Annotated in this window: 46 protein-coding genes and 1 pseudogene; 32 read left to right on the top strand and 15 right to left on the bottom strand. The window is 72.2% G+C overall.

Annotated elements, in window-relative coordinates; genetic code table 11:
* A partial coding sequence (locus tag AC6H2I_RS26600; RefSeq protein WP_497503841.1) for a hypothetical protein occupies positions 1 to 111 on the top strand: 111 nt, incomplete at its 5' end.
* On the opposite strand, the gene AC6H2I_RS26605 is transcribed toward AC6H2I_RS26600, so the two are convergent.
* Positions 101 to 937, bottom strand: a complete 837-nt coding sequence (locus AC6H2I_RS26605; RefSeq protein ID WP_497503796.1) for a hypothetical protein — start codon at positions 935 to 937, stop codon at positions 101 to 103. The two genes, AC6H2I_RS26600 and AC6H2I_RS26605, sit on opposite strands and share 11 nt — an antisense overlap.
* Before the next feature lie 63 nt (positions 938 to 1,000).
* Between AC6H2I_RS26605 and AC6H2I_RS26610 the strand changes: the two genes are divergently transcribed.
* From AC6H2I_RS26610 to mobB, 4 genes are all read left to right on the top strand, one after another.
* Positions 1,001 to 1,771, top strand: a complete 771-nt coding sequence (locus tag AC6H2I_RS26610) for an SDR family oxidoreductase (protein ID WP_497503797.1) — start codon at positions 1,001 to 1,003, stop codon at positions 1,769 to 1,771.
* A gap of 441 nt (positions 1,772 to 2,212) precedes the next feature.
* Positions 2,213 to 4,219 (top strand): excinuclease ABC subunit UvrC, encoded by a 2,007-nt coding sequence (gene uvrC / locus AC6H2I_RS26615; RefSeq protein ID WP_497503798.1) that lies wholly within the window; start codon positions 2,213 to 2,215, stop codon positions 4,217 to 4,219.
* Positions 4,220 to 4,288: 69 nt separating this feature from the next.
* A complete protein-coding gene (gene pgsA, locus AC6H2I_RS26620) occupies positions 4,289 to 4,888 on the top strand; it encodes a CDP-diacylglycerol--glycerol-3-phosphate 3-phosphatidyltransferase (protein ID WP_497503799.1) in 600 nt (199 codons plus the stop codon).
* Positions 4,885 to 5,415, top strand: coding sequence for a molybdopterin-guanine dinucleotide biosynthesis protein B (gene mobB / locus AC6H2I_RS26625; RefSeq protein ID WP_497503800.1), 531 nt, complete (start codon positions 4,885 to 4,887; stop codon positions 5,413 to 5,415). Before pgsA ends, mobB begins: the two co-directional genes overlap by 4 nt.
* Positions 5,416 to 5,465: 50 nt before the next feature.
* Here mobB and AC6H2I_RS26630 read toward each other — a convergent pair whose 3' ends face one another.
* From AC6H2I_RS26630 to msrB, 3 genes are all read right to left on the bottom strand, one after another.
* Complete coding sequence (locus AC6H2I_RS26630) at positions 5,466 to 6,116, bottom strand: hypothetical protein (RefSeq protein ID WP_497503801.1); 651 nt, start codon at positions 6,114 to 6,116, stop codon at positions 5,466 to 5,468.
* The gene (locus AC6H2I_RS26635; RefSeq protein WP_497503802.1) at positions 6,113 to 6,655 is read right to left on the bottom strand and encodes a hypothetical protein; all 543 of its coding nucleotides are present in this window, start codon (positions 6,653 to 6,655) and stop codon (positions 6,113 to 6,115) included. The genes AC6H2I_RS26630 and AC6H2I_RS26635 overlap by 4 nt, the downstream gene beginning before the upstream one ends.
* A 111-nt stretch (positions 6,656 to 6,766) precedes the next feature.
* Positions 6,767 to 7,273: a peptide-methionine (R)-S-oxide reductase MsrB gene (gene msrB / locus AC6H2I_RS26640; RefSeq protein ID WP_497503803.1), complete on the bottom strand. Its 507-nt coding sequence runs from the start codon at positions 7,271 to 7,273 to the stop codon at positions 6,767 to 6,769.
* 212 nt (positions 7,274 to 7,485) lie between these two features.
* Between msrB and AC6H2I_RS26645 the strand changes: the two genes are divergently transcribed.
* Positions 7,486 to 8,691, top strand: a complete 1,206-nt coding sequence (locus AC6H2I_RS26645; protein WP_497503804.1) for a pentapeptide repeat-containing protein — start codon at positions 7,486 to 7,488, stop codon at positions 8,689 to 8,691.
* A gap of 34 nt (positions 8,692 to 8,725) precedes the next feature.
* Here the strand turns inward: AC6H2I_RS26645 and AC6H2I_RS26650 are convergent, their stop codons facing one another.
* From AC6H2I_RS26650 to AC6H2I_RS26660, 3 genes are read right to left on the bottom strand one after another with little or no spacing between them, the layout of a single operon-like run.
* Positions 8,726 to 11,041 (bottom strand): PAS domain-containing hybrid sensor histidine kinase/response regulator, encoded by a 2,316-nt coding sequence (locus AC6H2I_RS26650; protein ID WP_497503805.1) that lies wholly within the window; start codon positions 11,039 to 11,041, stop codon positions 8,726 to 8,728.
* Entirely contained in the window at positions 11,038 to 12,108 is a 1,071-nt protein-coding gene (locus tag AC6H2I_RS26655) for a BMP family lipoprotein (protein ID WP_497503806.1), read from the bottom strand. Before AC6H2I_RS26655 ends, AC6H2I_RS26650 begins: the two co-directional genes overlap by 4 nt.
* 13 nt (positions 12,109 to 12,121) lie before the next feature.
* Positions 12,122 to 12,925, bottom strand: a complete 804-nt coding sequence (locus AC6H2I_RS26660; protein ID WP_497503807.1) for a hypothetical protein — start codon at positions 12,923 to 12,925, stop codon at positions 12,122 to 12,124.
* A gap of 216 nt (positions 12,926 to 13,141) precedes the next feature.
* On the opposite strand from AC6H2I_RS26660, the gene AC6H2I_RS26665 reads away from it, so the two are divergent.
* Together AC6H2I_RS26665 and AC6H2I_RS26670 are read left to right on the top strand one after the other, a co-directional pair.
* Positions 13,142 to 13,969: an SDR family oxidoreductase gene (locus AC6H2I_RS26665; protein WP_497503808.1), complete on the top strand. Its 828-nt coding sequence runs from the start codon at positions 13,142 to 13,144 to the stop codon at positions 13,967 to 13,969.
* Between the two features lie 99 nt (positions 13,970 to 14,068).
* Positions 14,069 to 15,277 (top strand): calcium-binding protein, encoded by a 1,209-nt coding sequence (locus AC6H2I_RS26670; protein ID WP_497503809.1) that lies wholly within the window; start codon positions 14,069 to 14,071, stop codon positions 15,275 to 15,277.
* A gap of 12 nt (positions 15,278 to 15,289) precedes the next feature.
* Here the strand turns inward: AC6H2I_RS26670 and AC6H2I_RS26675 are convergent, their stop codons facing one another.
* On the bottom strand, positions 15,290 to 17,377 hold the full coding sequence (locus AC6H2I_RS26675) for a sensor domain-containing protein (RefSeq protein ID WP_497503810.1): 2,088 nt from the start codon (positions 17,375 to 17,377) through the stop codon (positions 15,290 to 15,292).
* A 327-nt stretch (positions 17,378 to 17,704) separates the two neighbouring features.
* On the opposite strand from AC6H2I_RS26675, the gene AC6H2I_RS26680 reads away from it, so the two are divergent.
* Positions 17,705 to 18,706: a BMP family lipoprotein gene (locus AC6H2I_RS26680; protein WP_497503811.1), complete on the top strand. Its 1,002-nt coding sequence runs from the start codon at positions 17,705 to 17,707 to the stop codon at positions 18,704 to 18,706.
* A gap of 14 nt (positions 18,707 to 18,720) precedes the next feature.
* Positions 18,721 to 20,262: an ABC transporter ATP-binding protein gene (locus tag AC6H2I_RS26685; protein ID WP_497503812.1), complete on the top strand. Its 1,542-nt coding sequence runs from the start codon at positions 18,721 to 18,723 to the stop codon at positions 20,260 to 20,262.
* A gap of 31 nt (positions 20,263 to 20,293) precedes the next feature.
* Here the strand turns inward: AC6H2I_RS26685 and AC6H2I_RS26690 are convergent, their stop codons facing one another.
* Complete coding sequence (locus AC6H2I_RS26690) at positions 20,294 to 21,058, bottom strand: DeoR/GlpR family DNA-binding transcription regulator (RefSeq protein ID WP_497503813.1); 765 nt, start codon at positions 21,056 to 21,058, stop codon at positions 20,294 to 20,296.
* 153 nt (positions 21,059 to 21,211) lie between these two features.
* Here AC6H2I_RS26690 and deoC (AC6H2I_RS26695) point away from each other — a divergent pair, with 153 nt between their 5' ends.
* The 14 genes from deoC (AC6H2I_RS26695) to deoA all read left to right on the top strand — a co-directional run bounded on the left by deoC (AC6H2I_RS26695) (position 21,212) and on the right by deoA (position 36,035).
* Positions 21,212 to 21,883 (top strand): deoxyribose-phosphate aldolase, encoded by a 672-nt coding sequence (gene deoC, locus AC6H2I_RS26695; protein ID WP_497503814.1) that lies wholly within the window; start codon positions 21,212 to 21,214, stop codon positions 21,881 to 21,883.
* Positions 21,884 to 22,006: 123 nt separating this feature from the next.
* A complete protein-coding gene (locus AC6H2I_RS26700; RefSeq protein WP_497503815.1) occupies positions 22,007 to 23,053 on the top strand; it encodes an autoinducer 2 ABC transporter substrate-binding protein in 1,047 nt (348 codons plus the stop codon).
* A gap of 86 nt (positions 23,054 to 23,139) precedes the next feature.
* Positions 23,140 to 24,639, top strand: a complete 1,500-nt coding sequence (locus tag AC6H2I_RS26705; RefSeq protein WP_497503816.1) for a sugar ABC transporter ATP-binding protein — start codon at positions 23,140 to 23,142, stop codon at positions 24,637 to 24,639.
* A gap of 10 nt (positions 24,640 to 24,649) precedes the next feature.
* Positions 24,650 to 25,627 (top strand): ABC transporter permease, encoded by a 978-nt coding sequence (locus AC6H2I_RS26710; RefSeq protein ID WP_497503817.1) that lies wholly within the window; start codon positions 24,650 to 24,652, stop codon positions 25,625 to 25,627.
* Between the two features lie 11 nt (positions 25,628 to 25,638).
* The gene (locus AC6H2I_RS26715; protein ID WP_497503818.1) at positions 25,639 to 26,646 is read left to right on the top strand and encodes an ABC transporter permease; all 1,008 of its coding nucleotides are present in this window, start codon (positions 25,639 to 25,641) and stop codon (positions 26,644 to 26,646) included.
* 20 nt (positions 26,647 to 26,666) lie between these two features.
* Positions 26,667 to 27,752, top strand: a complete 1,086-nt coding sequence (locus tag AC6H2I_RS26720) for an aldose 1-epimerase family protein (RefSeq protein WP_497503819.1) — start codon at positions 26,667 to 26,669, stop codon at positions 27,750 to 27,752.
* Positions 27,753 to 27,781: 29 nt separating this feature from the next.
* The gene (gene rbsK, locus AC6H2I_RS26725) at positions 27,782 to 28,711 is read left to right on the top strand and encodes a ribokinase (protein WP_497503820.1); all 930 of its coding nucleotides are present in this window, start codon (positions 27,782 to 27,784) and stop codon (positions 28,709 to 28,711) included.
* Between the two features lie 50 nt (positions 28,712 to 28,761).
* Positions 28,762 to 30,405, top strand: a complete 1,644-nt coding sequence (locus AC6H2I_RS26730; protein WP_497503821.1) for an FGGY-family carbohydrate kinase — start codon at positions 28,762 to 28,764, stop codon at positions 30,403 to 30,405.
* A gap of 97 nt (positions 30,406 to 30,502) precedes the next feature.
* On the top strand, positions 30,503 to 31,618 hold the full coding sequence (locus AC6H2I_RS26735) for an ABC transporter permease (protein WP_497503822.1): 1,116 nt from the start codon (positions 30,503 to 30,505) through the stop codon (positions 31,616 to 31,618).
* A gap of 3 nt (positions 31,619 to 31,621) precedes the next feature.
* The gene (locus AC6H2I_RS26740; protein ID WP_497503823.1) at positions 31,622 to 32,593 is read left to right on the top strand and encodes an ABC transporter permease; all 972 of its coding nucleotides are present in this window, start codon (positions 31,622 to 31,624) and stop codon (positions 32,591 to 32,593) included.
* Between the two features lie 5 nt (positions 32,594 to 32,598).
* Positions 32,599 to 33,048: a cytidine deaminase gene (gene cdd / locus AC6H2I_RS26745; protein WP_497503824.1), complete on the top strand. Its 450-nt coding sequence runs from the start codon at positions 32,599 to 32,601 to the stop codon at positions 33,046 to 33,048.
* Positions 33,045 to 33,878 carry a purine-nucleoside phosphorylase gene (locus AC6H2I_RS26750; RefSeq protein WP_497503825.1) on the top strand — a complete coding sequence of 278 codons (834 nt, stop codon included), beginning with the start codon at positions 33,045 to 33,047 and terminating at the stop codon, positions 33,876 to 33,878. Before cdd ends, AC6H2I_RS26750 begins: the two co-directional genes overlap by 4 nt.
* The gene (gene deoC, locus AC6H2I_RS26755; protein WP_497503826.1) at positions 33,875 to 34,693 is read left to right on the top strand and encodes a deoxyribose-phosphate aldolase; all 819 of its coding nucleotides are present in this window, start codon (positions 33,875 to 33,877) and stop codon (positions 34,691 to 34,693) included. The genes AC6H2I_RS26750 and deoC (AC6H2I_RS26755) overlap by 4 nt, the downstream gene beginning before the upstream one ends.
* Positions 34,694 to 34,703: 10 nt before the next feature.
* On the top strand, positions 34,704 to 36,035 hold the full coding sequence (gene deoA / locus AC6H2I_RS26760; protein WP_497503827.1) for a thymidine phosphorylase: 1,332 nt from the start codon (positions 34,704 to 34,706) through the stop codon (positions 36,033 to 36,035).
* A 4-nt stretch (positions 36,036 to 36,039) separates the two neighbouring features.
* On the opposite strand, the gene AC6H2I_RS26765 is transcribed toward deoA, so the two are convergent.
* On the bottom strand, positions 36,040 to 37,191 hold the full coding sequence (locus AC6H2I_RS26765) for a pyridoxal phosphate-dependent aminotransferase (RefSeq protein WP_497503828.1): 1,152 nt from the start codon (positions 37,189 to 37,191) through the stop codon (positions 36,040 to 36,042).
* Between the two features lie 153 nt (positions 37,192 to 37,344).
* Positions 37,345 to 38,589, bottom strand: coding sequence for a gamma-glutamyltransferase (locus tag AC6H2I_RS26770; protein ID WP_497503829.1), 1,245 nt, complete (start codon positions 38,587 to 38,589; stop codon positions 37,345 to 37,347).
* 61 nt (positions 38,590 to 38,650) lie between these two features.
* Here AC6H2I_RS26770 and AC6H2I_RS26775 point away from each other — a divergent pair, with 61 nt between their 5' ends.
* The 3 genes from AC6H2I_RS26775 to AC6H2I_RS26785 all read left to right on the top strand — a co-directional run bounded on the left by AC6H2I_RS26775 (position 38,651) and on the right by AC6H2I_RS26785 (position 41,467).
* Complete coding sequence (locus AC6H2I_RS26775) at positions 38,651 to 40,003, top strand: M48 family metalloprotease (RefSeq protein WP_497503830.1); 1,353 nt, start codon at positions 38,651 to 38,653, stop codon at positions 40,001 to 40,003.
* A gap of 98 nt (positions 40,004 to 40,101) precedes the next feature.
* On the top strand, positions 40,102 to 40,851 hold the full coding sequence (locus tag AC6H2I_RS26780; protein ID WP_497503831.1) for a DsbA family protein: 750 nt from the start codon (positions 40,102 to 40,104) through the stop codon (positions 40,849 to 40,851).
* Positions 40,852 to 40,858: 7 nt separating this feature from the next.
* Positions 40,859 to 41,467, top strand: a complete 609-nt coding sequence (locus AC6H2I_RS26785) for an HAD family hydrolase (protein WP_497503832.1) — start codon at positions 40,859 to 40,861, stop codon at positions 41,465 to 41,467.
* A 347-nt stretch (positions 41,468 to 41,814) separates the two neighbouring features.
* Here the strand turns inward: AC6H2I_RS26785 and AC6H2I_RS26790 are convergent, their stop codons facing one another.
* Positions 41,815 to 45,024, bottom strand: a complete 3,210-nt coding sequence (locus AC6H2I_RS26790; protein ID WP_497503833.1) for an Rne/Rng family ribonuclease — start codon at positions 45,022 to 45,024, stop codon at positions 41,815 to 41,817.
* Positions 45,025 to 45,428: 404 nt separating this feature from the next.
* Positions 45,429 to 45,845, bottom strand: coding sequence for a hypothetical protein (locus AC6H2I_RS26795; RefSeq protein ID WP_497503834.1), 417 nt, complete (start codon positions 45,843 to 45,845; stop codon positions 45,429 to 45,431).
* Between the two features lie 148 nt (positions 45,846 to 45,993).
* On the opposite strand from AC6H2I_RS26795, the gene AC6H2I_RS26800 reads away from it, so the two are divergent.
* The 5 genes from AC6H2I_RS26800 (at position 45,994) to AC6H2I_RS26820 (ending at position 50,399) form a co-directional block, all read left to right on the top strand.
* The gene (locus AC6H2I_RS26800) at positions 45,994 to 47,013 is read left to right on the top strand and encodes an efflux RND transporter periplasmic adaptor subunit (protein WP_497503835.1); all 1,020 of its coding nucleotides are present in this window, start codon (positions 45,994 to 45,996) and stop codon (positions 47,011 to 47,013) included.
* Position 47,014: 1 nt separating this feature from the next.
* Positions 47,015 to 48,274, top strand: coding sequence for an ABC transporter permease (locus AC6H2I_RS26805; RefSeq protein ID WP_497503836.1), 1,260 nt, complete (start codon positions 47,015 to 47,017; stop codon positions 48,272 to 48,274).
* The gene (locus tag AC6H2I_RS26810) at positions 48,271 to 49,050 is read left to right on the top strand and encodes an ABC transporter ATP-binding protein (RefSeq protein WP_497503837.1); all 780 of its coding nucleotides are present in this window, start codon (positions 48,271 to 48,273) and stop codon (positions 49,048 to 49,050) included. Before AC6H2I_RS26805 ends, AC6H2I_RS26810 begins: the two co-directional genes overlap by 4 nt.
* A 106-nt stretch (positions 49,051 to 49,156) precedes the next feature.
* Positions 49,157 to 49,498: a type II toxin-antitoxin system HicB family antitoxin gene (locus AC6H2I_RS26815; protein ID WP_497503838.1), complete on the top strand. Its 342-nt coding sequence runs from the start codon at positions 49,157 to 49,159 to the stop codon at positions 49,496 to 49,498.
* Between the two features lie 253 nt (positions 49,499 to 49,751).
* Entirely contained in the window at positions 49,752 to 50,399 is a 648-nt protein-coding gene (locus AC6H2I_RS26820) for a Crp/Fnr family transcriptional regulator (protein ID WP_497503839.1), read from the top strand.
* Between the two features lie 3 nt (positions 50,400 to 50,402).
* Here AC6H2I_RS26820 and AC6H2I_RS26825 read toward each other — a convergent pair whose 3' ends face one another.
* Both AC6H2I_RS26825 and AC6H2I_RS26830 read right to left on the bottom strand, forming a co-directional pair.
* A complete protein-coding gene (locus tag AC6H2I_RS26825) occupies positions 50,403 to 51,452 on the bottom strand; it encodes a histidine kinase dimerization/phosphoacceptor domain -containing protein (protein ID WP_497503840.1) in 1,050 nt (349 codons plus the stop codon).
* A gap of 206 nt (positions 51,453 to 51,658) precedes the next feature.
* A pseudogene (locus AC6H2I_RS26830) lies at positions 51,659 to 51,854 on the bottom strand (erythrose-4-phosphate dehydrogenase); the annotation flags it as partial.

The following is a 51,854-nucleotide window of genomic DNA, read 5'->3' on the forward strand; positions in this document are numbered from 1 at the left end:
GGCTCCCTCAGCCGCTCCGACCGCCTCGCCAAGTACAACCAGCTCATCCGCATCGAGGAGCAGCTCGGCGCCGCCGCCCGCTTCGCCGGAAAGGGCATCCTCAAGGCCTGAGCCGCCCGGGCCGGCGCCCGCCCTCCGGGGGGCGGGCGCCGGCCGCGCCCGGTCGCGGCGCGTTGATGTCCAGCCAGCCGGCCACCGTGTGCCGCAGGTCCAGCCTGCGGTCCTCCTCCGGCGCCGGGGCGATGTCCCACGTCCATGTGCGGTCCGGTGGCGGCAAGGCCACGCCCGGCAGGGACTCCTCGCGCCCGACCACGGCGCCTTGGTCCAGCCACAGGCTCTCGGTGTCGGTGAACAGCCCGGCGACCGGGGCGACCCGGCGCAGCCAGGACACGTGGGCGGCCGCCAGCGCCTGGGCGAAGGCGGCCCCGTCGCTGCGGCCCGCCGCCGCCTCGCGCGGGAACAGGGGGATCTGGGACAGCAGGTTGCACGACACGGCGTAGTCGAAACCGTGCTCCAGGAACGGGCCGTCGCCGGGGGCGGGCAGCGGGGCGCCGGTGGCCAGGGCGGTGCGCAACGCCGCCAGGGTGCCGGTCACGTCGACCTCCGCCAGCCGCACGTTGGGCCAGCGCCGCACCGTCCAGCGCACCGTGCGCAGGTGCACCAGATCGGCCAGCACCACCTCCCCGAAGCGCCCGGCCAGCTCAGCCAGGGGAACCTCTGCGAGCAGGCCCGAGCCGGCCACCAGCGCCCGCCCGCCGACCGGCGCGCCCCGCGCCGAGTCGGTCACGAAGCGCCGCGCCGCCGCGAGGTGGGGGGCCCAGCGCCGGCGCTGGCGCCGGTGGCGCGCCGCCAGGGCCACGGCCTCCGCCAGGTATCCCATGGCCCGCGCCTCGGCGCCGGCCGGCGTCGCCAGATAGTCCCACAGCTCGCGCAGCATCGGCGGCGGCCTTCCCCTCCGGTTCCTCTTGACCCGCGGCGGCCGGACAGTACCTATGGCGCCATGGTGGAGATCAAGCGAAAAGCCGCCCTCGTCACGGGCGCGGGCAAGCGCATCGGACGGGCGCTGGCGCTCGACCTGGCGGCGCAGGGTTGGGCGGTGGGCGTGCACTTCTTCCGGTCGAGCGAGCCCGCCGACGCGGTCGTCCACGAGATCGTGCGCAACGGCGGCCGGGCCGTGGCGCTGCAGGCCAACCTGGCGCACGAGGAGAGCACCGACGACCTGGTGCCCGAAGCGGTCGAGCGGCTGGGTCCGCTGACCCTGCTCATCAACAACGCCTCGTGCTTCGAGCGCGACGAGGCCGGCACGGTCACCCGGGCGTCCTGGGACATGCACATGGAGACCAACCTGCGGGCACCGTTCGTGCTGACGCAGGCCTTCGTTCGCCAGCTCCCCGATCACGCCAGCGGCCTGGTGGTGAACATGTTGGACCAGCGCGTCTGGAACCTGACACCGCACTTCGTGACCTACACCCTGTCGCGCGTCGGGCTGTGGACGCTGACGCAGACGCTGGCCATGGCGCTGGCGCCGCGGGTTCGGGTGAACGCCATCGGGCCCGGACCGACCCTGCGCAATGACCGCCAGTCGGAGGACCACTTCCGCGCCCAGTGGGAGAGCGTGCCGCTGCGCCGGGCGACCACCCCCCAGGAGATCTGCGCCGCCGTCCGCTTCCTGGTCGACGCGCCGGCGGTGACCGGGCAGATGCTGGCCCTGGACGGCGGCGAGCATCTGGGATGGGCCCAGCCCGGCCGCGGCTTCGTCCCGGTGGAGTAGGCCGGCCCGGCCCGGCCCGGGGGCCGCCACCGCGGCGGTGATACCGCAACGCCGAAAATCGTAACGGATTTTAACGAAGTTGAGCGCGCGCCGATTCGGACGCCGACGCCTTTTACACAGGCCGGCAGTGATGCGCAAGTGGCGAATTGGACGCCGTGACAGAATCGTGTCGCACCCCTCCGGTAGCCGCTTGACAGGGGCTTTCGTTATAAAAAACAATGAGTTAGCTGTTTTGCCCAAAAAATGTGCGACACTCACCAACCCGTTGGGGCTCCTAGGCCGAAAGCTTATGCCGTGGCCCTTATGGACAGACTTATCCACAGAAACGGTGGATAGTCCGGCGTGCACGGAGTCGGACGTGTTAACGCTATGGGAGAGGGGGAGGTTGACCCGGGCGGGGTGGTCGCCGACATTGCGGCGATGCCAGAGACCACCCGTGCCATGACGATCGCACCGCCCGACACGCCGGCCGCCGACGCGCCGGACGGCGCAGCCGCCGACGCGCCGGAAGCCGCGCGTGCGGATGCGCCCGAAGCCGGACCCCCGGAGGCGCCGGAGGGGGTGTCCGGTCCGGGGCCGCGGCCGCGCCGGCGGGTGGCCGACCTGGCCCGTGGCGTCGAGATCATCCGGGGGCACCTCCGCACCCTGCCGGCGACCCCCGGCGTCTACCGCATGCAGGCCGGCGACGGGGCCGTGCTCTACGTCGGCAAGGCACGGAACCTCAAGCGGCGGGTGTTCAACTACACGCAGGTGAACCGGCTGCCCGTGCGCCTGCAGCGCATGGTGGCCGAGACGGAAACCATGGAGTTCGTCACGACCCACACCGAGGTCGAGGCGCTTCTCCTGGAATCGAACCTGATCAAGCGGCTCATGCCGCGCTACAACGTGCTGCTGCGCGACGACAAGTCGTTCCCCTACATCATGATCACCAAGGGGGGCGACTACCCCCAGCTCCTCAAGCACCGCGGCAGCCGCACCCAGGACGCCTGGTATTTCGGCCCCTTCGCCTCCGGGGCGGCGGTGACGCGGACCATCACGGCGCTGCAGCGCGCCTTCATGCTGCGCAACTGCGCCGACACGGTGTTCGACAGCCGCACCCGGCCGTGCCTGCAGTACCAGATCAAGCGCTGCACCGCCCCCTGCGTCGGCCGGGTCAGCCCGGCCGACTACCAGGGGCAGGTGGAGCAGGCGCGCGCCTTCCTGTCCGGGCGCAGCCGCGACATCCAGGGCGAGATGGCGCGTGCCATGGCCGCGGCGGCCGAGGCCCTGAACTACGAGACGGCGGCCCAGTACCGCGACCGCATCCGCGCGCTGACGGCGATCCAGGCGCATCAGGACATCAACCTGGAGGGGGTGCTGGAGGACGCCGACGTGATCGCCGCCCACAGCGATGGCGGCGCCACCTGCGTCCAGGTGTTCTTCTTCCGCGGTGGCCGCAACTACGGAAACCGCGCCTATTTCCCGAGCCATGACAAGGCCGCGGAACTGGCCGAGGTGATGGCGTCCTTCGTCGCCCAGTTCTACGAGAACAAGGCGGCGCCGGACCTGGTGTTGCTGAGCCATGGCGTGGCCGAGGTCGCGCTGCTGTCCGAGGCGCTGGCGGTGCGCGCCGGCCACCGGGTGGAGCTCGCGGTGCCGCGGCGCGGTGACAAGCACCGCATCCTCGAGCACGCCCTCACCAACGCCCGCGAGGCGCTGGGGCGGCGGATGGCGGAGAGCGCCTCCCAGGCGCGCCTGCTGGAGGGGCTGGCCGACTCCTTCGGCCTGGACGGGCCGCCGCAGCGCGTCGAGGTCTACGACAACAGCCACGTCCAGGGCGCCTTTTCCATCGGCGCCATGATCGTGGCGGGTCCGGAGGGGTTCATCAAGAACGCCTACCGGAAGTTCAACATCCGCGAGGCGGACGCCGCCGGCGACGACTACGCCATGATGCGCGAGGTGCTGTCGCGGCGCTTCGGGCGGGCGCTGCGCGAGGATCCGGACCGCGCCCGCGGCACCTGGCCCGACCTGGTGCTGATCGACGGCGGGCTGGGCCAGCTCACCGTGGTGCGCGAGGTGTTCGCGGAGCTCGGCATCGACGACGTGGCCCTGGTCGCGATCGCCAAGGGGCCGGACCGCGACGCCGGGCGCGAGCGCTTCTTCATGGCCGGCCGCACGCCCTTCCAGCTCGAGCCCCGCGACCCCGTGCTCTATTTCCTGCAGCGCCTGCGCGACGAAGCCCACCGCTTCGCCATCGGCACCCATCGGGCGCGCCGCACCAAGGCGATCGGGGCGTCGCCGCTCGACGAGGTGGCGGGCATCGGCCCCGCCCGCAAGAAGGCGCTGCTGCACCATTTCGGCAGCGCCCGCGCCGTCGCCGGGGCCGGGCTGTCGGACCTGGAAGCGGTGGATGGAATAAGCCGGACGGTGGCGAAAAAGATCTACGATCATTTCCACCCCGATGGTTAGTATGGCGGCGATCCGCGCCGCCCCCGACGGGGCGGCGACGTCGTGCCCGAGCGTCCGAGCCCAAGGCCCATGCTGACCAGTCTGCCCAACCTGCTGACCCTGTCGCGTATCGCGATCATCCCGCCGGTGATCGGGCTGTTCTATGTGCCGGAAGCCTGGGCCGCATGGACCGGCTGCTTCCTGTTCGGCGCCGCCTGCATCACCGACTACATCGACGGCTATCTCGCCCGTGCGTGGGAGCAGGAGTCGGTGATCGGCAGGTTCCTCGATCCCATCGCGGACAAGCTGCTGGTGGCCGCGGTGCTGTTCATGCTCGTCGCCGTCCACCGGGTCGACGGCATCTCCGTCCTGGCCGCCGTGGTGATCCTGTTGCGCGAGGTCCTGGTGTCGGGGCTGCGGGAGTACCTGGCCGGGCTCAACGTCGGGGTGCCGGTGACCCGGCTCGCCAAATGGAAGACGACGATCCAGATGGTGGCGCTGGGCTTCCTGATCGTCGGCGACTACGGCCCGGCATGGATCCCGGTCGCGGTGATCGGGACGCTGGGCCTGTGGGCCGCCGCCATTCTCACCCTGGTGACGGGGTGGGACTACACCCGGGTCGGCATCCGCCACATGATGGCCGACAGCGCCGGCCGCGCGCCGGCTGCGAAGCCCGTCCGTTCCACATGACCGGCCCTCTTCCGGGCAGCGGCCCGCGCACCGTCTTCGGCTTCACCGGGTGGAGCGGCAGCGGCAAGACGACCCTCATCGTCAAGCTGATCCCGGTCCTGGTCGGCCATGGCGTCCGCGTCTCCACGGTCAAGCACGCCCACAAGGGCTTCGACATCGACCACCCCGGCAAGGACAGCCACGAGCACCGCGTCGCCGGCGCCACCGAGGTGATGATCGGGTCGCCGCGGCGGTGGGCGCTGATGCATGAGCTGCGCGACGAACCCGAACCGGCGCTGGACGCGCTGATCGCCCGCATGGCACCGGTCGACCTGCTCATCGTCGAAGGGTTCAAGCGCGACCGGCACCCGAAGATCGAGGTGTGGCGGTCCAGCGTCGGCAAGCCGCTGATCGCCCGCGACGACCGCTCCATCGTCGCCGTCGCCAGCGACGGACCGGTGCCGGAGTCTCCGGTGCCGGTGCTGCCGCTGGAGGATGTCGCGGGGATGGCGCGCTTCGTGCTGCGCCATTGCGGCCTGGAGGCGTAGGGGCAGGGGTAAGGCGGAGGGCGCGCCGGTCCGGTCCGGCCGCGCCGCGTTCAGGCGCCGCCGGGCGTGGAGGTCCGGCCGGCGGCGCTGCGGTCGGTCGTCTCCAGGCCCTCCGTGTCCGCGCGCTCCCGGCTGCGCGCGCCGTCCTGGCCGCGCCCCCCGGGCCCGGGCGTCGCCAGGGCGCCGAGGCGGCATGGCACCACCTCCACCACGTCGTACCCGGCCCTGGCGGAAAAGCGGGCGCCGACCCGCTCCCGCGCGTTGCGTTCGGTGTCCGCGACCAGGAGGTACCGGCGCACCCCGGTCCAGGTCTGACTCGGCGAGCCTCCGGCCGACGGACGGGCATCGGAGGCGCGGCGGACCGCCGCCTCCCAGAACCGGGTCGAATGGGGCTCGACCCGGTCGAAGATGTAATAGCGTTCGACCGCCGCGTCCTGCATGACGGCGAGTTCGGTCTCCGACCGCTCGGCCTCCTGCTCCATCCGGACGGCGCGGCGCTCGGCGTGGGCGACCTGCTCGCGCATGTCGACGCAGTCCCGGGCGGCGTCGCGCAGATCCCTGGTGAGGTCGTTGGACTCCCCGTCCAGGCGCTCGATCGCCTTGCGCACGCGGGCGATCGGGCGCCGCCAATAGCGGTTGGACAGGACCGTCAGCACCATCAGGCACAGCGACGAATAGAGCAGCATGCCGATCACGGTCATCCCGCCGTCCCCGTCAGTGCCAGCGGGACCGGTTCGGTGGTCTGGATGCCGCTGCGTGGTGAAAAGGCGCCGCGCGCCAGCAGGGTGGCCGTCGCCGGGGAGGACGCCCAGATATGGGCCACGTTGCGGAACTCCCAGATCTGGCGTGCGAAGATCACATCCTGGCGGTCGACGTCCGCGAACTCCGGGCGGACCACCAGAAGCATCGAGAACCCGCTCAGCGGCTGGTCGCCCTCGATCTCGTGGACCATCTCGTAGCGGCCGAACTCCACGGTGCGGATCTCCGCCAGGGCACGCCGCCGCCGGGCCATCGCCGACTGGTAGCGGGCGCGCATACCCTCCATCTCGGCCGTGAGCTTCGCCGAGCGGCCGGTCCATTCCCGCACCGCGACACGCTTCTTGTCGATGGCGCGCTGCAACGACGCCTGGCGCGCCCGCTCCTTCGCCAAGCGGCCGACGTCAAAGACGATCGACAAGCCCAGCGCCGCGGCGCTCGCCACCAGCAACACCAGACCCAGGAACTCCCCCGAGAACAGCATCCACAACGCTCAGACCACTACCACTGGTCCGATCACTATCATCGGCGGCAACCGAGATGCAACTGAAAAGGTGTATGTTGCAGTTCGATTTCACTCATACGTGGTCTACACTTATGAATGTCCCGAACCATCGGCGGGGGCGAATCGCAACGCGACACCGTTCAGGCAGTAGCGCTTGCCGGTCGGTGGCGGCCCGTCGTCGAACACATGGCCGAGATGGCCGCCGCAGTTGGCGCAATGAACCTCGGTGCGGGGGAAGATCAGACGGTAGTCCGTCGCCGTTCCGACCGCGCCGCCGAGCGGCTGCCAGAAGCTGGGCCAGCCCGTGCCGCTCTCGTACTTGGTCGCGGCGTCGAACAGCGGATGGTCGCAGCCGGCGCAGTGGAAGACGCCCGGGCGCTTTTCGGCGTTGAGCGGGCTGGAGCCCGGCGGCTCCGTGTCGTGGTCGCGCAGCACGCGGTACTGGGCCGGCGTCAGCCGCTGCTTCCACTCCTGGTCGGTGCGGGTGACCGGGAACGGCGCGCCCCCGGCGTGGGCCGGCAGGCCGATGCCCTGGCGGGCCAGGACGCCGCCGCCGAGCAGCGCCAGTCCGGCGCCGATGACCGTGCGTCGCATCATGGTTCGTCCTTTCCTTCCATGCCCATGGCGGGCCCTTGCACCAATATCGGCGTGGACCGGCGGCGCGACAGGGCGGGTCACGGCCTTGTGACGGCGAATGAGGCGGACCGGAACGGAGCGTGCCGGCACGGACGGTTTCCTTGCCGGACCGCTTGGGATAGCATGCGGCGTCGACCGGTGAACGGCGGGGCGCGGCTGCGGCGGGGCAAGGGATGGCGGGGCATGAGTCGGGCTATCTGCGCGCGGTCCGCGACGCGTTGGTCCGGCACCAGAAATGGCTGATTCGCGACCCGGCCGGGCGCCGCGCCGACCTCAGTTTCCACGACCTCTCCGATCTCGGGCTCGACCGCATCGGGCTGCGCGGTGCCAAGCTGACCGGGGCCTGCCTCTCCGGCGCCCGGCTGATCCGCGCCGACCTTCAGGAGGTGGACCTGTTCGGTGCCGACCTGACCCGGGCGACCCTGACCCAGGCGCGGCTGGGCGGCGCCGATCTGCGCGGCGTTCGCGCCGACGGGGCCTGTCTGGCGGGCGCCGACCTGCGCGGTGCCGATCTGCGCCGCGGCCGCATCGCCAACGCCGGCGGCGGACGTCCGGCGGGGAACGCCGACGGCGGCACGACCTTCGTCGGCGCCAGCCTGTCCGGCGCACGCCTCGCCGGGTGCCGCATGAACCAATGCGACCTGTCCGGGTGCGACCTGTCCGGCGCCGACCTCACCGACGCCGACCTGACGGGCGCCGTGCTGATCTCCGCCAACCTGCTCGACGCGGTGCTCGACAAGGCGGAGCTGGGCGGGGCCCTGCTGTGCGGCGCGGAACTGGACGAGAGTGTGCGCCGCCGCCTGGCGCAGCGCGGCGTCGACGTGGACGCCGCCGGGATGACCGGGCCGACCGACGGGCTGGCCAGCCGGATCGACGCCCATCAGCTGTGGATCGAGCGGGCCGGCATGGCCGGCGCCCGCCTGGAGATCGAGCGTGCCGACCTGCGCGGCCTCTCCTTTGCCAATCAGTTGCTGTCCGGCGCCTCGCTGCGCTGCTGCGGCCTGCGGGGCGCCGATTTCTCGGGGGCCCGGCTGGCCATGGCCGATCTCTCCCACTGCGACCTGCGGGAGGCCGACTTTACCAGCGCCGACCTGTCCGGCTGCAACCTGCACGGCGCCAACCTGGCCGGCGCCAAGCTGTGGCGCGCCCGCATGCGGCCGGTCGACCTCTCCGGCGACGGCACCCGCCTGTGGCCGACCAACCTGGGCGGGGCGACCCTGACCGGCTCCGACCTGCGCGACACCGATCTCAGCCGGGCCATCCTGAAGGGCGTCGACCTCAGCACCATCCGGCGCAACGCCGCCACCCTGCTGATCGGGACGGGGCGCCCCGCGGGCGGGCGGCCGCCGGCCGATCCCGCCGAGGTGGTGACGGCGTAGCGTGCGGCCATCCGCCCGCCGGCGGCGCGGCGGTTCAGGCCGCCGGCGGCGGCAGCGATCGGGGGATGCGCTCGTCGAGGGCGGTCAGGGAGCGCTCGAGGCGCTCCGGCAGGGCGGCGGCCAGGCGGCGCACCTCGCCGGGGCGGCCGTCCAGGCAGGCCCGCTCGATGGCTTCGGCGAGGCGGCGCAGGCTGGCGAGGCCGAGGGTGGAGGCGGTCGCCTTCAGGTCGTGGGCGGCGAAGCGGACGGCGGCCAGGTCGCTCGCGCCGTGGATCACCGCGGCCTTGGTCCGGGCGTCGGCCCGGTAGTCGGACAGCACGCCCTGCAGCGCCTCGCCGTCGAGAGAGGCGGCGAGGGCGGCCAGGGCCGCCGGCTCGATCAGCGGGCCCTCGGCGACGCCCTCCGCACCCTCCGCGCCATCGCCGGCGCCGGCCGCGGCGTGGTCGGCGCACCAGCGCGCCAGCACGGCGTTCAGGGCGTCCGCGGTGAAGGGCTTGACCAGATGGTCGTCCATCCCGGCGGCGGTGCAGCGCTCCGCGTCGCTGGCCAGGGCGTTGGCGGTCAGCGCGATGATGGGCACGCGGCCGGCCGGGCCGGGCAGGCGACGGATGCGCCGCGCCGCCTCCAACCCGTCCATGACCGGCATCTGCATGTCCATGAGCACGGCGTCGAAGCGCTCGCCGCGGACCCGCTCCAGCGCCGCCGCCCCGTTGCCGGCCACGGTGACGCTGTGGCCCTGGCGGTTCAGCAACGCCGCGGCGACGCGCTGGTTCACCGCGTTGTCCTCCACCAGCAGGATGGCGAGCGGTCGCAGCGGGCCCGGTGGCGGCGGTGCGGGCGCCGCCTCGACGGCGGCGGACAGCGGCAGGACGACGTGGAAGGTGCTGCCGGTCCCGGGGGCGCTGACCACCGAGATCCGGCCCCCCATCAGGTCGAGGATGCGTTTGCAGATGGCCAGCCCGAGCCCGGTCCCGCCGAACCGCCGGGCGATCGAGGAGTCGGCCTGGAAGAACTCGGTGAACAGCAGCGCCCGCAGCGCGGGGTCGATGCCGATGCCGGTGTCGGCGACGACCAGCGCGACGCCGCCCCCGGCGGCCGGCCGGACGTCGATCGTCACCCGCCCGCGCTCGGTGAACTTCACCGCGTTGGACACCAGGTTCAGCAGCACCTGGCGCACCCGCGTCGGGTCGCCGCGGACCGCCCGGGGGACCCCCGGGTCGACGTGGGCCGTCAGCGGCAGGTTCTTTTCGATGGCGCGCGACGACATCAGCGACACGACCCCGTCGACCAGCCGGCGCAGGTCGAAGTCGACGGTCTCCAGGGTCATCCGGCCGGCGTCCAGCTTCGACATGTCGAGCGCGTCGTCGAGGATGGCCAGCAGGGCCTCGCCGGAACAGAGGACGGTGTCGGCCCAGTCGCGCTGGTCGGCGTCGAGCCGCGTCTCCAACAGCAGGCGGACCATCCCGAGGATGCCGTTCATCGGCGTACGGATCTCATGGCTCATCATCGCCAGGAAATCGCTCTTGGCCTGCGCCGCCACCTCGGCCCGCTGGCGCGCGGTGTCGAGCTCGGCCGTGCGCTCGCTCACCCGCTGCTCCAGGTAGACATTGGCGTCCACCAGCTCCTGCTGGGCGTGCTTGCGGCGGGTGATGTCGTGGATCACCGCGGTGTAGAACCGGCGCTCGCCCACCCGGGCCTCGCTGACGTCCATCTCGATCAGCACGTCGCCGCCGTCGCGGCGGCGCGCCACCGCCTCGCGCCGCCGGCCGACGATGTGGGGCACGCCCGACCGCAGGCTGTCGCGCATCAGCGCGTCGTGGTGCTGGACGTGGTGGTCGGGCAGCAGCCGGTCCACGTTGTGGCCGACGAGGTCGGCCGCGGCGTAGTCGAACAGGCGAAGGGCGGCCGGGTTGGCCTCCTGGACGATGCCACGCTCGTCGATGGTCACCACCGCGTCGACCGTCGACTCCAGCATCGCCTTGTGGCGCTCGGCGCAGGCGCGCAGGGCGTCGGTCTGCCGGCGCTCGCCGGTGACGTCGCGCAGGTGGAGCGCCGTGCCGCCGTCCACCGCGAAGGCGGCGCCGCGGTACCACCGGGCATCGGGCGCCTGGACGTCGGCGACCGGCTCGCGCCCGGCGGTGGCGCGCGCCCGGTCGAGGGCAGGCCGGAGCTGGCCGGTCAGCGCCGGCACCCGGTCCCACAGGATGCCACCGACCGCCTTGCCGGGCGGGTGACCGAGCATCCGCCCGGCCGCCGGGTTGGCATGGACGACGCGCCCGTCCGCGTCGACGACGAGCAGGATGTCGTCCATCCCCGCGACCAGCCGGTCGGACCAGGACGGTGGTGTCACGGCTCCCCCTGGCCGCGGTCCGCGGCCGGGGAGACGGCCAGGCGGCCCGCCACGATGTCGGCGCGCGCCCGCTCGACGGCGTCCAGCATGGCGGGGGTGAGGAGAGGGCGGTTGTTGTCGTCGACGGCGTAATCCATCGCCCCCTCGGCCAGCCCCAGGGCGCGCACGCCGGGGCGCCAGCCGCCGTCGCGACCGCTGCGCAGGGCGCGCACCACCGCCTGGTCCGTGCGCTTGAGCATGGAGGTGAGGATGGTGCCGGGATAGAGCGGGTTCTGGTTGCTGTCGACGCCGATGGCCATGCGCCCGGCGTCCGCGGCGGCGCTGAAGATTCCGAAGTTGGAGCTTCCGGCGCCCGCGAACACCACGTCGGCGCCGCGCTGGAACTGGCTGCGCGCCACCTCGGCGCCGGTGGTCGGGTCGTTGAAGGCGGCCGGAGTCGTCCCGACGAAGTTCACCAGCACCTCGGTGCCGTCGCGGGCATGGCCGGCGCCCTGGCCGTATCCCGCGATGAACTTGCGCAGCAGCGGGATGTCCAGCGCGGCGACGAAGCCGATGGTGCCGGTTCGCGAGGCCAGCGCCGCCAGCACGCCGACCAGGAAGGCGCCTTCCTGCTCCTTGAAGACGATGGACTGGACGTTGGGCGCGTCGACCACCGCGTCGACGATGGTGAAGCGGGTGCCGGGATGGCGGGCGGCGATCTCCGCCAGCGGGGTGGCGTAGTAGAATCCGATCACCACGACGTCGGTGGCGCCACGGCGCACGACCGCGTTGACCGACTGCTCGAACTGGGCCACCGCCGCCGGCTGCGCTTCCATGACGCGCACGCCGGTGTCCGCGGTGAACGCCTCGGCGCCGCGAAAGGCCCCTTCGTTGAAGCTCTTGTCGAATTTCTGGCCGACCGCGTAGATCAGCGCCGGCGTGAACGCCGCCGCCCCGCCTTCGGCCGCCGCCGCAGGCGTCGCGGCGCCCGGGCCGGTCACGCCCGGGCCGGTGACGGCCAGCCCCGTGACGGCGAGGCCGGCGGCGAACAGGGTGCCTGCGGCGCGGCGGGTGATGGGGATCGGCATCGGTCGGTGTCCGTCAGGGGTGGGGCGCGGCGGGGAGCAGCGTTTCGAAGCGCGCGCGCAGCGGGCGCAGCGCCTCGACCACGCTGGGGGCGAGCCGGGCGGCATAGCCCTCTCCGTCCCGCTGCGCGTCCCAGTCGTTGGCGATGAAGCGGGCTTCGGCCGTGCCGATGTCGTACATCTTCGGCTTGGTCAGCGGGAAATACTTGGTCGCCGTGCCGAGCGCGGCGGCAAAGTCGGTGTCGCCCATCCCGCTGTAGGGTGTCCCCGCCGCGTCGCGCACGTTGAGGAAGAGCAGGGTATCGCCGAGCGCGGTGTAGCCGACGCCGAGGCCGCTGTGGATGGCCGCGGCCATTTCGAAGAAGGCCTGGCCGAGGTCGGGGGTCAGCGTGTCGTCGGGCAGGCGCAGCAGCACGTAGCTCGCCGTGCCTTCCGCCGTGTCCGGGATCTGGGCCACCATCACGCTGTCCTGGCGCAGCACCCAGCCCAGCGCGGCGGCGAGCCGGTCGGCGTCGTCGTCGCTGGCGGCCAGGGTGCTGGTCAGGGTCGGGTTGGTGCGGAGCTGCCAGCCGCCAAAGGTCGGGCGCGTGTCCACGTCCCCGGAGGCGAGGCCGAGCGCGGCAACCACACCGGGCACGATCTCCGCCGCGACCGCCGCCGTCAGCGACGCGCGCTCGGCGAAGGGGGCGGCGCCGATGCGCTCGGCGTCGGCGTCGGGGGTGCCCGGCACCGCCTCGTAGAACACCGTCTGCGCCGGCGGCGCGGCCGCGGCCGGCAGGGCCAGCACCGCGGCGATCACCATCCACAGAACGAGCGGCATGCGCCCCATCCAACGTCCTCCGGTTCCTCCCCGAGGCGGCCGGCGGGCCGGCCGGTTGTTGGCACGATCCTAGTTCACCGGGATGCGCGTGCACCACAGGAATCGCCGCCACCCCCCGGCGGCATGCGACCCGCGGGCCGCTGGACCGGGACCGCGGCGTGGCCTAGCATCGGCCGCGACGGCCCGCGCCGGGCCGGAAACGGGCGGGGGGAGCGCATGGGCACGGCCGGGGGATTGACGGGGAAGACGCTGCTGATCACCGGTGCGAGCCGGGGCATCGGCAAGGCCATCGCCCTGCGGGCGGCCCGCGACGGGGCCAACGTGGCCGTCGTGGCGAAGAGCGCCGAGCCGCACCCCACGCTGCCCGGCACCATCCACAGCGCCGCCGCCGAGATCGAGGCGGCCGGCGGCCAAGCGCTGGCCATCGCCTGCGACATCCGCGACGAGACGCAGGTCGCCGCCGCCGTCGCGCGCACGGTCGAGCGCTTCGGCGGCATCGACATCCTGGTCAACAACGCCAGCGCGATCAGCCTGACCGGAACGCTGGACACCGCGCCGCGGCGCTGGGACCTGATGATGGCGGTCAACGGGCGCGGCACCTTCGTCTGCTCCCAGGCGGCGGTGCCGCACCTCCTCTCATCGGACAACCCGCACATCCTGACCCTGGCGCCGCCCCCCAACCTGGACCCCAAGTGGTTCGCCGGGCACACCCCCTACACCATCGCGAAATACGCCATGAGCCTGTGCACCCTCGGCCTCGCGGCGGAGTTCCGCGGCCGCATCGGCGTCAACGCGTTGTGGCCGCGCACGGTGATCGCCACCGCGGCCCTGGCCATGCTTGGCGATGCGGTCAAGCCGGAGAACTGCCGCCGGCCGGAGATCGTCGCCGACGCCGCGCATGCCGTGCTGACCCGCTCCGCCGCCACCTGCACCGGGAATTTCTTCATCGACGACGCCGTGCTGGCAGAGGAGGGGGTCACCGACCTCGACCGGTACGCGGTGCGGCCGGGGGCGCCGCTGCTTCCCGACCTGTTTCTCGGGTGATGCTGCGCCAAGGTGGCGGGTGCGACCACAATTCGCTTGCGACGCGCGGGACCTGCGCCTAGAGGTTGATCAACTCCAGTCCCGATCGCGATGGGTGCCATGGCTGCCTTCATGTACACCTTCGGCACCGTCGGTGCGGACCGCATGCTCGCCACCCGGGCCAACGAGGTTCTGATGGGCGGCCCGGGCAACGACTACCTCCGGGCCTCCATCTACAACGACAACGTCCTGGCCGGCGGCGGCGGCAACGACACCTACACCGGGTCGTTCGGCCGGGTCAGCGCCTTCGTGCTGGAGAACGGCAACAGCCCCGGCGACCGCTTCGTCGACGTGACGGTGTATTCCCCCCCGACCCTCGCCGGCACCATCGACGACCGCCATCTCATCCTCACCAACGCCACCGGCAGCAACGCCATCCTGTTCGTCGACTGGAAGCAGCCGGCAAACCGGATCGAGTTCTGGGAGATCGGGGGCCGCACCTACACCCATGCCCAGTTCGAGGCGGCGATCACCGCGGCGCCGGGGTATGTCGGGAACATCTCCAGCAGCCAGCTGGCGCCCGACGCGCGGGTCGTTCTCGACGATGTGGTCACCGGCATGGCGAACACCGCCCGATGGTTCGACGGCCACGCCTGGACTCTGGTGCCGGGCACTGCGACCACCCCGACCACTCCGACCTCGACCACCCCGCCGGCGACGGCGGTGGCGACCGCGGGCGACGATGCGCTCAGCGGCACCGGGGCGGCCGACCGGCTGGACGGGTTGGCCGGTGCCGACACCCTGTCCGGCCTGGGCGGGGCCGACACCCTGTCCGGCGGCGACGGAGCCGACGCGCTCTATGGCAATCTCGACGCGGACCGGCTCTACGGCGCCGCCGACTCCGACAGCCTGTTCGGCGGGCAGGGGAACGACGTCCTCGACGGCGGCGCGGCCGGTGACCTGCTGTACGGGCAGCTCGGCGCCGACACCCTGTCCGGCGGGGACGGCGCCGACACGCTGTTCGGGGGCCAGGGCAACGACCTGCTGTTCGGCGGCGCCGGCGACGACGTGCTGTTCGGCAACCGCGGCGACGACACCCTGTCCGGGGGCAGCGGCGCCGACCGCTTCGTGCTCAGCGGCGACACCGAGGTGGTGGCCCTGTTCCGACCGGCGGAGGGCGACCACATCGTCGTCTCGGCGGAGTGGACGGTCACCGTCTCGACCAACGAGGTGGGCTTTGTGGTGCTGTCCATCGACGGGATCGAGCGGGTGACGCTGACCGGCTACACCACGCCGGAGAACGCCGCGGACTGGCTGGTGGTGGCGTGATCGCCGTCGGATTCAGCCGGCGCCGCCCGGGGTGCCGCCGTTGAGCGTGACGCCCTTGAGTGTGCCGACGAAGCGCTCGAACGCCGCCTGCTCCAGCGGGCGGCTGATCAGGTACCCCTGGATGCTGTTGCACCGCTGCTGGAGCAGCACGTCGGCCTGCTCCTGGGTTTCCACCCCTTCGGCGATGGTGGCGAAGCCCAGGCTGTCGGCGAGGTTGACGATGGTGCCGACGATCGCCGGGTCGGTCGAGGACTTGACGATGTCGCGCACGAAGCTGCGGTCGATCTTCAAGGTGTCGATGGGAAACCGCTTGAGGTAGGCGAGCGAGGAGTAGCCGGTGCCGAAATCGTCGATCGACAGCTTCACGCCGATGCTCTTGAGGCCGTTCAGCACGCCGACCGCCTTCTCGATGTCGCCGATCATCGCGCCCTCGGTCAGCTCCAGCTCCAGCCGGTCCGGCGGCACCCCCGACGATTCGATGACCGACTGCACGAAGCCGACCAGCCGGACATCCTGGAACTGGCGGGGGGAGAGGTTGACCGAGACGACCCCGACGTCCAGGCCGCGGCTGATCCACGACGCCAGTGACCGCGTCGCGCTGTACAGCGTCCAGCAGCCGATGTCCCAGATCAGCCCGGTGTCCTCGGCCAGCGGGATGAACTCCGCCGGGGAGACCAGGCCGCGCACCGGGTGGCGCCAGCGGATCAGCGCCTCGGCGCCGATCAGGCGGCGCGGTTCCAGGTCGACCTTGGGCTGGAAGAACAGCTCGAACTCGCCGGTCGCCACGGCGCGGCGCAGGTCGCTTTCCAGCGTCAGGTGATACCCGTTCTGCATGCGCATGCCCTGGTCATAGAGGGCGTAGCGCTGCTCGGGATTGCGTTTGGCGTGGTGCATCGCCAGCTCGGCGTTGCGCAGCAGCTGGTCGGCCGTCTCGCCGTCTTCGGGGAAGAAGGCGACGCCGATCGAGGCGCCGCAATAGATCTCCTGGCCGAAGATGGCGAAGGGCTCGTTGATCGAATAGGCGACCTTGTCGGCGAGCCGGGATCCGGCGGCGCGGTCGGCGGCGTCGGGGGCCACCACCAGGAACTCGTCGGCCCCGAGACGGCCGACGGTGTCGGCCACCCGGGTGCCGTTGCGCAGGCGGCGCCCGACCATCTTCAACAGCTCGTCACCGGCCTGGTGGCCCAGGGTGTCGTTGACCTGCTTGAAGCGGTTGAGGTCGAGAAAGGCCACCGCGACCTTGGTGCGGCTGCGCTGGGCGCGCAGCAGCGCCTCCTCCAGGCGCTCGCACACCAGCCAGCGGTTGGGCAGGTCGGTCAGGCGGTCGAAGCTCGCCTGGTAGCGGATCTGGTGCTCCTGGTACTTGCGCTGGCTGATGTCGGCCAGGGTCAGCACGTAGTGCTCCAGCGTGCCGCCGGGCGAGCGCACGGCGGACACCGTCACGTCCGCGGCGAACTCCTCGCCCGAGCGCCGGAAGGTGGCGATCTCGCCCTGCCAGCGGCCGGTCTGCTGCGCCGTCCGCCAGATCGTGTCGATGAAGGCGCGCTCGTGGCTGCCATGGTGGAACAGCACCAGCGGCTGGCCCACCAGTTCGTCCACCTCGAACCCGGTCATCCCGGTGTACGCCGGGTTCACCGCCTGGACCATCAGCTGCGGATCGACGATCAGGATGCCGTCGGCGACGTTGAGGAACACCGTCGCCAGCAGACGGATCTTCTCCTCGCTCTCCTTGCGTTCGGTGATGTCCTGGACGGTGCCCTCGTAGAATCGCACCCCGCCGTCGACGCCGCGCACGCAGCGGGCGTTTTCCGAGATCCAGATGATCGACCCGTCGCGCCGGAACACCCGCGCCTCGAAGTTCTTCACCAGGCCCTGGCGCAGCATCAGGTCGGCGAACGCCTCGCGCCGCCCGGGGTCGACGTAGAGCTGGCCGGCGATGTCGGTGAGGTTGACCATCAGCTCTTCCGGCCCGTCGTAGCCGTAGATCCGGGCCAGGGACGGGTTCACCCTGAGGTAGCGACCGTCGACCGTCGTCTGATAGATCCCCTCGACCGCGTTCTCGAAGATGCTGCGGTACTGCTCCTCGGTCTCTCGGGTCATGGTCGGCGGTTCCTGCGGTCGTTCCGGCACGGTGTTCAACGCTTGGGGAAACAGCATCTTCGACACTCAATGGACACCGCCGCCTACCTCGGCTCAGCCCCCGCAAAGCGGGCATGGGCCGGCACCGGACGACACTTTGCATTGTGTTTCAAAAATTTCACGAATGAAAGGCTAATGTTGCGGGTGCGGTGTAACGCACCGGCGCGCGCACGACCCCGCCGCCGGAGCCGCTGCGGCGGGCCGGATTTGTCCTGTCCCGCGCCGCGGCGTGCGGCTATCCTCGGTGGCCGGCCGACGGCGGACCGGCCGACGGATCAGGGGGTGGCGATGGCGCGGACACGGACGGGTGTGGCGGCGGCGGCGGCGGTGATCATGGCGGCGACGGCGGGTCCGGCCGCGCGACCGGCCGTGGCGGCCGATTTCCAGCCCGGGCTGGTCTACGACATGGGCGGCAAGTTCGACAAGTCGTTCAACGAGGCCGCCTACGCCGGCGCCGAACGCTTCAAGGACGAGACCGGGATCGCCTACCGCGACGTCGAGCTGACCAACGAGGCGCAGCGCGACCAGGCGGTGCGCACCATGGCGCGGCGCGGCGCCGACGTGGTGGCGGCGGTGGGGTTCACCCAGGCGGCGGCCATCGAAACCGTCGCCAAGGAGTTTCCCGAGACCAAGTTCTGCCTGATCGACGAGACGGTGGACCTGCCCAACGTCCGCTCCGTCACCTTCCAGGAGCACGAGGGCTCGTTCCTCGTCGGCATGCTCGCGGCGATGGCCTCCAAGACCGGCAAGGTCGGCTTCGTCGGCGGCATGGACGTGCCGCTGATCCGCAACTTCCAGACCGGCTACGTGCAGGGGGTCAGGCACGTCGACGCCGACGCGGAGATCTTCGCCAACATGACCGGCACCACGCCCGCCGCGTGGAACGACCCGATGCGCGGGGCCGAGCTGGCGCGCAGCCAGTTCGACCGCGGCGCCGACGTGGTCTACGCCGCGGCGGGTGCCACCGGCCTGGGCGTGCTGCAGGCGGCGGCCGACGCCGGCAAGCTGGGCATCGGCGTCGACAGCAACCAGAACTGGCTGCATCCCGGCCGGGTGCTGACCTCCATGCTCAAGCGCGTCGACGTGGCCATCTACGACTGCTTCATGGACGCCAGGTCGGGCGACTGGACCGCCGGCCACCAGCGTCTCGGCCTGGCGGAGGAGGGCGTGGGCTACGCGGTCGACGAGCACAACCGCGCCCTGGTCACCCCGGAGATGGAGGCGGCGCTGCAGGCGGCGCGCGCGAAGATCGTCGCCGGGGAGCTCGCGGTGGCGCCGTACGCGCCGTAAGGGGGCGTCGGGCCATGGCGGCGGAGCCCGCCCTCGAGGTCGTCGGAATCGACAAGTGGTTTGGCGACAACCACGCCAACCGGGCGGTGTCGCTGCGGGTCGAGCGGGGGACGATCCACGGCATCGTCGGCGAGAACGGTGCGGGCAAGTCGACGATCATGAGCATCGTCTACGGCTATCTGCGCGCCGAGTCCGGGGAGATCCGCGTCGGCGGGCGGCCCGTCGCCATCGCCAGCCCGCGCGACGCCATGCGCCATGGCATCGGCATGGTCCACCAGCACTTCATGCTGGTGGACCCGTTCACCGCCCTGGAAAACGTCCTGCTGGGCACCGAGGGCGGACCGACCCTGGGCCCCGGCAAGGCGCGCGCACGGGCCGAGCTGGCGCGGCTGGAGCGGGAGTTCGGGTTGGAGGTCGACCTGGACCGGCCGGTGGGCGACCTCGCGGTCGGCGCCCAGCAGCGGGTGGAGATCCTGAAGGCGCTCTACCGCGGGGCCGACCTGCTGATCCTGGACGAGCCGACCGGCGTGCTGACGCCCCAGGAGACCGACCATCTCTTCCGCGTGCTGCGGGCGCTGACCGGCCGGGGCCGGACGGTGATCGTCATCACCCACAAGCTGCGCGAGATCATGGAGCTGACGGACGCCGTCACGGTCATGCGCCGCGGCCGGGTGGTGGCCGAGCGGGCGACCGCCGCCACGACCCGCGAGGAGCTGGCGCAGCTCATGGTCGGCCGCAAGGTGCTGCTGCGCGTCGAGAAGGCGCCGGCGGCGCCGGGGGCGGCGGTGCTGGAGGCCGCCGGCCTGCGCGTCGCCGACGATTCCGGGGTGGAGCGTGTGAAGGGCGTCGATCTGACGGTGCGGGCCGGCGAGATCGTCGGCATCGCCGGGGTGTCCGGCAACGGCCAGGCCGAGCTTCTGGAGGCCCTTGCCGGCATGCGCGACACGTCGGGCGGGACGCTGCGCCTGAAGGGGCGGCCGCTGCCGGCGGCCGGCGACCCGCGCGAGCGGCGGCGCCTCGGCGTCGCCCATGTGCCGGAGGACCGCCAGCGGGTCGGCCTGGTCACCGGCTTCGCCGCGGCGGAGAACGCCATTCTCGGCTACCACGACGAGGCGGCCTACAACGGGCGGGTTCTGATGGACGGCGGCGCGGTGTGGCGCGCCTGCGCCCGCACCATGGCCGCCTACGACGTGCGTCCGCCCCAGCCCGGCCTGGCGACCGCGGGCTTTTCCGGCGGCAACCAGCAGAAGCTGGTGCTGGCCCGCGAGATCGAGCGCAACCCCGACCTGCTGCTGGTGGGCCAGCCGACCCGGGGCGTCGACATCGGCGCCATCGAGTTCATCCACAAGCGGCTGGTGACCCTGCGCGACGCCGGCAAGGCGATCCTGCTGGTGTCGGTGGAGCTGGAGGAGATCCTGGCGCTGGCCGACCGCATCCTGGTGATGTTCGACGGCCGCATCGTCGGCGAGATCGCGGCCGGGGGCCGGGGGGAGGGCGCCGGGGGCGGCGTCGATGAGCGGCGCCTCGGCCTCATGATGGCCGGGGTGGCGGGGTAGGCGGGGCCACCCCGTCCACCCGACCCGCCGGCTAGGCGGTCAGCACGCGGGCCCCGGCCCGCTCGACCGTGGCGCGCGCCTGATCGGGGATCGCGCCGTCGCAGCACACCGTGTCGAACGCGTCCAGCCTGGCGAACACCGCCGGTTTGACGACCGGGAACTTGGTGGAGTCGAGGACCAGGATCTTGTTCACGGCGTTGGCCATGGCGGCCTGCTTGACCTCCACCTCGTGGAAGTTGGAGCAGCTCACGCCGAAGGTCGGGTGGACCCCGCCGGCCGACACGAAGGCCTTGTTGATGCCGATGCCGCGCAGCGTCTCCAGGGCCTCCTGGCTGAAGAACGACGCGGACGACGGGTGGTAGAGCCCGCCCAGCAGCAGCACCCGCACCCCCGGCTTCTTGCAGACGATCTCCGCCACGTTCATGGCGTAGCACACGACGGTGATGCCGCTGTTGGCGGGGATCGCCCCGGCGAGGTGCGGGATGGTGGTGCCGCAGTCCAGGAAGATGGTCTCGCGCGGCGCCACCAGAGCCGCCGCGGCCGCGCAGGCGGCGCGCTTCAGGTCGACATGGGCGTCGCGCTCGCGGTCCAGCATGTAGCCGAGACCGCCGGGGTCGTCCGGCGCCCCGGCGATGTACCCGCCGAGGTAGGAGAAACGGCCGGCGGCGGCGGCGATGTCGCGGCGCACCGTCATCTCCGACACGTCGAGCAGGCGGGCGGCGTCCTTGAGGCGGATGTATCCGCCGGATTGCAAGGCGCTGTGCAGGCGGTCCAGACGCGCCGCTCGTTTCGACATGGCAGCCCCCGACGCTGGGGAGCCGCCGGAGCGGCCCCGCGATGATGTTTTCACCTTGACATACAAACCGTCAATGTGAAACCATCATTGCAGAAAATGTTATAATCATAACAAGAGAGGCGTCATCGAGGCGCCTCCGGGGGAGCGTCCACAATGCCGACCACGCCCGTCCACGCGGCGCCAGGCGCACTGGCGCGCGTCATCGACCACACCCTGCTGCGCCCCGACGCCCAGCCGGCCGAGGTCGGCCGGCTGTGCGACGAGGCGTTGGCGCATTCGTTCAAGGCGGTGTGCGTCAACCCCCTGTACGTGCCGCTGGTGGCGGACCGGCTGTCCGGGTCTGCGGTCGCGACCTGCGCGGTGATCTGCTTTCCCTTCGGGGCCGACCCCACGGCCATCAAGGTGTCCTCCGCGGAATGGGTGGTGCGCCACGGCGCGCGCGAGGTCGACATGGTGATTCCCCTCGGCCTGCTGAAGGCGGGCGACGCGGCGGCCGTGCGCGACGACGTCGCGGCGGTCAAGCGGGCCTGCGGCGACGCCCTGTTGAAGGTCATCATCGAGACCAGCCTTCTCACCGACGACGAGAAGGTGCTGGCCTGCCGGCTGGCCCAGGAGGGCGGGGCGGATTTCGTGAAGACCTCGACCGGCTTCGCCGGCGGCGGCGCCACCGTCGCCGACGTCGCCCTGATGCGCCGCACCGTCGGCCCGTCCATGGGCGTCAAGGCCTCGGGCGGGGTGCGCACCACCGAGGACGCGTGGCGGATGATCGACGCCGGAGCGTCGCGCATCGGCGCCAGCGCCAGTGTTGCCATCGTCGCCGGGTGACGGCGATGTCGAAGAGGTCGCCGGGTGACGGCGATGTCGAAAGGGTCGCCGGGTGACGGCGGCCCCGCCGTCCACGAGCGGCCATCGCGAACGACAAGAATCATCCATAGGGAGTCCGCACCAATGAAGAAGCTTCTCTCATCCCTCCTGGTCGCCGGTGCCATGGTCGCCGGGCCGGCGCTGGGCGCCGATCCCGTGGAGACGCCCGACCTCGTCCAGAAGCTGACGTCGAGCGCCACGGGCAAGGAGTACGCCATCGCCACCGTGGTCAAGGTCGACGGCATCGCCTGGTTCGACCGCATGCGCGAGGGCGTCCGGCAGTTCGACGCCGACACCGGCCACGACACCTGGATGGTCGGGCCCAGCCAGGCCGACGCCGCGGCCCAGGTGCAGCTCGTTGAGAACCTGATCGCCCAGGGCGTCGACGCCATCACCATCGTGCCGTTCTCGGTGGAGGCGGTGGAGCCGGTCCTGAAGAAGGCGCGCGACCGCGGCATCGTGGTGATCGCCCACGAGGCCTCGAACATCCAGAACGCCGACTTCGTGCTGGAGGCGTTCGACAACCACGCCTACGGCGCCAAGCTGATGGAGGTGCTGGGCGGCTACATGGGCGGGGAGGGCAAGTACGTCGCCACCGTCGGCAGCCTGACGTCGAAGTCCCAGAACGAGTGGATCGACGGCGCCATCGCCTACCAGAAGGAGCATTTCCCGAAGATGGAGCTGGCCACCAACCGGCTGGAGACCTACGACGACGCCAACACCGACTACAACAAGCTGAAGGAAGTCCTCACCACCTACCCCGACATCAAGGGCATCGTCGGCGGCCCGATGCCGACCTCGGCGGGGGCCGGCCGGCTGATCAACGAGCGGGGACTGAAGGACAAGCTGTTCTTCTCCGGCACCGGCCTGGTGTCGGTGGCCGGCGAGTATCTGGGCAACGGCGACATCCAGTACATCCAGTTCTGGGACCCGGCGGTCGCCGGCTACGCCATGAACATGCTGGCGGTGATGGCGCTGGACGGCAAGAAGGACCAGATCAAGGCCGGCCTCGACCTCGGTCTGCCGGGCTACACCGCCCTGACCACGCCCGAGGGCGCCGGCGGCAACCTGCTGTACGGCCAGGGCTGGGTCGGCGTGACCAAGACGAACATGGACAAGTACGACTTCTGAGCCCGCACTCCCGCGGGGGGCGCGGCGCAGCCGCGGCGCCCCCCGCGGGCCACCCTTCTCGTGGTCCTCGAACGGGCGGGCTCGCCATGACCGACGCACTCATCGAACTCCGCGGCATCCGCAAGGAGTTTTCCGGGGTGGTTGCCCTGGACGCCATGTCGCTCGTCATCCGGGCCGGCGAGATCCACTGCCTGGCCGGCGAGAACGGCTCCGGCAAATCCACCGTCATCAAGATCATGTCGGGCGTCTACCGCCCCGACGCCGGGGAGCTCCGCATGGACGGGAAGGCGATCGGGCCGCTGACGCCGATCGCCGCCATCGACCGCGGCATCCAGGTGATCTACCAGGACTTCTCCCTGTTCGGGAACCTCACGGTCGCCGAGAACCTGGCGATGAACGTGCACCTGCGCGAGAAGCGCCGGCGCATGGACTGGCGGCGCACCCGGGCCATCGCCCGGGACGCGGTGGCCCGCCTGGGCGTGGCGCTCGACCTCGAGGCCACGGTCGGCGCCCTGCCGACCGCCGGCAAGCAGCTGGTCGCCATCGCCCGGGCGCTGATGTCCGACGCCCGCCTCATCATCATGGACGAGCCGACCACGGCCCTGACCCGCAAGGAGGTCGAGACCCTGTTCCGCATCGTCCGGGACATCCAGGCCCGTGGCATCGCCGTGCTGTTCGTCAGCCACAAGATGCGCGAGATGCTGGAGATCAGCGAGCGGATCACCGTCATCCGCAACGGCCGCAAGGTCGCCGAGGGGGCGACCGGCGGGTTCGACGAGGCGGCCATCGTGCGCCACATGACCGGCTCCGACATTCTGACCGAACCCTATGTCTGGAGGCCGCCGCCCGGCAACCCGCCGCCGCGGCTGGAGATCCGCGGCCTGACCGCCCCCGGCCATTTCGAGGGGCTGGACCTCGCGCTGCGCCCGGGCGAGATCGTCGGCCTGTCCGGCCTGCTCGGGTCCGGCCGCACCGAGGTGGCGCTGGCCCTCTTCGGCATGCTGCCCGGTCACCGCGGCGAGATCCGCATCGACGGGGCGCCGGTCCGCCTCGCCTCGACCGCCGACGCGATCGCCGCGGGCATCGCCTACGTCCCCGAGGACCGGCTGACCGAGGGCCTGTTCCTGACCCAGAGCATCGACCGCAACATGCTGGCGACGTCCTACGACCGGCTGGCCCCGCATCTGGTGATCGACCGCGCCCGCGCGGCGGAGCTGACGGCCGGCATGATGCGCACCATGGCGATCGCCGCGCCGTCGGGGGCGGCCGCGGTCAACACGCTGTCGGGGGGCAACCAGCAGCGGGTCGTGCTGGCGCGCTGGTTGCTGACCGACGCCCGCGTCCTGGTCCTCAACGGACCGACGGTCGGCGTCGACGTCGGCTCCAAGGCCGAGATCCACCGCAAGATCCGTGAACTGGCGGTCCACCACCAGCTCGCGGTCCTGATGATTTCAGACGATGTCCTCGAACTGGTGCAGAACTGCAATCGCATCGTGCTGATGCACCGCGGCCGGTTTGTCGACACCCTGGACAGCGCCGCGACCTCGGAAGAGCAGGTCAGCGAGCGCCTGAAGACGTTCACGTGAGGAGACGGTGATGGCCTGGCTCCGGCGTTCGGAAACGGTCATCGCGGGCATCCTGCTGCTCGCCATGATCCTCATCGGTTTGGTCAATCCGGCCTTCTGGCAGCTCGACAACCTGTTCAGCCTGCTGCGCAGCAACGTGATCATCGGCATCATGGCGCTGGGCGTGCTGCTGGTGATGATCTCCGGCGGCATCGACGTGTCGTTCCCGGCCTTCGCCGTCGCCGCCATGTACCTGACCGTCAAGGCGATGCTCTACGTCGGCTACGACGGGGTGGCGCTGCCCTTCCTGATGGCGGCGGTGATCGGCCTGCTGTTCGGCTGCCTCAACGCCTTCTTCGTCTACAAATTCCGGATGATCCCGCTGATCGTGACGCTGGGCACCGGCAGCATGGTGCGCGGGTTCCTGCTCGGCGTCGTCGGCACCAGCATGATCAACATCAACAAGATGCCCGACGCGCTGATGGACTTCGCCAAGACCGAGGTGGTCAGCCTGACCAAGGCGGGCGGTGCCACCTACGGCCTCACCGCCATGGTTCTGGTCTATCTGGGTCTGGCGGTGGCGGTGCACCTGGTGCTGCGGCACACCATGATCGGGCGCAGCGCGTACGCGCTGGGCGGCGACGCGGAGGCGGCGCGGCGCGCCGGCTTCGACCTGCGCCGGACCATCTTCTTCATCTACTGCACCGCCGGGGCGCTGGCGGGCTTCGCCGGCCTGCTGCACGCCGGCATGATCTGGCTCGCCAACCCGCGCGACTTTGTCGGGCTGGAGCTCGACGTCATCGCCGCGGTGGTGCTGGGCGGGGCCTCCATCTTCGGCGGGCGGGGCACCGTGCTGGGGACCATGCTGGGCGTCTTCATGCTCGTGATGGTCAAGAACAGCCTCATCATCATGAAGGTCGACACCACCTGGCAGAGGGTGGTGGTCGGCGTCATCATCGTCGCCGCCACCGCCGTCACCGCGTGGCGCGACCGCCGGCGCCAGGCGTGAGGGTCCGCACCATGACACAGCCACAGCCCACCACCCGCTTCGACCTCCGCGCCCTGGTCAACCGCGACAACAACATCGTCCAGCTGCTGGCGATGACGGTGCTGATCTTCGCGGTCATGACGGCGCTGAGCCCCGACAAGTTCCTGCGCTACTACAACTTCGAATCGATCACCTACATCTTCCCGGAACTGGGCCTGCTGTCGATCGCGATGATGATCGCGATGCTGACCGGGGGCATCGACCTGTCGGTGGTCGGCATCGCCAACCTGTCGGGCATCCTCGCCGGGGTGGTGTTCCACCGCCTCGCCGGGGCCGGCGGCGTCGCCGACACCGGGGTGCCGGTGGTGGTGCTGGGCGCCGTGGTGGCGCTGGCCACCGGGATGGCGGCGGGGGCCCTGAACGGGCTGCTGGTGACCCGCCTGGGGATCACCCCGATCCTGGCCACCCTGGGCAGCGGCCAGGTGTTCACCGGGCTGGCCATCGTGCTGACCGGGGGGCCGGCCATCGTCGGCTTTCCCACCGCCTGGGCGTTCCTCGGCAACGGCAAGATCGCCGGCCTGGCCACCCCGTTCGTGCTGTTCGTGGTGGTGGCCGCCGCCATCGCCTTCCTGCTCTCGCGCACCACCTTCGGCGTCAACCTGATGCTGATCGGCACCAACCCGAAGGCCGCGCTGTTCGCCGGGCTGAAGAGCGCGCGCATGGTGTTCTGGAGCTATGTGCTGACCGGCACGCTGGCCTCCATCGCCGGCATCATCCTGTCCGGGCGCACCAACGCCGCCAAGTCCGACTACGGCACCTCGTACCTGCTGCAGGCGGTGCTGATCGCCGTGCTGGGCGGCACCAACCCGGCGGGCGGGCGGGGCACGGTGCTGGGCGTGGCGATCGCCGTGCTGGCCCTCATGCTGCTGTCCAGCGGCTTCCAGATCCTGCGTTTCTCCAACCACCTCATCGACTTCATCTGGGGCGGATTCCTGCTGCTGGTGATCGCCATCAACGCCTATCAGACACGCACCCGCTGACCGGGCGCCGGAGGGGAGCCATGACCGTCCATTCCGCCATCCATCTCCGCAAGGGGTTCTTCACCGAGGCCGAACGCCCGGTGGTCGAGGCCGCCGGCATCACCGCCAGCCTGTTCCGCTACGACAGCGGCATCGAGGCGGTGCGCCTGGCCAACCGCCGCGGCCACCTGGTGGTGCTGCCCTTCTTCGGGCAGATGGTGTGGGACGCCGTGTTCGATGGCGTCGACCTGACCATGGCGAACATGTTCGCCACGCCGCGCCCGGCCGAGGTCATCGTCGGCACGTACGGCTGCTTCGCCTTCCATTCCGGCCTGCTGCGCAACGGCTGCCCGGGGCCGGCGGACAGCCATCCCCTGCACGGCGAGATGCCGTGCGCGCCGCTGGACGCGGCCGGGCTGGAGGTCGGCGAGGACGCGGAGGGGCCGTATCTGGCGGTGACGGGCCTGCGCGAGTACGTCATGGGCTTCGGCGCCCACTACGCGGCGCATCCGCGGGTGGTGCTGCGCCCGGACAGCGCGCTGTTCGACATCGCCATGGCGGTGGAGAACCGATCGGCGGCGGCGATGGACCTGATGTACATGTGCCACGTCAACTTCGCCTTCGCCGAGGGGGGGCGCATCGTCCAGCCCGCTCCCTTCACGCCCGACCGCACGGTGGTGCGCACCACGGTGCCGGCCCACGTGCCGCGCAGCCCCGGCTACGATGCCTTCCTGGAGGAGCTGTCCCGCGACCCCGCCGCCATGGAGGTGCTGGACCAGCCCGGCCGCTACGACCCGGAGCAGGTGTTCTATGTCCGCGGCCTGCGCGCCGGCGCCGACGGGCGCACCGCGCTGATGCTGCGGCGGCCCGCGGGCGACGCGTTCCACATCGCCTACGACGTCACCGCGTTCCCGAAGACGGTGCGCTGGGTGCTGGTGAACGGTGACCAGGCGGTGTGCGCCTTCGCCCTGCCGTCGACCTGCGAGCCCGAGGGCTACGGCGCGGAACGGGCCAAGGGCAACGTGCAGTCCCTGGCCGGTGGCGAGACCCGGCGCTTCAGCGTGCGCCTGGGCCACCTGCGGCCGGACGAGGCCGACGCGGCGCAGCGCGCCATCGCGGCGCTGTGAACCGGCGCCCAGTGAGAGGAGAGAACGCCATGCCGGGAAAGATCGCCGTGGTCGGCAGCAACATGGTCGACCTCATCACCTACACCGACCGCATGCCGGCACCGGGCGAGACCATCGAGGCGCCGCGCTTCGAGATGGGGTGCGGCGGCAAGGGCGCCAACCAGGCCGTCGCGGCGGCCCGGCTGGGCGCCGAGGTCATGATGGTCACCAAGGTCGGCGACGACATCTTCGCCGACAACACGATCCGCAACCTCGGCGCCTGCGGCATCGACACCCGCTTCGTGGAACGGGTGCCCGGCACCTCCAGCGGCGTCGCCCCGATCTTCGTCGACCCGTCGGGGGAGAACCGCATCCTCATCGTCAAGGGCGCCAACGCCCTGCTGGCACCGGCCGACGTCGACCGCGCCGCCGAGGCGCTGAAGGCGTGCGATCTCATCGTCATGCAACTCGAGGTGCCGCTGGAGACGGTCTACCACACCATCGCCTTCGGTGCCCGCCACGGCATCGAGACGCTGCTCAACCCGGCCCCGGCGCCGGCGGAGCTGGATCCCCGGCGGATCGAGCGGGTCACCTTCCTGGTCCCCAACCAGACCGAGCTGGCCACCATCTCCGGCCTGCCGGTGACCTCCGAGGCCGAGGCCGAGGCGGCGGCGCGGTCGTTGATCGGGCGCGGCATCCGCACGGTGATCGTCACCCTGGGGGCGCACGGCGCGCTGCTGGTCACGGCGGGCGAGGCGAGCCGCGCCATCGCCCCGGTGCCGGTGCGCCCGGTGGACACCACCGGGGCCGGAGACGCCTTCATCGGCAGCTTCGCCCGCTACTACGTGGCGGGGCGCGACCTCGACGCCGCGCTGGCCATGGCCGTACGCTACGCCGCCGACAGCATCACCCGGCCGGGGACGCAGAAATCCTACGCCACCCGCGCGGCGTTCGAGGCGTTCTGCGCCGGCCTCGACTGACACGGACATCCACACGGGCACCGGCACGGACACGGACACGGGAGGGGGACATGGCACGCGCGGTCATCGGGGTGGACGTCGGCACCGGCAGCGCCCGCGCCGGGGTGTTCGACCTGCACGGCCGGCGGCTCGCCACGGCGGCCCGGCCGATCCGGCTGTGGCGGCCGGAGCCGGAGTGGGCGGAGCAGTCCTCCGACGACATCTGGCAGGCCGTGTGCGCCGCCGTCCGCGAGGCGCTGGAAGGCTGTGCGGAGCGGCCCGAGGTGGTCGGCGTCGGCTTCGACGCCACCTGCTCGCTGGTGGTGCTGGACGCGGCGGGGCGGCCGGTCACCGTCGATCCCGGGGGCGACGACGCCCGCAACGTCATCGTGTGGATGGACCACCGCGCCGGCGACCAGACGGCGCGGATCAACGCCGGCGGGCACGCCGTGCTGCGCTACGTCGGCGGCCGCCTGTCGCTGGAGATGCAGATCCCCAAGCTGCTGTGGCTGAAGGAGACCCTGCCCGACACCTGGCGGCGGGCGGCGCATGTCTTCGACCTGCCCGACTTCCTGACCTGGCGGGCCACGGGGTCGCGGCGGCGGTCGCTGTGCTCGCTGGTCTGCAAATGGACCTATCTCGGGCACGAGGGGCGCTGGGACGACGGGTTCCTGCGCGCCGTCGGCCTCGGCGACCTGGCCGATGACGGCCACGCCCGCATCGGCGCGGAGGTCGGCGCGGTGGGCGGTGCCATTCCCGGCGGCCTGGCCGCCGCCGCCGCGGCCGAACTCGGCCTGGCGCCCGGCATTCCCGTGGCGACCTCGCTGATCGATGCCCATGCCGGCGGCCTCGGCGTCATCGGGGCGGCCGTGCCGGGCGGCGGGGCGGTGGATTTCGACCGGCGGCTGGCGCTGATCGGCGGCACGTCGAGCTGCCACATGGCGGTCAGCCCCGGCGCGCCGCGCTTCATCCCCGGGGTCTGGGGACCGTACCACGCGGCGATGATCCCCGGCCTGTGGCTGAACGAGGGCGGGCAGTCGGCGACCGGCGCCCTGATCGACCACGTGGTGCAGGGCCATCCGCGCCACGCCGAACTCGCCGCGGCGGCGGAGCGGCGGGGGGAGACCGTCTATCGGGCGCTCAACGACCGCCTCGCCGTCCTGGCGGTGCGCGACGGGGTGCCGGCGGCGGAGCTGACGCGCGACCTCCACGTGCTGCCGGACTTCCACGGCAACCGGTCGCCGCGGGCCGACGCCAGCCTGCGCGGCATGATCAGCGGCCTGCGCCTGTCCGACAGCGTCGACGATCTGGCGTTGCTCTACCTCGCCACGGTGCAGGCCGTGGCCTACGGCACACGGCACATCGTCGAGGCCATGAACGCCGGCGGCTACGCCATCGACACGGTTCTCGCCTGCGGCGGCGGCACCAAGAACCCGGTGTTCGTGCAGGCCCACGCCGACGCGCTGGGGTGCCCGGTGGTGCTGCCCGAGGAGCCGGAGGCGGTGCTGCTGGGCGGCGCCGTGCTGGGGGCGGTGGCGGCCGGCGCGTACCCCGGCCCGACCGCCGCCATGGCGGCGATGAGCCGCGCCGGCGCGGTGGTCGGCCCGGCCGGCGGTGGCGGCGCGGCCTACCAGGACCGGAAGTACCAGGTGTTTCGCCGCCTGCACGACGACCAGATGGCCTACCGCCGGCTGATGGCGGCGCCGGCGGGCTGATCGGGGGCCGGCGCTTTCCCGCTGCGCGCTTGCGCTTGCGCTGGCGCGTGCGGCGCGGCACTGTCGCTGTCGACGGGGCGTCGCGGACGGGGGGGCGATGGCGGGCGGTGGGGGCACGGTGCCGCGCTGGGTCGATTGGGGCGTGATTCCGCTGGTCAACCTGGTGGCCGCGCTCGCCCTGTCGTCGCTGGTCATCCTGGTGATCGGCGAGAACCCGGTGGCGGTGCTGCGCCTGATGGTGAGCGAGGCGCTGGGCTACCCCGAGGCCATCGGCTACACGCTCTACTTCACCACCAACTACATCTTCACCGGGCTGGCGGTGGCGGTCGCCTTCCACGCTGGCCTGTTCAACATCGGCGGCGAGGGGCAGGCCTACATCGGCGGCCTCGGCGCCGGGCTGGCCGGCCTGGCGCTGTCGGGGTGGGCCTGGCCGGCGGTCGCGGCGGCCGGCGTGTTCCTGGCGGCCCTGTTCGGCGCGGCCTGGGCGTTCCTGCCGGGCTGGCTGCAGGCGCGGCGCGGCAGCCACGTGGTCATCACCACGATCATGTTCAACTTCATCGCCGCGGCGGTCATGACCTGGCTGCTGGTGGACGTGCTGATCAAGCCGGGACAGCAGGCGCCGGAAACCCGGGCGTTCCCGGCGGAGTCCTGGCTGCCCACGGTGGACCGGGTGTTCGGCTGGGTGGGGGTGGAGGTCGCGCGCTCCCCCCTCAACCTGTCCTTCCTGGTGGCGCTGGCCGCGTGCGCCTTCGTCTGGGTGTTCGTCTGGCACACCCGCTGGGGCTACGCGCTGCGCACCGTCGGCCGCAACGAGCGGGCCGCGGTCTACGCCGGCATCCGGCCGGACCGGGCGGTGATCCTGGCGATGGTGCTGTCGGGCGCGCTGGCCGGGCTGGTCGGGGTCAACGACATCCTCGGCGTCCAGCACCGGATCATCCTGAACTTCGTCAACGGCGCCGGCTTCGTCGGCATCGCCGTCGCCCTGATGGGGCGCAACCATCCGCTGGGGATCGTTCCGGCGGCGCTGCTGTTCGGCGTGCTGGCCCAGGGCGGCGCCAACATCTCCTTCGACTACCCGACCATCAACCGGGAGCTGGTGATGGTCATCCAGGGGCTGGTCATCCTCATGGCCGGGGCGCTGGAGAATCTGTTTCGGCCGCGCATCGAGGCGATCGTCCGCGGCCGCCGCGCCGCCGCGGCCGAGGCCGGCTAGACCATGGCCGACACCCTCATGATGCTTTTGCTGATCGCCGACGCCACGGTGCGGGTCGCGACCCCGCTGGTGCTCGCCGCCTTCGCCGGGCTCTACAGCGAGCGGGCCGGGGTCGTCGACATCGGCCTGGAGGGCAAGATGCTGGCCGGCGCCTTCTTCGCCGCGGCGGTCGCGTCGCTCGCCGGCGACCCCTGGCTGGGGCTGCTCGCCGGCATCGCCGCGGGCATGGCGCTGGCGCTGGTTCACGGCTTCGCCTGCGTCACCTACGGCGGCAACCAGGTGGTGTCGGGGATGGCCATCAACATCCTGGTTGCCGGCCTGGCGCCGACCCTGGCCTTCGCCTGGTTCCGCCAGGGCGGCCAGACGCCGATTCTGCCGTCGGCCCAGCGACTTCCCGAGGTCGACCTGCCGGGGCCGCTGGCCGACTCCGTGCCGGTGCTGGGCATCGTCTACGACGTGCTGATCGACGCCAACAACGTGCTGGTGTGGGTGGCCCTGGCGGTGGTGGTGGCGACCAGCCTGGTGCTGGAGCGCACCCGGTTCGGGCTGCGCCTGCGGGCGGTCGGCGAGAATCCGGCGGCGGTCGACACCGCCGGCGTCTCGGTGGCCGGGCTGCGCTACCGGGCGCTGCTGCTGACCGGCGCGCTGACCGGGACGGCCGGCGCCTACCTCTCGATCGCCCACGGCGCCGGCTTCGTGCGCGACATGACCGCGGGCAAGGGCTATCTGGCGCTGGCGGCGCTCATCTTCGGCAAGTGGCGGCCGTGGCCGACCCTGGGCGCCTGCCTGCTGTTCGCCCTCGCCGATGCGGTGCAGGTGCGCCTCCAGGGCGTCGCGCTGCCGCTGATCGGGACCATTCCCGTGCAGTTCATCCAGATGCTGCCCTATGTGCTGACGGTCCTTCTGCTCGCCGGATTCGTCGGCCGGGCGGTGGCTCCCAAAGCCAGCGGAACGCCCTATGTGAAGGAGCGCTGAGGCTGATGACGGAGAGCCCCATGGCCGGGCCGGCCGACCTGATCGCCGCCGCCGGCGCGGTGCGGGCGAACGCCTATGCGCCCTATTCCGGATTCGCCGTCGGTGCCGCCCTGCGCGGCGAATCGGGGGCGGTGTTCGCCGGCGCCAACGTCGAGAACGCCGCCTATCCCCAGGGGCAGTGCGCCGAGGCCTCGGCGATCGGCGCCATGGTCGCGGCCGGCGAGCGGTGCATCGCCGAGCTCGTGGTGATCGGCGGAAAACCGGGCGACGGCCGGCTGTGCACGCCCTGCGGCGGGTGCCGCCAGCGGCTGCGCGAGTTCGCGGCGCCCGACCTTCCCATCCATGTCTGTGGACCGGAAGGCTTGCGCCGGACGTTCACCTTGGGCGAACTGCTGCCGCAATCGTTCGGACCCGACCAGTTGGGCGGGCCGGCTGGGGAAGGGGAGCGCCGATGACCGCCGCACGCGCCGCCGCCGACATCCTGGTGCGCGCGCCCGACCTGCACCCGCGGGTCGGGCTGGTGCTGGGCTCCGGTCTCGGCGCCATCGCCGACCGGATCGAGGGCGCCGTTGCGATCCCTTACGACGAGCTGGCGGGCTTTCCCCGGCCGCTTGTCGAGGGGCACGCCGGCCGGCTGGTCCTGGGGCGCCTCGGCGGCCAGGCGGTGGCCTGCATGCAGGGCCGGGTGCACGCCTACGAGGGCGGCGACTTCGCCCCCCTGCGCACCGCCGTCCGCGCTCTGAAGCTGGCGGGCTGCGGCGTCCTGGTGGTGACCTGCGCGGCGGGGTCGCTGCGACCGGAGGTCGGGCCGGGCCGACTGATGGCGATCGCCGACCACATCAACCTGCTGGGCACCAACCCGCTGGTCGGCCCCAACGACGAGTCCGTGGGGCCGCGCTTCCCCAGCCTGGTCGACGCCTGGGACCCGCGGCTGCGCGCCGGGTTGCACGCCGCCGCCGCCGCCGCGGGCGTTCCTCTGGCCGAGGGGGTGTACGCGGCGTGGCTCGGCCCCAGCTTCGAGACGCCGGCGGAGGTCCGGATGTTGAGGGGGCTGGGGGCCGACGCCGTCGGCATGTCGACCGTTCCCGAGTGCATCGTGGCGCGCCATTGCGGGCTGCGGGTGGTCGGGTGCGCGGTGATCACCAACCTGGGGGTCGGGATCGGCACCGGGCCGGTCGACCACCATCACACGCTGCGCACCGCAGCGGCCGCCACCGCCGATCTGGAACGGCTGCTGGTCGGCTTCCTGGAAGGACTGACGGAAGAGGACGTGAACCCGCGATGAAGCTCTCCGCCGACCTGCAGCTCGTCGTCGACGACGCTGCCTCCATGGCGCCGACCGACTCGTCGGCCCGCCGTGCCTTGTCGCTTCTCGACCTGACCAGCCTGAACGACGACGACACCGAGGAGCGGGTCGCGGCGCTGTGCCGACGCGCCGTCACGCCGGCCGGCCCGGTCGCCGCCGTATGCGTCTGGCCGCGCTTCGTGACGCAGGCGCGCACCGCCCTGAACGGCACGCCGGTGCGGGTCGCCACCGTCGTCAACTTCCCCGACGGCGATGCCGACACCGCCGCGGTGGTCGCGGAGACGACCGCGGCGATCGCCGCCGGCTGCCACGAGGTGGACGTGGTTCTGCCGTACCGCAGCTTCATCGAGGGCGCGCGCACCCAGCCGCTCAACCTGGTGCGGGCCTGCCGCGAGGCGTGCGGCGAGCAGACGGTGATGAAGGTGATCCTCGAGGCCGGCGCGTTCCCCGACGCCGACCTGCTGGACTGGGCGGCGCGCGACGCCATCAACGCCGGCGCCGACTTCCTGAAGACCTCCACCGGGCGGGTTCAGCCCGCCGCCACCCTGGAGAACGCGGCACTGATCCTGCACGCCATCGGCCACTCGGGCCGGCCGGTCGGCTTCAAGGCCTCGGGCGGCATCCGCGACGCGGCGGCGGCGGCGGGCTTCCTGCACCTCGCCGACGTCATCATGGGCAAGGACTGGGCGGCGCCGGCAACCTTCCGCTTCGGCGCCTCCGCGCTGCTCGACGACCTGCTGGCGGTGCTGGGGGAGGGCGGAACGGTCGGCAAGGACCCGGCCGAAGCGTATTGAGGGCCGGCCGGTGATCCTGCCCCAGGAGGTCATCCGCCGGAAGCGCGATGGCCACCTCCTCTCCGCGGCGGAGCTGGACGCGTTCGTCGCCGGGATCGTCGACGGGTCCGTCGGCGAAGGGCAGGCCGCCGCCTTCGCCATGGCCGTGTTCTTCCGGGGGCTGCGGCTGGACGAGCGGGTGGCGCTCACCCGCGCCATGACCCGTTCCGGCACGGTGCTCGACTGGCGCCCGCTGGGCCTGCCCGGGCCCGTGGTCGACAAGCATTCCACCGGCGGAGTCGGGGACAAGGTCAGTCTGGTCCTCGCCCCGGCGGTCGCCGCCTGTGGCGGCTTCGTGCCCATGGTGTCGGGCCGGGGCCTCGGCCACACCGGCGGCACGCTGGACAAGTTCGACAGCATTCCCGGCTACCGCTCGCAGCCCGACCTGGCGACCCTGCAGCGGGTGGTGCGGGAGGTGGGATGCGCGGTGATCGGCGCGACGTCCGACCTCGCCCCGGCCGACCGCCGGCTCTACGCGATCCGCGACGTCACCGCGACGGTGGAGTCGCTGGACCTCATCACCGCCTCGATCCTCGCCAAGAAGCTGGCCGCCGGCCTCGACGCCCTGGTGATGGACGTGAAGTTCGGGTCCGGCGCCTTCATGGTCGATGCCGCGGACGCCGAGGCGCTGGCCGAGAGCATCGTCACCGTCGCCGCTGGGGCCGAGCTTCCGGCGGTGGCCCTGCTGACCGACATGAACCAGGTGCTGGGCCGCTCCGCCGGCAACGCGCTGGAGATGCGCGAGGCGATGGCGGTGCTGCGCGGCGAGCCGGCCGACCCGCGGCTCTACGAGGTGACGGCGGCGCTGACCGGGGAACTGCTGGCGCTGGCCGAGCTGGCGGGCGACGCCGCCGAGGGGCGCCGGCGCTTCGACGCCGCCGTGGCGTCGGGAGCGGCGGCGGAGCGCTTCGCCCGCATGGTCGTGGCGCTGGGCGGCCCTGCCGACCTGCTGGAGGCCCCGGACCGCCACCTCGCCGCCGCGCCGGTGCGGCTGGCGGTGGCCGCGCCCTGCGACGGATTCGTCACCGCGGTGGACACCCGGGCGCTGGGGGTTGCCGTGATCGGCCTTGGCGGGGGCCGGGTCCGGGTGAGCGATGCCGTCGACCCGGCGGTCGGGCTCGACGCGGTCGCCGGACCGGGCGAGGCGGTGGGGCGCCACGACCGGCCGCTGGCCGTGGTGCACGCCCGCAGCGACGCCGACGCCCAGCGCGCCGCCGTGGCGGTGCGGGCGGCCTTCACCCTTGCCGAGTCCGCCCCCGCCGCCACCCCGACCGTCGGCCGGACCATCGCCAAGCGGATCTGACCCCTCAGCCGTGCGCGGCGCGCCACGCGATCAGGCGGCGGGCCGCCTCGGCGATGGTGTCCTCCGCCCCGGCGAAGGAGAAGCGGACGAAGCGGCGGCCGCGCGCCGGGTCGAAGTCGACGCCGGGGGTCGCGGCGATGCCGGTGTCGGCCAGCAGGCGCCGGCAGAACGCCTCGCTGTCGTCGGTCATGGCGGACACGTCGGCGTAGACGTAGAACGCACCGTCGGCCGGGGCCAGCGTGTCGAACCCGGCCTTGGGCAGCTCGCGCAGCAGCAACGCGCGGTTGCGGGCGTAGCGGGCGACGTGGGCGTCCAGCTCCTCGGTGCAGGCGAAGGTCGCCACCGCGGCCATCTGCGACAGGGTCGGCGCCGAGATGAACAGGTTCTGCCCCAGGCATTCGACGGAGCGCAGCAGATCGTCGGGCACCACCATCCAGCCCAGCCGCCACCCCGTCATCGAGAAGTACTTGGAGAAGCTGTTGATCACCAGCGCGCTGTCGGAGACCTCCGCGGCGGTGACCGCCTCCTGGCCGTAGGTCAGGCCGTGGTAGATTTCGTCCGACACCAGGCGCACGCCGTTGGCGTCGCACCAGCGGGCGAGATCGGTCAGCTCCTGCCGGCTCAGCATGGTGCCGGTGGGGTTGGCGGGGCTGGCCACGATCAGGCCCTGGATCGGCCGGTCGAGCGCCTCCAGAAGCGCGATGGTGGGCTGGAAACGCTGGTCGGGGCCGGTGTCCAGCTCCACCGGCTCCACGCCGATGGCGGTCAGGGTGTGGCGGTAGGCGGGGTAGGACGGCGACGCCATGGCGACGCGGTCGCCGGGATCGAAGGCGGCCAGGAAGCCCAGCTGGAACGCCCCGGACGAGCCGGTGGTGACCGCCACGCGTCCGGCCGGCACGCCCACGCCGTAGCGGTCGCGGTACCAGTCCGCGATGGCCGCGCGCAGGGGCGGGATGCCCAGCGCGTCGGTGTAGCCCAGCTTGTCGGCGTCCAGCGCCGCCTTCGCGGCGTCGCGCACCGCCGCGGGGGCGCCGGTCGACGGCTGCCCGACCTCCAGGTGGAGGACCTCCAGCCCGGCCCGCTCCCGCGCGAAGGCGGCGCGCATGACCTCCATCACGAAGAACGGGGGGACGTTGCCGCGCGTTGATGCCTTCATGGTCGTTCGCCTTCCGGGATGGACGTGGCCGCAGTCATAGCGGTTTGCCCGCCGCGGCACCACCCCCCGGCACCGGCGGTCCGCCCCGCCCCTCGTCCCCCGGTGATGCGTCCCCCGGTGATGCGCCCCCCGGTGCGCCGTGCCGCCGCCGTCTCACGACGGCGGCGCCACCTCGACGTCGAAGGCCAGGCCATGGGCCCGCGGGTCGGCGGCGGCCTGGCAGTCCTTGGCGCCGCTCTCGCGGATCACCCGGCAGGCCACCACCGGAACGTGGCCGGGCGCCTCCTCGGAGCGGGCGGCGAGCACCTCGGCCGGCCGCCGCTCCTCGCGCAGGACCGGGCCGGCGACGTCGAGCAGCGCCGCCGGCCCGGTGGCCGAGGCCCGCCCGTCGGAGTTGCCGGAGGCGGCGAACAGGGTGCGGCCGATGCGGGTGGTGACCAGCGCCGGGGTGCCGAAATCGGGCGCCTCGACGGCGTAGGCGCCGAGCACGCCGGTGCCCGGCACCATGCGGCCGGTGCCGAACGGGCTGCCCATGGTGAAGGAGCAGGCCACCGCGTTGTCGCGGCCGTCGACCACCGCGAAGCCGGCAGCGTGGGCCGCCCCCGGTCCGTAGGGCAGGGTGGCGCCCGCGGCGAAGAGGTCGGCCAGCGCCGTCCCGGCGGCGGGGGAGGGGAAGTCGGCGACGTGCAGCGACGCGCCGCCGCCGAGCTCCAGCGCCGCGGTGCCGCCCCAGGCCGGCAGCACGCCGCGCACCGCCTGGGCCTCGATGCCCAGCCCGGCGGCGAACGCCTCCGCCCCGGTTCCCACGTAGACGGGGGTCAACCCGTAGCGCCGCACCTGCGACAGGGTCGCCGCCAGATCCGGCTGGACCAGCCGGCTGCCGGCGGCCAGCGGGACGCCCCCGGGCACGAACAGGCGCAGGGTCTCCGGTCCGGTGAGGCGGTGGGCCGCGTCGGCGACGTCCTGCGCCAGGGCGCGGCTGACCGGGACCCCGGTGCGGGCCAGGGTTTCCGCGCGCACCGCCAGCTGCTCCCACCGCATGGCGCCGTCGGCGGCCTGCAGGGCATAGACGCCGCGCAGCAGCGCCGGCGCCGCGACGCCGCCGCCGGCCGGCAGGGGGCGGAAGTCGAGGGTGCGGGTGTCCCGGGCCGCGGCGTCGTGGACCAGGCAGACGCCGCCGCCGCCCAGCCCGACCCGCGACGGCAGGGTCACCGCCATGGTCAGCGCCATCGCCGCGGCGGCGTCGGCGGCGGTGCCGCCCTCCAGCAGGACGTCGCGGCCGACCACGGCGGCGGTCGGCTCGTCGGCGGCCAGCAGGGCGTGGGCGGGCGGACGCTTGTTGACATTGTTGTTGACGCAGCCCGGCAGCAGACCGATGGCTATCGCAATCGCGCCCAACCCTCGCCAGATTTGCCGGGTAGGGGATGCCCCACCGTTGCGGAAGACGGAGGTCGGACAGGTGCTCAAGCCCAACAGGCTCGTTTTGGTCGTCGCCATGGTCGCCATGCTTCTGGTGTCGGGAACGGCGCCGGTCGGCGCGCAGCGGCGCGGGATGCAGCTCCTCAGCGACGCCGAAACGGAACATACCATCCGGGAGATGGCGCGGCCAATCTTCAGCGCGGCCGGTGTCAGCCCGGACGCGGTGCACATCGTGCTGGTCAACGATTCCTCGCTGAACGCGTTCGTCGCCGGCGGGCAGAACATCTTCCTGCACACCGGCCTGATCCTGAACACCGACGCCGAGCAGCTGATCGGCGTGATCGCGCACGAAACCGGCCACATCGCCGGTGGCCACCTGGTGCGCGGCAGCGAGGCCATGGACAACGCCTTCCTGTCCTCGCTGATCGGCATGGGGCTGGGGATCGTCGGCGGCGTCGCGTCGGGCAACGCCGGGGCCGGCGTCGCCGGGGTGATGCTGGGCCAGCACCTGGCGGAGCGGAACTACCTGTCCTTCTCCCGTGGCCAGGAGGCCTCGGCCGACCAGGCGGCGCTGAACTACATGGACCGCGCCGGCGTGTCCGCCCGCGGCCTCTACGCGTTCCTGGACACGCTGGGGGCCGGCGAACCGTTGCTGACCCAGACCGACTCCGACGCGCCCTACCGGCTGACCCACCCGCTGAGCCGCGAACGCATGGACGCGGTGCGCGCCCATGTCGAACGCTCGCCGGTGTCCGACCGCACCCTTCCGGCGTCGGAGGTCGAGCGCTACGACCGCATCAAGGCCAAGCTGTACGCGTATCTCGATCCGGCCGGGGCGCTGCGCCGCTACCGCGAGGGCGACCGCGCGGTCAGCGCGCGCTACGGGCGCGCGTACGCCTATCTGCGCCGCGGCGAGGTGGACCGGGCGATGCCGCTGGTCGACGGGCTGATCGCCCAGGAGCCGCGCAACGCCTTCTTCCACGAGACCAAGGGCGACCTTCTGCTGCAGACGGGCCGGGCGTCCGAGGCCGTCGCCCCCTACCGCGAGGCGGTGCAGCACGCCCCGGACGCCGCGCCGATCCGGGTGTCGCTCGCCCACGCCCTGCTGGAGCAGAACAATCCAAGGTTGGCCGACGAGGCGATCCGCAATCTCCAGGAGGCGGCGCGCTCCCAGCACCGTTCGGCGTTCCTGTGGCGGCTGATGGCCCAGGCCTGGAACCTCAAGGGCGACGAGGCGATGGTCGCCTACGCGTCGGCCGAGGAGGCGCTGGCCCGCGGCGACAAGCCGATGGCGCTGGCCCTGGCCGAACGGGCCGAGCGGATGCTGGCCGCCGGCTCGCCGGCGTGGTTGAGGGCCCAGGACATCCGCGGCCAGGCCGGCCGCAAGGAGTGACCCGTCACAAGCCCGTCAACGCGGCGGTGCGACGCTTGCCCGGCGAGCGGCGCCGCGCCATGGTAGCCGCCACCGCCCCTTCCGGAGACCCCCGTCCCATGCCCCGCTTCCGCACCCTTCTCCTCGCCGCGGCCACCACGCTGGCGCTCGTCGGCCCCGCCGTCCAGGCCGGCGCCCAGGCCTTCGACGAGGGCCAGCGCCGGGCCATCGAGCAGATCGTCCGGGACTACCTGGTCGCGAACCCCGAGGTCCTGGTGGAGGCCATGGGCGAGCTGCAGCGCCGCGAGCAGGCCGCCGAGCAGGAGCAGGCCCGCCAGGCCCTGGCCGAGAACCGCGCCAAGCTGCTGGAGAACCCGGCCGACCCGGTGGCCGGCAACCCGCGGGGGGATGTGACGGTGGTGGAGTTCTTCGACTACCAGTGCGGCTACTGCAAGGCGGTACAGGGCGACGTGGAGCGGCTGATCGCCGACGACGGCAAGCTGCGCTTCGTGTTCAAGGAGTTTCCGATCCTCGGCCCGGAGTCGGTGGTGGCGTCGCGGGCGGCGCTGGCGGCGCGGGCCCAGGGCAAGTACCTGGACCTCCACAACGCGCTGATGGGCCATCGCGGCAAGCTGGACGAGGGGACGATCCTGCGTCTGGCGTCGTCGGTCGGGCTCGACACCGGCAAGCTGAAGGCCGACATGGACTCGCCGGAGGTGGCCGCCACCGTGGCCGCGAACCACGAGCTCGCGGAATCCCTGGGCATCCGCGGCACGCCGGCGTTCGTGGTTGGCGACGAGCTGGTGCCGGGCGCCATCAAGCTGGAGCAGATGAAGGCGCTCGTCGCCAAGGCCCGCGAGGAGGGCTGACCCGGCCATGACCCCCGACACCGTCGTCTTCGACATCGGCAACGTCCTCATCGAATGGGATCCGCGGCACCTCTACCGCGAGCTGTTCGAGGGGGACGAGGACCTGATGGAGCATTTCCTCGACACCGTCTGCACCCCCGCCTGGAATCTGGAGCAGGACCGCGGGCGGCCGTGGGACGAAGCGGTGCGCCTGCTGACCGCCGAGCACCCGGAGTGCGGCGAACTGATCCGCGCCTACGACGAGCGCTGGAACGACATGGTGCCGGGCGAGATCCCCGGCACGCCCGACATCCTGCGCGCGCTGAAGGCGCGGGGCGTGCCGCTCTACTCCATCACCAACTTCTCCGTCGACAAGCTGGTGCTGGCGCGCCGGCGCTTCGATTTTCTCAACCTGTTCGACGGCGTGGTGGTGTCGGGGGAGGTCGGCCTGGTCAAGCCCGACCCGGCGATCTACCGCCTTCTCCTCGACCGGCACCGGCTGGAGCCGGGACGGGCGGTCTTCATCGACGACTCCCCCGCCAACGTCGAGGCGGCCCGCGAGGCCGGCATGCATGCGATTCACTTCCGCGGCGCGGAGACGCTGCGCCGCGACCTCGCGGGGCTGGGTCTGTTGTGACGCCGCCGGCGGCGCGTCACGACGAGGCGCGGTGACGGCCTGCGTGGACACCCCAGCCCGGCCGGGCTGGGGTTTTTCAATTCGGGCGAACGTCAATTCGGGCGAGCGGCTGGCGCCACGGCGCGGCCGCGGCGACGCCGGATGGCGCCAGATCCGGCGCCACGGGATGGCGCGCCGCACCGCCGGCACGGCCCGACACGACGATGCCCGCAGCGCGCGCTGCGGGCATCGTCCACGATAAGGCGTCGGGGTCCCGCTGTCACACGGGCTCGCGGGGGCCCGTCCCAGGCCGCCGCCGCAGCGGTGGCCATGGGCCGGGCGTCAGGCGAGGGATGGGCCCGTGGCGATCAGCGCGCCCACCAGCCGCGGCGCGGCCGCTCCTGCGCCGTCTCCGACTCGTCGGCCGGGGCGGCCTCGGTGGCGGAGGGCTGAACGGGCGCCGGTTCGGACACCGTCGGCAGCTCGGCCTGGGGCGCGGTTGCCGGCGCCGCCACCTTCTTGCGCGACCGGGTGGAACGCGGCGCCGGTGCCTCGGCCTCGGCCGGGGGCAGTTCGGCCTGCGGTGCCGCCACCGGCTCCACCGCCTTCTTGCGCGAGCGCGCGGCCCGCTTGGCGGGGGCCGGGGCCTCGGCGGGGGCCTCGGCCGGCGGCAACCCGGCCTGCGGGGCGTCCGCCGCTTCCACCACCTTCTTGCGCGAGCGCGGGGCTCGCTTGGCCGGGGCCGCGGCTTCCTCCACGGCGGCCTCGGCCGGCGCCGCCTTGGCCTTGGGAGTGGCCTTCGCCTTGCCCTTGGGCTCGGCCTTGGCTTTCGGTGCGGCCTTGGCCTTCGGCTCCGCCGGCGCCTTGGCCTCCGCCTTGGCGCGGGTGCCGGCCCGGGAGCGGGGCGCCGGGGACGCCGTCGGCTCGATCGCCGGCTCCGGCGGGGTCACGGGGTCCGCGTCGGCCGTCGGCTGGGGCTCCGGCTCCACACCGGCCTCGGCAGGGGGGGCCTCGGCAGGGGGGGCCTCGGCGGGCGGAGCCTCCCCGGTGAGGATCCAATCGAAGTCGATGGGCTCCAGCGGTTCGGCGGCGACGGGCACGGGGCCGGCCGGCGGCGGAACGGCGGCGGGCTCACCCTCGGTGCCGGCCTCGGCCTCGCCGGTCACGCCGTCCTCGCGGCGGGTGCGGCGGCGACCGCCGCGCTTGCCGCGACGGCGCTTCTTGCGACCGGCCTCGTCGCTGTCACCATCGCTTTCGCCGTCGCCGTCCGTTTCCGACTCCGCGTCGGCCTCGATCTCGGCCTCGGTCTCGGCGTCGGGCTCGTCGTCGGCGACGGTCTCGGTGGTGCGGTCCGCGTACACCTCGATGTCCGAGTCGGCCTCCGCGTCGGCGGCGTCCTCCTCGCCCGGCTCGGCGGGACGTGCCTCCATGCCGTCGCGGGCGTCGCCACGGCCACGGCGGCGGCGGCGGCGGCGGCGGCCCCGGCGGTCGCCGGAATCACCCGCCTCGGATGCGTCCGCCGTCTCCTCCGCCGCTTCGGCGTCCTCCCTCTCCTCGACCACCGTCTCTTCGACCACGTCGGCGGCGCTGGCCGCGGTGGCGAGCTGGCGGTCGGTTTCCGCCATGACACGGTCGGCGCTCACCAGCGCCTGGCCCTCGTCACCGGGCTGGCGTGCCTTCACCCGGTCCAGCCGGAAATCCGGGGCGATCAGCACGTCGTCCGCCTGCACCTGCACGCGGAAGCCGTACTTCGCCTCGATCCGGGTCAGGTCGGTGCGCTTCTGGTTGAGGATGTAGAGGGCGATCGCCGACGGAACGTACACGGTGATCTCGGCGGAGCGCTTGCGGATGCCCTCCTCCTCGATCGCCCGGAGCACGTGCAGCGAGGCCGATTCGACCGAGCGGACGACGCCGGTGCCGGCGCAGTGCGGGCAGCGCTCGAAGTTGATCTCGAGCAGCGACGGGCGCAGCCGCTGGCGCGACAGCTCCATCAGGCCGAAGGGGGAGATCCGGCCGAGCTGGATGCGCGCCCGGTCGCTCTTCATCGCCTCCTTGAGGCGGCGTTCCACGGCCGCGTTGTTGCGCGACTCCTCCATGTCGATGAAGTCGATGACCACCAGGCCGGCCAGGTCGCGCAGACGGAGCTGGCGGGCCACCTCGTCCGCCGCCTCCAGGTTGGTCTTGAACGCCGTCTCCTCGATGTTGCGCTCGCGCGTCGACTTGCCGGAGTTGACGTCGATGGCGACCAGCGCCTCGGTCGGGTTGATGACGATGTACCCGCCCGATTTCAGGTGCACGACCGGGCTGTGGATGGCATCGATCTGCCCTTCCACCTGGTAGCGGTGGAACAGCGGGATCTGGTCGTCCTGATAGCGCTGAACCCGCTTCGTGTGGGTGGGCATCAGCATGCGCATGAAGTCGCGTGCCGCGTTGAAGCCGCTCTCGCCCTCGACCCACACCTCGTCCAGGTCGTCGGCGTAGAGGTCGCGGATCGAGCGCTTGATCAGGTTCGCCTCCTCATAGATGAGGCAGGGGGCGCTCGACTTCATCGTCTGCTCGCGGATGTCGTCCCACAGGCGCAGCAGGTACTCCAGGTCGCGCTTGATCTCCGGGCGCGAGCGCTCCAGGCCGGCGGTGCGGAGGATGACCGCCATGCCATCGGGAACGTCGAGGTCGGAGAGGATCTCCTTCAGGCGCTTGCGGTCGGCCGGATTGGTGATCTTGCGGCTGATCCCGCCACCGCGCCCGGTGTTGGGCATCAGGACGCAGAAGCGCCCGGGCAGCGACAGATAGGTGGTCAGCGCCGCACCCTTGTTGCCCCGCTCCTCCTTGGTGACCTGGACCAGCATGATCTGCCGGCGCTTGATCACCTCCTGGATCTTGTAGGAGCGCAAGGGGCGGGTCCGGCGGCGCCGGGTCTCCTCGACCTCGTCGGCCTCGTCGTCCTCGACCGTGTCGGGGGCGCCGGGCGGCACCGGACCGGCGTCGCCGGCCGCCACCGCGTCGTCGTCACCATCGTCGGCGTCGCCGTCGTCGGAGAGCGGCGAGGGCATCGGCGAGATGTCTTCGCCGGTCTCGTCGCGCCGCATGGCTTCGGCGATGGCGGCCCCGCCACCGCCGACGTCGCCGCCATTGCTGTCGTCGGAGCCGTCGTCGTCGGGGGTGCCGGCGAAGTCGCCGTCACCCTCGCCTTCGGTGGCGCGGCGGCGGCGGCGGCGGCGGGACCCCTCGTCCTCGCCCTCGCCCTCGGCGTCGGCCTCGCGCTCGGCGCGGGCTTCGGCCTGGGCGTTCAGGCGCCGCTCCTCCTCGAGGAGGGCCTGCCGGTCGGCCGTCGGGATGCGGTAGTAGTCCGGATGGACTTCGGAGAAGGCCAGGAAGCCGTGGCGGTTGCCGCCGTACTCGACGAAGGCCGCCTGCAGCGAGGGCTCGACCCTGGTCACCTTCGCCAGGTAGACGTTGCCCTTGAGCTGCTTTCGGGAGGCGATTTCGAAGTCGAGGTCTTCGAGCTTGTTTCCACTGAGCACGGCGACCCGGGTTTCTTCCGGGTGCGTCGCGTCGATCAGCATGCGCTTTGTCATTCAAGATCCCCATGACGCCCCCGGCCCGCCCGCGCGACCTACGGACGAGGCGAAGCATCATCGCTTTGGCGAAGCGTTCAGCGCCGGCATCGCAACGTCGAACGGCGCTGTCGAGAGCTGCCAGGACGTCACAGGGTGCGAGCACCGGACCTCGGCGTGTTCGACCGAGGCCAGCTTCAAGGTTTCTCCTCTTCCACCGGCAAACCCGTAAGCGCCAGACATGAAACGCTGCCGGAGGCGTCTGTGCGGCCGGCCCCATTCCCTGCCCGACGCCGCCCCGGCACCGGGTCGCCTCCATGTTGGCGGAGGAGTCACGGCACGAACGGGCGGATCGCGGTATGTCGCATGGCTACCATAGACAAGCATGGCGGCGCGTACAATAAAGGAATTGGCGGAGCCGGGGATCACCGGTCCTCGACCGGGGGCGTACCGGCCGTGGCGCCGGCGAGCCAGCCGCGGCATGCCGCCGCCGGGTTCGGGACGCCGCGGAGGTCGAGCGGCTGGGCCAGGTCCGTGTGGATGCGCGCTCCCCGGGCGGCGGCGATGGCAGCCAGGCGCGCCGCGACGTCGGCGGGGCCGTGGAACAGCAGGTCCCGCACGCCCGCGTGCAGCGCGCCCTGGGCGTCACCGGCCCGGTCGCCGCAGTCGAGCACGGCGGTCACCGCCACCGCCGGGTGCTCCGCCCGCGCCGCATCGACCAGGTGGCGGAACCACAGGGCGCCGCCATGGGCCGCACCGGCGGGCGCGCTGACCAGCACCACGGGAACGCCGAGCGCCGCCGCCACGGCGAGTCCGCACCGCGCGTCGTCGATCCCGTGCACCCGGATCGGGCGCCAGAGGATAGGGCGGGGTGGGATCGGGCGCCGGGGGATCGGGCGCCGCTTCCGGGATGGCTTGATGTCCGTCATGGTCGTGGCGGCCATGGTAGCGTATCTCCGTTGCCGGACCCAGCCATCACGACGGCCCCGCATGACCCGTCCCGCCATCGTCTTCATCCCCGTGCTGCTGCTGGCCCTCGCCGCGGCGGCCGGCGCGGCGTGGTGGAGCCGTCTGCCGCCGCTGGTCGCCGTGGTCACGGTGATCCGGGGTCCCGCGGTCGAGGCGGTCTACGCCACCGGAACCGTGGAGCCGGTGCACTGGGCCCGCGTGGAATCCCTGGTCGCCGCCCGCATCGACGAGGTGCTGGTGCGCGACGGCGAGCCGGTTCGCCGCGGCCAGGTGCTGGCCCGTCTCGACGACGACGAGGCGGCGGCCCATCTGGCCGAGCTGGAAGCCCGGGTGCGCTTCCACCGCTCCGAACTCGAGCGCCAGGAGGAGCTGTCGCGGCGCGGGGTCGCCAGCCCGGCGACCCTGGAGCGGGCGGTCAGCGACCTCGCCCAGGCGCGCGCCGCCGCGGGCGCGCAGCGGGGCGTCGTGGCGAGGCACGTTCTGGTTGCGCCCATCGATGGTGTGGTCCTGCGGCGGGACGCCGAGGTCGGCGACGTGGTGCGCACGACCGGCGCACGGGTGCTGTTCACGATCGGCCGGCCGAGTCCGTTGTGGGCCGTGGTGGAGGTGGACGAGGAGGACATGCCCCGGGTCGCCCGGGGCCAGCGCGCCCTGATCGCCGCCGATGCCTTTCCGGATCAGGCGCTCGACGGGCGCGTCGACGCGGTGACGCCGATGGGCGATCCCGTGAACAAGAGCTACCGCGTGCGCATCGCGCTGCCCGGGGACACGCCGTTGCTCATCGGCATGACGGTGGAGGCCAACATCGTGGTCCGCCGCACCGAGACCGCGCTTCTCGTTCCCGAGGACGCGGTCCGGCACGGCCAGGTGTTCGTGGTGAGCGGCGGCGTCGTTCGGCTGCGTGCGGTGGAGACCGGGGCGGTCGGCAACGGTATGGCCGAGATCCGCACGGGCGTCGCCCCGGACGAGCGGGTGGTGGTGGCGCCGCCGCCCGGCCTGGCCGACGGTGCCGCGGTCCGGATCGACGGCGCGGGGGCGTGACATGGCGCCGCCGCTCTCCCTCCACATCGCGTCGACCCATCTGCTCGGCCGCAAGCGGCAGACCCTGGTGTCGGTGATCGGGGTGGCGCTGGGCGTCGGGTTCTTCATCGGCATGGCGGCGATGATGCAGGGCTTCCAGGGGTTTTTCATCGCCACGGTGGTGGACGTGGCGCCGCACATCACGATCAGCGACGAGTTCCGGGAGCCGGCGCGCCAGCCCGCGGTCACCGCCCTCGCCGGGACGGCCGCGGCGGTGGCGGTGCATGGGGTGAAGCCGCGCGACGCGGTCCGCGGCATCAAGGGCGCCCCGGCCATCGTGGCGGACCTGCGCCGCCTGCCCGGGGCCGCGGTTGCGGCGTCCCTGGCCGGCCAGGTGTTCCTGCGCTATGGCGCGGCCGAGCGGAACGCGACCTTGAGCGGGATCGACCCGGATCAGGAGATGCGGATCACCCGGCTGGAGAAGGACATGCAGGTGGGCAGCCTGCACGACCTGACCACCCGCCCCGACGGGGTGGTGATCGGGTCCGGTCTCGCCAAGCGGCTCGGCGCCGCCCTGGGCGACCGCCTGACGGCGGTGTCGGCGGCCGGCGTCGAGCGGCGGGTCAGCGTCGTCGGCGTCTACCGGACCGGGGTCACCAGCTTCGACGACGGCCAGGCCCTGATGCTGCTGAAGGAGGCCCAGATCCTGCTGGACCGGCCCAACGTCGTGAACCGCATCCGCGTCCGCCTCGCCGACGTGGAGTCCGCCCGCACCGTCGCCGCCCGCATCGAGACGCGCCATGCCTACAAGGCGGAAAGCTGGCAGGAGGCCAACCAGGGCATCTTCGGCGTGTTCCGGGTCCAGAACGTGATCATGTACTCCACCGTCGGGGCGATCATGATCGTCGCCGCGTTCGGCATCTTCAACATCATCTCCACGGTGGTGTTCGAGAAGAGCCGGGACATCGCCATCCTCAAATCCCTGGGCTTCACCGAGGCCGACATCCGCCGCATCTTCGTGCTGGAGGGGCTGATGGTCGGGGTCGTCGGCGCCCTGCTCGGCTGGGCGGTCGGCTTCGGCCTGGTGTCGCTGTTGGCCAGCATCCGCCTCGATTTCGGCGGAAGCACCATCCAGAACGACCGCTTCCATCTCGCCTATTCGCTGGTCCACTACGCCGTGGGCGGCGCCTTCTCGGTCACCGCGGCAACCCTGGCCGCCTACCTGCCCGCCCGCCGGGCGGCCTCCCTGAACCCTGTGGAGATCGTGCGGGGGGCGGCGTGACCACGCCCGCCAAGGCAGCACCCGCCGGGGCAGCGCCCGGTGTGGAGGCGCCCGATGTGGAGGCGCCCGATGTGGAGGCGCCCGATGTGGAGGCGCCCGTAGTGGAGGCGCGGGGGGTGGGGCGCCGGCTCGACGGGCCGGTCCCGGTGACGCTGGTGCGGGACGTCGACCTCGCCGTCGCCGCCGGAGAGTTCGTCGCCGTCACCGGACCCTCGGGGTCGGGCAAGTCGTCCCTCCTCTATCTCCTGGGCCTGCTGGACCGCCCCAGCGAGGGCAGCGTGCGGATCGAGGGGCGCGACACCGCCGACCTGCCCGAGGCCGAGCGCGCGCGGCTGCGGCTGACCCGGCTCGGCTTCGTCTTCCAGTTCCACTTCCTGCTGCCGGAGTTCACGGTGCTGGGCAACGTGCTGATCCCGATGCGCCGCTTGGCGGCGGAACCGGACGAGGCGATGACCCGGCGCGCCGGCGACCTGCTGGACCGGCTGGACCTGGCGGACCAGGCCGACAAGCGGCCGGATCAGCTGTCGGGCGGGCAGCGCCAGCGTGCGGCGATCGCCCGCGCGCTGGCCAACCGGCCGCGCCTGCTGCTGGCCGACGAGCCCACGGGCAATCTCGACACCCGGAACGCCCAGCGCGTCTTCGACATCTTCCAGGAGCTGGCACGCACCGGAACCGCGGTGGTCGCGGTGACCCACGACGAGCACCTGGCGGGGCAGGCGGACCGCCGGCTCCACCTGGTCGACGGCCGGCTGGCGCCGCCGCCGGGCCGCGCATAATGCCGCATTGCGCCCCGTCGCGGAGGGGGATTGAGGCAGGTCAACCCGCCCGATGCCGTGCCTCCGCTATGGTCGGTGCGACCGCATCCGCAAGGGGGGCGCGCCGATGATGGACTACAAGGGCCACAGGGCCCAGATCGACTACGACGACGAAGCCGGCGTGTTCATCGGCGAGGTGATCAACACCCGCGACCGCATCGCCTTTTCCGGTCGTTCGGTCGACGAGTTGCGCGGCGCCTTCCACCGGGCGGTCGACGACTACATCGCGCTGTCCAGCGACCAGGCGACCCCGGCCGAGCGCCCGTATTCGGGGACCATCGCGGTGCGCGTCAATCCCGCCCTGCACCGTGCCATCGCCGTCTGTGCCCGGCGGGAGGGCAAGAGCGTGTCGGCGTGGGTGGCCGAACGCCTTTGCGAGGCGGCGGGCGTCGCCGGAAAGGCCGGTTGACCGGGATCGGCGCGCCGCCGCCCCGCCCGCAGCGCCGTCGGTGGGAGCATCCCCCGTCGTCCTGCGTAATCCCAATGAGACATGAATAAACGCGCAGATCACGTGTTCGCCTCTCGCACGCTGGATAAGTGGCGACGGAGAGATGACGAAGACATCTGCGAAGAGTGCGCTGGTTCGTAAGCTTGAAGGTTTTCAAATCCTTGGGCCGGATGAGCGTTCGTATGTCGACCGCATTGAATCGGTGACCCGGCGAATGCCTGCGGGAATGGACCTCGTTGTGCAGGGGGAGCCGTTCAGCACGGTCACTATCTTGCGCAAAGGGTGGGCGATCCGTTTCAAAACATTGTCCGATGGCCGCCGGCAGATCACCAACTTCGTTCTGCCCGGCGACATCATCGGTCTCTACGCCGATCTTCTGGTCGTCTCCGACCACTCCGCGTCCGCGCTTACGGAGATCGAGGTGGCGGAATGCCCGCCGGAGTGGATAACCGGCATGGTCCACCACCATCCCCGGCTGGCGACGGCCTTCGCGTGGACGGCGGCACGCGACGAGGCGGTGCTGGCGGAAAAGATCGCCTGCCTGGGGCGGCGGCGTGCCCATGAGCGTCTCGCCCACCTGATCCTGGAGGTCCTTCATCGCCTGCGGTCGGTGGAGATGGCCGAGGGGAACCGGTTCCAGTTTCCGGTGACCCAGGAGGTGATCGCCGACACCCTCGGGCTGAGCGCCGTCCACGTCAACCGGACGCTGGCGCGCCTGCGCAGCGAGGGACTGATCGAGATCGACGGGCCGGTCGTCCACGTGCTGCGGGTGTCGGAGCTGACGGCCGCGGCCGATTTCGACGACGTCTACCTGTACCTCCGCCGTTCCGCCGACGTCGCGGCGGCGCGACCGGCCGTCTGATGGTCAATCCACCAGCGGGATGGCCAGGGCAATGCGTGCGCCCGGCGCCTGCGGGGAGACGCCGCGGCCGATGGTCACCGTGCCGCCGATCTGGGCGGCCAGCGAGCGGATGAGGGTGAGGCCGAGGCGCTTGCCGGTGGCAGGGTCGTCGGCGTCCGGCATGCCCGGACCGTCGTCGGACACCTCGACCACCGCCAGGGCGGCGCCGGGCTGGGCGATGGCGATGGCGATGGTCCCGGCGCCGCGCCCGTGAAAGGCGTGCTTGAAGCTGTTGACCACCAGTTCGGTCACGATCAGGCCAAGGGGGAACGCCCGCTCCACCGGCAACAGCAGCTCCTCGTCCGGGGAGTCGATGAGCAAGGCGATGCGGCCCTCCCGGTCGTAGAAGGCCGACAGGTTGGAGACGAGTTGGCCGAGATAGCCGGCCAGCTCGATCCGGCTGTCGGTCCGATTGGCGTAGAGTTGGCGGTAGACGACGGCGAGGGTGTCGATGCGCGCGCCGATGTCCCGCAGCGCCTCGCGGGTCGGCTCGGAATCGACGCGCTGGGATTGCATGTGCAGCACGCTCTGGATGAACTGGAGGTGGTTCATCACCCGGTGTCGGAGATCGCGCAGCAGCGTTTCCGCGGTGGCCAGCGCGGTCGCGGCGGCGGGGCCGGCATCCACCGCCTGCACCAGCAGGAGCGGGCGCCCCGGCATCGTCGATGCGTACAGGCGGCAGGGCACCGTGTCGCCGCCGGCGCGGCGGAGCAGGGTGTCGAAGGCGGCCGGTGCACCGGCGCGGACCGCCTCGGCCAGCGCCAGCGACAGCGGCGGCGCGCCGGCCGCATCGCGGCAGGACCAGTCCTGTCCGATCATCGCCGCCGCCGTGCACCCGCACAACGCGGCGAACGGGTCGTTGGCGAACAGGATGGGATAGCCGGGCCGGTCGAGGGTGCACAGCGCCATCGGGAGGAGTGACGAGCGGGCCGCCTCGATCAGGTGCGGGCAGCCGGACGTGGACGGATCCGCGTCGGCCTCCGGTAGGGCCTCGATGTCCATGGGCTCCGTCATTCTCCGGGGGCCTTGGCGGAAAAGAGAATCATACCGAGCAATATAATTCCGCGCACTAACCTGTGTTAAGCCTCTTCCCACTTTCGTGTCCCCCGCCGCCATCCGGTGAAACAGAAAGAGGGCGCCCCCCTGGTGGGGGCGCCCTCCCGGACCCCGGCGCCCCCACCATGGGGCCCCGGGGCATCACCGGTGCCGTGGTGGGGTGCCTACTTCGCGTTGGTCATGGCGACGGCGGTGTCGCTCATGCGGCAGGAGAAGCCCCATTCGTTGTCGTACCAAGTCATGATGCGGACGAAGGTGCCCTCGATGACCTTGACCTCCTTGAGCGCGAAGATCGAGGAGTGGTCGTCGTGGTTGAAGTCGCTGGAGACCAGCGGCTCGTCGTAGCAGCCGAGGATGCCC

The sequence above is a fragment of the Azospirillum sp. NS33 genome (assembly GCF_059703765.1).

Bases quoted from the DNA above. Each gene is read 5' to 3' on its own strand.
- deoC (WP_497503814.1), top strand. From the start codon at position 21,212: ATGCCGACCACGCCCGTCCACGCGGCGCCAGGCGCACTGGCGCGCGTC.
- AC6H2I_RS26765 (WP_497503828.1), bottom strand. From the start codon at position 37,191: ATGAAGGCATCAACGCGCGGCAACGTCCCCCCGTTCTTCGTGATGGAG.
- AC6H2I_RS26780 (WP_497503831.1), top strand. From the start codon at position 40,102: ATGCCCCGCTTCCGCACCCTTCTCCTCGCCGCGGCCACCACGCTGGCG.
- AC6H2I_RS26790 (WP_497503833.1), bottom strand. From the start codon at position 45,024: ATGACAAAGCGCATGCTGATCGACGCGACGCACCCGGAAGAAACCCGG.
- AC6H2I_RS26815 (WP_497503838.1), top strand. From the start codon at position 49,157: ATGATGGACTACAAGGGCCACAGGGCCCAGATCGACTACGACGACGAA.
- AC6H2I_RS26680 (WP_497503811.1), top strand. From the start codon at position 17,705: ATGGCGCGGACACGGACGGGTGTGGCGGCGGCGGCGGCGGTGATCATG.
- AC6H2I_RS26700 (WP_497503815.1), top strand. From the start codon at position 22,007: ATGAAGAAGCTTCTCTCATCCCTCCTGGTCGCCGGTGCCATGGTCGCC.
- AC6H2I_RS26705 (WP_497503816.1), top strand. From the start codon at position 23,140: ATGACCGACGCACTCATCGAACTCCGCGGCATCCGCAAGGAGTTTTCC.
- AC6H2I_RS26675 (WP_497503810.1), bottom strand. From the start codon at position 17,377: ATGACCCGAGAGACCGAGGAGCAGTACCGCAGCATCTTCGAGAACGCG.
- pgsA (WP_497503799.1), top strand. From the start codon at position 4,289: ATGCTGACCAGTCTGCCCAACCTGCTGACCCTGTCGCGTATCGCGATC.
- AC6H2I_RS26685 (WP_497503812.1), top strand. From the start codon at position 18,721: ATGGCGGCGGAGCCCGCCCTCGAGGTCGTCGGAATCGACAAGTGGTTT.
- AC6H2I_RS26825 (WP_497503840.1), bottom strand. From the start codon at position 51,452: ATGACGGAGCCCATGGACATCGAGGCCCTACCGGAGGCCGACGCGGAT.
- AC6H2I_RS26720 (WP_497503819.1), top strand. From the start codon at position 26,667: ATGACCGTCCATTCCGCCATCCATCTCCGCAAGGGGTTCTTCACCGAG.
- AC6H2I_RS26610 (WP_497503797.1), top strand. From the start codon at position 1,001: ATGGTGGAGATCAAGCGAAAAGCCGCCCTCGTCACGGGCGCGGGCAAG.
- mobB (WP_497503800.1), top strand. From the start codon at position 4,885: ATGACCGGCCCTCTTCCGGGCAGCGGCCCGCGCACCGTCTTCGGCTTC.
- msrB (WP_497503803.1), bottom strand. From the start codon at position 7,273: ATGATGCGACGCACGGTCATCGGCGCCGGACTGGCGCTGCTCGGCGGC.
- AC6H2I_RS26670 (WP_497503809.1), top strand. From the start codon at position 14,069: ATGGCTGCCTTCATGTACACCTTCGGCACCGTCGGTGCGGACCGCATG.
- cdd (WP_497503824.1), top strand. From the start codon at position 32,599: ATGACGGAGAGCCCCATGGCCGGGCCGGCCGACCTGATCGCCGCCGCC.
- AC6H2I_RS26635 (WP_497503802.1), bottom strand. From the start codon at position 6,655: ATGCTGTTCTCGGGGGAGTTCCTGGGTCTGGTGTTGCTGGTGGCGAGC.
- deoC (WP_497503826.1), top strand. From the start codon at position 33,875: ATGAAGCTCTCCGCCGACCTGCAGCTCGTCGTCGACGACGCTGCCTCC.
- AC6H2I_RS26805 (WP_497503836.1), top strand. From the start codon at position 47,015: ATGGCGCCGCCGCTCTCCCTCCACATCGCGTCGACCCATCTGCTCGGC.
- AC6H2I_RS26715 (WP_497503818.1), top strand. From the start codon at position 25,639: ATGACACAGCCACAGCCCACCACCCGCTTCGACCTCCGCGCCCTGGTC.
- AC6H2I_RS26820 (WP_497503839.1), top strand. From the start codon at position 49,752: ATGCCTGCGGGAATGGACCTCGTTGTGCAGGGGGAGCCGTTCAGCACG.
- AC6H2I_RS26605 (WP_497503796.1), bottom strand. From the start codon at position 937: ATGCTGCGCGAGCTGTGGGACTATCTGGCGACGCCGGCCGGCGCCGAG.
- AC6H2I_RS26645 (WP_497503804.1), top strand. From the start codon at position 7,486: ATGGCGGGGCATGAGTCGGGCTATCTGCGCGCGGTCCGCGACGCGTTG.
- uvrC (WP_497503798.1), top strand. From the start codon at position 2,213: ATGACGATCGCACCGCCCGACACGCCGGCCGCCGACGCGCCGGACGGC.
- AC6H2I_RS26785 (WP_497503832.1), top strand. From the start codon at position 40,859: ATGACCCCCGACACCGTCGTCTTCGACATCGGCAACGTCCTCATCGAA.
- AC6H2I_RS26730 (WP_497503821.1), top strand. From the start codon at position 28,762: ATGGCACGCGCGGTCATCGGGGTGGACGTCGGCACCGGCAGCGCCCGC.
- AC6H2I_RS26710 (WP_497503817.1), top strand. From the start codon at position 24,650: ATGGCCTGGCTCCGGCGTTCGGAAACGGTCATCGCGGGCATCCTGCTG.
- rbsK (WP_497503820.1), top strand. From the start codon at position 27,782: ATGCCGGGAAAGATCGCCGTGGTCGGCAGCAACATGGTCGACCTCATC.
- AC6H2I_RS26660 (WP_497503807.1), bottom strand. From the start codon at position 12,925: ATGCCGCTCGTTCTGTGGATGGTGATCGCCGCGGTGCTGGCCCTGCCG.
- AC6H2I_RS26690 (WP_497503813.1), bottom strand. From the start codon at position 21,058: ATGTCGAAACGAGCGGCGCGTCTGGACCGCCTGCACAGCGCCTTGCAA.
- AC6H2I_RS26735 (WP_497503822.1), top strand. From the start codon at position 30,503: ATGGCGGGCGGTGGGGGCACGGTGCCGCGCTGGGTCGATTGGGGCGTG.
- AC6H2I_RS26655 (WP_497503806.1), bottom strand. From the start codon at position 12,108: ATGCCGATCCCCATCACCCGCCGCGCCGCAGGCACCCTGTTCGCCGCC.
- AC6H2I_RS26800 (WP_497503835.1), top strand. From the start codon at position 45,994: ATGACCCGTCCCGCCATCGTCTTCATCCCCGTGCTGCTGCTGGCCCTC.
- AC6H2I_RS26630 (WP_497503801.1), bottom strand. From the start codon at position 6,116: ATGACCGTGATCGGCATGCTGCTCTATTCGTCGCTGTGCCTGATGGTG.
- AC6H2I_RS26750 (WP_497503825.1), top strand. From the start codon at position 33,045: ATGACCGCCGCACGCGCCGCCGCCGACATCCTGGTGCGCGCGCCCGAC.
- AC6H2I_RS26665 (WP_497503808.1), top strand. From the start codon at position 13,142: ATGGGCACGGCCGGGGGATTGACGGGGAAGACGCTGCTGATCACCGGT.
- AC6H2I_RS26740 (WP_497503823.1), top strand. From the start codon at position 31,622: ATGGCCGACACCCTCATGATGCTTTTGCTGATCGCCGACGCCACGGTG.